The organism is Streptomyces sp. NPDC003077 (genome assembly GCF_040611095.1).
Classification (GTDB): Bacteria; Actinomycetota; Actinomycetes; order Streptomycetales; family Streptomycetaceae; genus Streptomyces.
The window spans coordinates 240,940-298,610 of sequence record NZ_JBEXNM010000001.1; the positions used below are offsets into that span (position 1 = coordinate 240,940).

The following is a 57,671-nucleotide window of genomic DNA, read 5'->3' on the forward strand; positions in this document are numbered from 1 at the left end:
TCCGTGGGCACGGGCCGGGCCGTCGGTTGCCGATCGTCCGGGCGCCGTGGGCACGGGCCGCGCCTTCGGTTACCGACCGTCCGGGCGCCGTCGACACGACCCGTGCCGTCGATCACCGACCGTCCGGACGCCGCCGACCGCCCGCCCCGGCGGGACGGCGCGGCAGCATAGCGCGGCGACGCTCCGTAGCGGGGTGGCTTTGGAGAGTCACTTCCGCTCCGCTACATTCCGGCCCGACAACCGGTCCCCGTGGCATGTGGAGCGTCGTGAGTCATTCGCAGGGCAGCCACTCGCAGGACAGCCGCCGCCAGGCGGCCGGCATCGGCCCGTCCCCGGACGGTCCGCCGGGAGAGGGGCGGGCGGCGCCCCGTCATGGCGCCCGGCGCGGCGCCCACAGGGCGGACGGCCCACCGTCCCGGGGCGCGGCGGACCGGGAGCCGGCCTCGGAAGGGCACGCGTACGCCCTGCCGCCATATGGGTCGTCGTCTTCCCCATATGGCGGACCGCTCACCCACCCCTGGAGCGCGGCGCAGGAGGGCGGCTCCTATGGGGCGGCCGGGTCCGAAGCGCACACATACGAGTACGGGGCGCACGGGGCGTATAGGGGACCGTCCGCTGCCGACGGCTCCGCGGCCCCCTATGGGGCGGAGGCCGCTTCGTCCTCGTATGGGGCGGTGCCCCCCGGCCCGTTCGGGGACCCCGCCGCGCCGTACGAGTCGCATGCGCCGTACGAGGCCGGTTCCGGGTACGAGGCGAGTTCCGCCTACGAGGCGAGTTCCGCCTACGAGGTGGGTTCCGGCTACGGGCCAGGAGCCGGCTACGGGCCGGCGGCCGGGTATGCGCACGACGGCCGTCAGCCCGTGGCGGCCCCGTACGGATCGGCGGCCCCGTACGGAGCGGAGGCCGCTCACAGAGCGGGCGGCCCCCCGGCCAGCGCGGCACCCCAGCCGACGCACACCCCCCAGCCGCCGTACGCCACCGCCCCGCCCTACGGCGCCCCGTCCCCGTACGCCATCCCGTCCCCGTACGCACCCGACGCCCCCCGCCCGGCGACAGGCCCCCCGACCACGCCCCCGTCCGACGCCCCCCGGCACGCGGAGGCTCCCCCCGGCCGAGTCCCCCGCCAGGCCGCCCCCGCCACCCCACCCGGCGCCACCGGACGCCGCCGCCGACCCGCCAACCCCGCCAACCCCGTCAACCCCACCGACCCCGACGGACACGCGCCGACCGGCCCCGCGCGGCCCCCGGCACCCCGCGCCGTACCGAGACCCGACGCGCTGCGCCACGTCCTGCCGCGAGCCCTGGTGGTGGCGTGCCTGGCCGGGGGGACCACCGCGTTCGTCGCGATGGACAAGGCCGTCCGGCTGGACGTCGACGGGAACGTGCGCGAGGTGCACACCTTCGCGGACGACGTGGGCGCCCTTCTGGAGCGCGAGCACCTGCCCCTGGGGGCGCACGACCGGGTGGAGCCCGGGCCTGGTACCCGGCTGGAACACGAGGGCGAGGTCGTCGTGCGGCACGGCCGTCCGGTGCGGCTGACGCTGGACGGGGAGCGGCGCCTGATGTGGACCACCGCCGACACGGTGGGCGGCGCGCTGCGCCAGTTCGGCATCCGGGCCGAGGGCGCGTACCTCTCCCTGCCCCGTTCCCGGCCCATCGCCCGGCACGGCGTGGAGCTGACGGTGCGGACCGAGCGGACCCTCGTCCTGGTCGCGGACGGGCGCGGGCGCGAGATCCGGACCAACGCCGCGACCGTCCGCCAGGCGCTGGCCGAGGCGGGCGTCGGCCTGCACGGGCAGGACACCACCTCCGTGCCGCTGGACAGCTTCCCGCGCGAGGGGCAGAACGTCTCCGTCCTGCGGATCACCGGCGGCCGGGAGGTCCGCGAGGAAACCATCCCGTTCCGCACCGTGCGCCGCGCCGACTCCTCGCTCTTCCTCGGGACGGAGGCCGTGGTGCGGCAGGGGCAGCCGGGCGTGCGCCGGGTCACCTACCAGCTCCGGACGGTCAACGGCGTCGCGCAGCGGCCCCGGCGGGTGGAGACGCGGATCGTGCGGGAACCGCTCTCCCAGGTGGTGCACGTGGGCACCGGCGCGCCGCCGACCGGGGTGGCGGGCGCGGACGGGCTGAACTGGGGCGCGCTGGGCCGCTGTGAAGCGGGCGGGCGGCCGGACGCGGTGGACGCCTCGGGGACGTACGGCGGCCTCTACCAGTTCGACGTGCGCACCTGGCAGAGCCTCGGCGGCAGCGGCCGGCCCCAGGACGCCACGGCCGAGGAGCAGACCTACCGGGCCAAGAAGCTGTACGTCAGCCGGGGGGCGAGCCCGTGGCCCGTGTGCGGCCGTAAGCTTCACCGGTGAATCCGATGCCGATCGCGGGGGCGACCCCGGGGCCGGCACGGGCCCGGTGGCCCGTCCGGATTCGATGACCCGGTGAGCCGGCGCCTCCCGCGACACGGGGCCCGGTGAACGAGCGCAGCGAGCGAAGGACGGAAAGGCGCGCCCCGTGCGCAGGCACGGCGGGCGCGGCGAGGCCCCCATGAGCAACAGCACCCCCGACGAGTCCGCGTCCGGCCCCGTGCCGGCCACCCCCGACGACTCCGGCCCCCTGCTGGGCGCCGCCGACATCCGCGAACTGGCCGCCCGCCTCGACGTGCGCCCCACCAAGCAGCGCGGCCAGAACTTCGTCATCGACGCGAACACCGTCCGCCGCATCGTGCGCACCGCCGAGGTGCGCCCGGACGACGTGGTGGTGGAGGTCGGGCCCGGGCTGGGCTCGCTGACCCTCGCGCTGCTGGAGGCGGCCGACCGGGTCACCGCCGTGGAGATCGACGACGTGCTGGCCGCCGCGCTGCCGGACACCATCGCCGCCCGGATGCCGGAGCGGGCCGACCGGTTCGCGCTGGTGAACTGCGACGCGATGCAGGTCGCCGAGCTGCCGGGCCCGGCCCCGACCGCGCTGGTGGCCAACCTGCCCTACAACGTCGCGGTGCCGGTGCTGCTGCACATGCTCGCGACGTTCCCGAGCATCGAACGGACCCTGGTCATGGTGCAGGCCGAGGTCGCCGACCGGCTCGCGGCCCGTCCCGGCAACAAGGTGTACGGCGTCCCGTCGGTCAAGGCGAACTGGTACGCGGAGGTCAAGCGGGCCGGCGCGATCGGCCGCAACGTCTTCTGGCCCGCGCCGAACGTCGACTCCGGCCTCGTCTCCCTCGTCCGCCGCACCGAGCCGGTGGCGACGACGGCGAGCCGGGCGGAGGTGTTCGCGGTGGTCGACGCGGCCTTCGCGCAGCGCCGCAAGACGCTGCGGGCGGCGCTGGCGGGGTGGGCCGGTTCGGCCGCCGCCGCCGAGGCCGCGCTGGTCGCGGCGGGGATCTCGCCGCAGGCGCGGGGGGAGGCGCTGACGGTGGAGGAGTTCGCGCGGATCGCCGAGAACAAGGGTGCCGAGGGGGCGGTGGCGTGAGCGAGCACCACCCCGCGCCTTCAGGGGAGCCCGTCGTCTCGTCCGGGGAGGCCGCCGCGTCCTCTGGGCAGCACGCCGACTCGTCCCAAGGACACACCGTCTCCTCCGCCGACTCGATCACCGTTCGCGTTCCCGCCAAGGTGAACGTGCAGCTCGCGGTGGGTGGCGCGCGGCCGGACGGGTTCCACGACCTGGCCAACGTCTTCCTCGCCGTCGGCCTGTACGACGAGGTCACCGCCACGCCGCTGCCGCCGGGCGCGGACACCGACGTGCCCCGGATCACCGTGTCCGGGCCGGACGCGCGCCTCGTGCCCGCCGACCGGAGCAACCTCGCCGCCCGCGCCGCCGAACTCCTCGCGGCCCGGCACGGCCTGCGTCCCGCCGTCCACCTGCACATCGTCAAGGACATCCCGGTCGCGGGCGGGATGGCGGGCGGCAGCGCGGACGGCGCCGCGGCGCTGGTCGCCTGCGACGCGCTGTGGGGCACCGGCGCCACCCGCGAGGAACTGCTCGGCATCTGCGCCGAGTTGGGCAGCGACGTGCCGTTCAGCCTGGTCGGCGGGGCGGCCCTGGGGCGGGGGCGCGGCGAACTGCTCACCCCGCTGGAGGTCGGCGGCACCTTCCACTGGGTGTTCGCGGTCGCCGACGGCGGGCTGTCCACCCCGGCCGTCTACCGCGAGTTCGACCGGCTCCACGAGGGCCGCGCCGTCCCGGCCCCCGAGCCTTCGGAGGGGCTGCTCGCGGCGCTGCGGGCGGGGGGCGCCGACGCCCTCGCCGCCGCGCTGTCCAACGACCTCCAGCCCGCCGCGCTGTCGCTGCGCCCCGCGCTGGCCGGGACCCTGGAGGCGGGGGCGGCGGGCGGCGCGCTGGCGAGCCTGGTCTCCGGCTCCGGGCCGACCACGGCCTTCCTGGCCAAGGACCGCGGGGCGGCGGACGCGGTGGCCCGCGCGCTGGAGGCGTCCGGGACCTGCCGGGCGGTCCGGGTGGCCGAGGGGCCGGTGCCGGGGGCGCGGGTGGTGTAGGGCGGCGGGGGACGCGGGCGGTGCGGGGACGCTTCCGGCCGCCTCGTCGCCTCTTCGTCCGTAGGGGCGGTACGGGGGCGGGCTCGCCCCTCGCGTGAGCGTGTTCGAGCGCTGCCCGCCGTCTCGTACGCCTGTGCGCCCTCTCCGCGCATCGCACGCCCGTACGATTCTGCGGCGGGATGATCCGGCGCCGTGGGATCCTGGAAAGGCCCAGTGAGCGCGGCGTACGGAGTCGCGCCGGCCGGTAAGGAGCGGAATTGGCCACCAACCTTGTCAATCTGGAAGCCGTCGGAAAGGTGTACGGCACCCGTGCACTGCTCGACGGCGTCTCCCTCGGCGTCAACGAGGGGGACCGGATCGGCGTCGTCGGCCGCAACGGGGACGGCAAGACCACCCTCATCCGCATCCTCGCCAAGCTGGAGGACGCGGACGACGGCCGCGTCACGCACGCCGGCGGCCTGCGGCTGGGCGTGCTGACCCAGCACGACTCGCTCGACCCGGCGGCGACGGTCCGGCACGAGGTGATCGGCGACCTCGCCGACCACGAGTGGGCCGGCAACGCCAAGATCCGCGACGTGCTGACCGGTCTCTTCGGCGGGCTGGACCTGCCGGGCTTCGCTCAGGGGCTGGACACCGTCATCGGCCCGCTCTCCGGTGGCGAGCGGCGGCGCATCGCGCTCGCCAAGCTGCTGATCGCCGAGCAGGACCTGATCGTCCTGGACGAGCCCACCAACCACCTCGACGTCGAGGGCATCTCCTGGCTCGCCCGGCACCTGGGCGCGCGGCGTTCGGCGCTGGTCGTCGTCACCCACGACCGGTGGTTCCTGGACCAGGTCTGCACCCGCATGTGGGACGTGCAGCGCGGCGCCGTCCACGAGTACGAGGGCGGCTACAGCGACTACGTCTTCGCCCGCGCCGAACGGGAGCGGATCGCCGCCACCGAGGAGGCCAAGCGGCAGAACCTCGTCCGCAAGGAGCTGGCGTGGCTGCGGCGCGGCGCCCCGGCGCGCACCAGCAAGCCCCGGTTCCGCATCGAGGCCGCCAACGAGCTGATCGCGGACGTGCCGCCGCCGCGCGACAGCGCCGAACTGATGAAGTTCGCCAGCTCCCGGCTGGGCAAGACGGTCTTCGACCTGGAGGACGTGACCGTCCAGGCCGGGCCGAAGATGCTGCTCAAGCACCTGACCTGGCAGCTCGGCCCGGGCGAGCGGGTCGGCCTGGTGGGCGTCAACGGCGCGGGCAAGACCTCGCTGCTGCGCGCGCTGGCCGCCGCCGCGCGCACCGAGGGCGAGCAGCAGCCGGCGGGTGGCCGGATCGTCGTCGGCAAGACGGTGAAACTGGCCTACCTCTCCCAGGAGGTCGCCGAGCTCGACCGCTCGCTGCGCGTCCTGGAGGCCGTCCAGCAGGTGCGCGAGCGCGTCGACCTGGGCAAGGGCCGGGAGATGACCGCCGGGCAGCTCTGCGAGAAGTTCGGGTTCACCAAGGAGAAGCAGTGGACGCCGGTGGGCGACCTCTCCGGCGGTGAGCGCCGCCGCCTGCAGATCCTGCGCCTGCTGATGGACGAGCCCAACGTGCTCTTCCTGGACGAGCCGACCAACGACCTCGACATCGAGACGCTGACCCAGTTGGAGGACCTGCTCGACGGCTGGCCCGGCTCGCTGATCGTCATCAGCCACGACCGGTACTTCGTCGAGCGCACCACCGACCGGGTCTTCGCGCTGCTGGGCGACGCCACGCTGCGGATGCTGCCGCGCGGGCTGGACGAGTACCTGGAGCGCCGCCAGAAGGTGCTGGACGCGGCGGCCCCCGCGCCCGCCCAGGCCACCGCCACGGCCGCGAAGCCGAAGTCGGCCGCCGCCAACCGCGCCGCTCAGAAGGAGCTCCAGCGGATCGAGCGCCAGTTGGACCGCATCGGCGAGAAGGAGGCGGCGCTGCACGCGCAGATCGCCGAGCACGCGACGGACTTCGAGAAGGTCGCGGACCTGGACGCCAAGCTGCGCGAGCTGGTGGGCGAGCGCGAGGAGCTGGAGATGCGCTGGCTGGAGCTGGCCGAGGACGTGTGAGGCGCCCGGGGCCCGGGGCTGCCGTGACCGCCCCGGGGTGCCGTGACCGCCCCGGGCCGGGTGGGGTGGCTCGGGGGGTGCTCCGGGCCTTGGGGGACGCTCCGGGCCTCGGCCGTTTCTCCCCGGCGTCGCCAAAGGCTCCCGGCTTCGGCCGTTCCTCCCCGGCGCCCCCGAATGCTTCGGGCCTCGTCCGTTCCTCCCCGGCGCCCCCAAAAGCTCCCGGCTTCCGGGCCCCGGGCGTTTCGGGATCCGGGCCCCGGGCGCCCCGGATGCCCCTCCGGCGGGGCGATTGTGGTCAGTGATGGCGAGGGGTTTGTGGCCGCGAAGGGTGGGTTGTGTGGTCACGGGGAGGGGGATTCGTGGCCATGGTGCGTGGGCCGGGTGGTTCCCCGCAAGGGGCGCGGGGCGCGGCGCGCTCCTGATGGCCTTCTGCCCTCGCGTTCGGGTGGGGACGCAGGGCTCTTTCGTGAGGTCGGCAGGGGTTTTCGGCGGAGCCGACCCGAACACCGACCGACGACCGAGGGCTCAATACCTGTCACACTTGGGCTGCGTCTGAACAGCAACTGCCCCCAAATGGCCGGGATTTCTACATTGCGCCGGTCTTCTTCCCGGTAGGGGGCGCGCAACGTCGAACAGGCGTGTAGCTTCCGGGGGCAAAGCGGCCTGGCGAGGGCCGGGGGGCTGGGCTCGCCGGGGAAATTGGGGGGTGGCTCAATGGGCGTGCGGCTCATGGTGGTCGATGATCACCGACTGCTCGCCGAGGCGCTCGCCTCGGCCTTGAAACTGCGCGGGCACCGGGTGCTCGCGGCGGCGGCGCCCAGCGCGGGCGCCGCGGACCTGGTGGTGAGCAGGGCACCCGAAGTGTGCTTATTGGGCACGGCGGCGCCCGCGGAGCCGGGGGTCTTCGATCCGGTCGTACGGATCAAGAAGGAGCGGCCACAGGTCGCGGTGGTGGTGCTGGGCCCGGTCCCGAACCCGCGCGGCATCGCCGCCGCGTTCGCCGCCGGGGCCTCCGGCTACGTCCGGCACGACGAGCGGATCGAAGGCGTCGAACGCGCCATGATGAAGGCGCGCGCGGGCGAGGCGGCGGTCGCCCCGCAGCTTCTCCAGCAGGCCTTCGAGGAGCTGCTGCACCCGGCGGTGCAGCCGGACGACGAGGGCGCTCGGCTGCTCCAGATGCTCACCCCGCGCGAGGTGGAGGTGCTGGTGCGGGTCGCGGAGGGGGAGGACACCCGGCTGATCGCGGCCGGGATGGGCATCGCCCCGAGCACCGCCCGTACGCACGTCCAGCGGGTGCTGATGAAGCTGGGCGTCGGCTCCCGGCTGGAGGCCGCGGCGCTGGCCGCCCGCACGGGACTGCTCGACCGGGCGGCGGGACCGCCGGCGGGAGCGCGCACGGAAGGGTGAGGCGCGGTCGGCCGCCTGCCGGGGGACGCGCCACCGCGCACCGGCCCCGCGGGCTTCACCCCGAGCCGACCACATCCGCACAAGAGCTCCCGCCCCGCCTCACAACTGTCCGTTCCTGCCCTCAGCGCTGCCCGGAAGCGGCCGGAACGTTGACGTCGCTGTTCAGTCATGCTTCATTGTGTTTGTTTGTGTTCGGTGTTGGTGTCGGTGTTGCGAGGAGTCCCGTGAAGAAGACGACGACCCGGCTCGCGGACGGCCGGGAGCTCATCTACTACGACGCGCGCGACGACGTCGTACGCGAGGACGCCGACCGCCGCCCGCTCGAACCGGTCTCCACCGCCTCCGAGATCCGCCCGGACCGGCTCCTGGGCGACGCGGTCGCCATCGCCTCGCACCGCCAGGGCCGCACCTACCACCCGCCCGCCGACCAGTGCCCGCTGTGCCCGTCACGCGACGGACGGCTCACCGAGATCCCCGCCGCCGACTACGACGTCGTCGTCTTCGAGAACCGCTTCCCCTCCCTGACCGGCGACAACGGCCGGTGCGAGGTGGTCTGCTTCACCTCCGACCACGACGTCTCCTTCGCCGGGCTCGACGAGGAACAGGCCGCCCTGGTCCTGGAGGCGTGGACCGACCGGACCGCCGAACTCTCCCAGCACCCCGGCGTCGAGCAGGTCTTCTGCTTCGAGAACCGCGGCGCCGAGATCGGCGTCACCCTCGGCCACCCGCACGGCCAGATCTACGCCTACCCCTTCGTCACCCCGCGCACCAGCCGGATGCTCACCTCGCTCGCCGGCCACCGCGCGAGCACCGGCGGCCGGAACCTCTTCGACGACATCCTCGCCGACGAGGTGGTGGACGGCCGCCGCATCGTCTGGGAGGGCGCGCACTGGCTCGCGTTCGTCCCCTACGCCGCCCACTGGCCGTACGAGGTGCACCTGTACCCCAAGCGCCGGGTCCCCGACCTGCTGGCGCTCGACGAGGACGCGCGGGAGGAGTTCCCCCGCGTCTACCTGGAGCTGCTGCGCCGCTTCGACCGGATCTTCGGCGAGGGCGAACCGCCGACCCCGTACATCTCCGCCTGGCACCAGGCGCCCCTGCACGCCCGGGACCGCGCGGAGTTCGCGTTGCACCTGGAGCTTTTCACCATTCGCCGGGCATCCGGCAAGCTGAAGTTCCTCGCGGGCTCCGAATCCGGCATGAACGTGTTCGTCAACGACGTGCCGCCGGAGGCCGCGGCCGAGCGACTGCGAGAGGTAGCGAGCAAGTGAGCAAGAAGTACCTGGTCACGGGTGGTGCGGGGTATGTCGGCAGCGTGGTGGCGACGCACCTGCTCCAGGCCGGACACGAGGTGACGGTGCTGGACGACCTGTCCACCGGCCACCGCGAGGGCGTGCCCGCCGGGGCGCGCTTCATCGAGGGCCGCATCCAGGACGCCGCCCGGTGGCTGGACTCCTCCTACGACGCCGTCCTGCACTTCGCGGCGTTCTCGCAGGTCGGCGAGTCGGTGGTGAACCCGGAGAAGTACTGGCGCAACAACGTCGGCGGCACCATGGACCTGCTCGCCGCCATGCGCGACGCCGGCGTGCGCACCCTCGTCTTCTCCTCCACCGCCGCCACCTACGGGGAGCCGGAGACCACCCCGATCGTCGAGACCGCCCCCACCGCGCCCACCAACCCCTACGGCGCCAGCAAGCTCGCCGTGGACCACATGATCAGCGGGGAGTGCGCGGCGCACGGCCTGGCCGCCGTCTCGCTGCGGTACTTCAACGTCGCGGGCGCCTACGGCGACGCCGGCGAGCGCCACGACCCCGAGTCGCACCTCATCCCGCTCGTCCTCCAGGTCGCCCAGGGCAAGCGCGAGGCGATCTCCGTCTACGGCGACGACTACCCGACCCCGGACGGCACCTGCGTCCGCGACTACATCCACGTCGCCGACCTCGCCGAGGCGCACCTCCTGGCGCTCGACGCGGCGACCGCGGGCGAGCACCTGATCTGCAACCTCGGCAACGGCAACGGGTTCTCCGTGCGCGAGGTCATCGAGACCGTCCGCAAGGTCACCGGCCACCCGATCCCCGAGGTCGTCGCGCCCCGCCGCGGCGGCGACCCGGCCGTCCTGGTCGCCTCCGCGCAGGTCGCCATGGACCGGCTGGGCTGGCGCCCCAGCCGCGCCGACCTGGCCGGGATCGTGGCCGACGCCTGGGAGTTCGCCCAGCGCGGGGAGCGCGAGCAGGCATGACGGACGGGGGCGAGCGGGACGGGCACGGGGAGCCGGACGGGCCGACCGGGCACGGCGAGTCCGACGGCCGGGCCGGGCAGGCCGGGCACGCCGGACAGGCCGGCCATGGTGCTCAGCGCACCGCGGCGGCCTTCCGGGCGGTGTACGGGGCCGAGCCCACCGGCGTGTGGGCGGCCCCCGGCCGGGTCAACCTGATCGGCGAACACACCGACTACAACGACGGCTTCGTGATGCCGCTCGCCCTGCCGCACACGACGCTCGCCGCCGCCCGCGCCCGCACGGACGGCGTGCTGCGCGTCCACTCGGGCGCGGTGCGGGGGCCCCGGGTCGTCGAGCTGCGCCTCGACGACCTGCGGCCCGCGCCCGGCACCGGCACCGGCGACGGCACCGGCGGCTGGGCGGCGTACCCGGGCGGCGTCGCCTGGGCGCTGCGCGAGGCCGGGCTGCCGGTGGGCGGCGCGGACATCCACTACGACAGCACCGTGCCGACCGGCGCCGGGCTCTCCTCGTCGGCCGCCCTGGAGGTCGTCACCGCGCTCGCCCTGAACGACCTGTACGGGCTCGGCCTGGCCCCGGAGCGGCTGGCCGGGCTCGCGCAGCGCGCCGAGAACCTCTTCGTCGGCGTGCCCTGCGGGATCATGGACCAGATGGCGGCGGCGTGCTGCGCCGAGGGGCACGCCCTCTTCCTGGACACCCGCGACCTCTCCCAGCGGCAGGTTCCGTTCGATTTGGCGGGGGAGGGCCTGCGGCTCCTTGTAGTGGACACTCGCGTCAAACACGAACTGGGAGACGGCGCGTACGCGGCGCGTCGCGCCGGGTGTGAACGGGGCGCGCGGGCGCTCGGCGTGCGGGCCCTGCGTGACGTGCCCTACCCACACCTCCCGGACGCCCTGAAAACGCTGGCCAACGACCCGGCCGCGCAGGCGCTCGTCCGCCACGTCGTCACCGAGAACCACCGCGTCGCCGAAGTCATCGCCCGCCTCGACGCCGGCGACCCGCGCGGCATCGGGCCCCTGCTGACGGCCGGCCACGCCTCCCTCCGCGACGACTTCCGGGTCTCCTGCCCGGAGCTGGACCTGGCCGTCGGGACCGCGAACGCGGCGGGCGCCCTCGGGGCCCGGATGACCGGCGGCGGCTTCGGCGGCTCGGCGATCGTCCTGGTACCGGAACCCGAAGCCGACGCGGTCGCCGAGGCCGTCACCGAAGCCTTCGCGGCAGCGGGCCACCGGCCACCGCGCGTCTTCGCCGCGGTGCCGGGCGCGGGCGCGCGACGGGTGGGCTGAGGGCGCGCCGCCGACCGTCCGAGGGCGCTCCGGTGGCGGCTCCGGAAGCTTTCCGAAGACCCCTCCCGGACGCTCTACGGAAGATCACTGAAGACCGCTGAAGATCTCCCCCGGCGCGAAATCGACGAACGGATCGCGCCGTTCCTCGTCGACTTCTGTCCCTCGACGGCCTTCGGGCCCCACCCTGAACACATCGATCGGGAAGTTTTGCCAATCGCCTTCCGTTGCCGCACCCCGTCCGTACGCTGAATGCCAGCACCGGTGGGGGCCGGTGCTGATCAGGGGGCGAGACAGTCGGCACGACGCCCGGGGCGGGACGGTGACACGGCGTACGGCGGCGGCCGTGCGAGTGACGATCCCGCTGCGGGCGTCGTGCCCGCGAGCGTCCGTTCCCCGAGACAGGGGGTCTCAGTGCAACGCATCCGGGTTCTGGTGGTCGACGACCACCGCATCTTCGCCGAGTCGCTGGCCGCCGCCCTCGCGGCGGAACAGGACGTGGACGTGGCGGCGGCCGGCAGCGGACCGGCGGCCGTGCGCAACCTGGAGCGGGCGGCCGGTGACGGCCGTCGCTTCGACGTCATGCTGGTCGACGCCGACCTCGGCACGGTCGCGGCGCCGCTGGCCGCCGTGCCCGCCCAGTCGGCCGCGTCCCGGGACGGGGCGGCGCCGGAGAGCGTCCCGCTGGACGGCATCTCGCTGGTCTCCGGCGTCCGCACCATGCATCCGTACGTCCGCACCGTCGTCCTCGCGGAGAAGGACGATCCGCGCCGGGCCGCCGCGGCCCTGCAGGCCGGTGCCTGCGGGTGGGTCGCCAAGGACTGCTCGCTCTCCCGCCTGCTCGCCGTGATCCGCGGCGTGCTGCGGGACGAGACGCACCTGCCGCCCGCCCTGCTGACCGGCGTCCTGCGCGAGCTGACGGCGGCGCGCAAGCACCGCACCGAGAGCGAACGGCTGGTGGAGTCGCTCACCCCGCGCGAACGCGAGGTGCTGCGCTGCATGGTCGCCGGCCTGGGCCGCAAGGCCGTCGCCGAGCGGCTGTTCCTCTCCCCGCACACCGTCCGCACCCACATGCAGAACGTCCTGGGCAAACTCGGCGTCCACTCCACCCTCGCCGCGGTCGCCCTGGCCCGCCGGGCCGGAGTGGGCCCGGTGGAACTGGAACCGGCCACGGCGACCGCGTCGGTGTCGATGCCGTAGCGGAAGGGCGGACCCCGGGCCGGGCCGGGATGGTGCGGGCTGATCGAGGGCGGGGCGGCCACGTGCGCGGCGTGGAGGCACGGACGCCGTTGTGTCCCTGCTCCACGGCGGACGCACGAACGGGCCCCGCCCGTGCCGGTCACTCCCCCCGCAGCACCGCCACCCCCCGCCCCGGCAGTGACACCCGGTACACCGGCCCCGAAGGCGTCGACGTCAGGGCGTCCGTCATCGGGGCGGGGAGCGGGACCTCGGCCGGGGTGGTGGTGTGGTTGAGGAGGAAGAGGAAGCGGGTGCGGGGGCCCGTGCGGACGGTGGCCTGGACGCCGGTGGGGAGGCCGGGGAGGACGGGGGCGACGCCGGCCGCTGTGCGGAGGTCGTCCATCAGCGCGCGCATCGTTTCCGGTGCCAGGCGGGTGCCCGCGTACCAGGCCGTGCCCCGGCCGTACGCGTGCCGGGTCACGGCCGGACGGCCCGCGAGGTCACCGTCCGCGAACTGCGCGACCACCTCCGCGCCCTCCGGCACGATCACCTCAGACCACAGGTCCGCCGTCCCCTCCAAGCCGCCCCGCACCCGCAGCGCCGCCCCCGCGTCCAGGGGCCAGAACTCCTCCACCGTCAGGCCCAGCACCTCCCGCAGCGGCGCCGGGTAGCGGCCGGGGTGCACCCGGTCGCAGGCGTCCACGATGCCGGAGAAGAACGAGACCAGCAGGTGCCCGCCGTCGCGCACGTACGCCGTCAGACGCTCCGCGTTCTGCGCCGTGAGGAGGTAGAGGTGGGGGACGACGACCAGGCGGTAGCCGGACAGGTCGCGGTCCGGGGGCACGATGTCGCAGGCCACGCCCGCCTCGAAGAGCGGACGGTAGTGGGCCAGCGCGAGTTCGGGGTGGTGCAGCGCGGTGGACGGGCGGGAGTCCAGCTCCAGCGCGCGCCGGCTGTCCCAGTCGGCCAGCAGCGCCACCTCGGCGCGCGAGCGGGTGCCGGCGATCTCCGGGACGTGCGCCAGTTCCCGGCCCAGTTCCGCCACCTCGCGGAAGACGCGGGTGTCCGTCCCGCCGTGCGGCAGCATCGCGGAGTGGAACTTCTCCGCCCCGCCGCGCGACTGCCGCCACTGGAAGAACAGCACCGAGTCCGCCCCCTGGGCGACGGCCTGCCAGCTCCACAGCCGCATCGCGCCGGGCGGCTTGGGGCCGTTGCGCGGACGCCAGTTGACGGCGCCGGGCGCCTGCTCCAGCAGCAGCCACGGCTGCCCGCCGCGCGCCGAGCGCATCAGGTCGAAGTTGTACGCGGCCCGGATGTGGTCGTCGGGCACGTACGGGTCCTGGTAGAAGTCCAGCGCCATCCGGTCCACGTCGGCGGCCCAGGCGAAGGCGTCGACCGGCTTGTGGTCCGGCATCAGGTTGGTGGTGACCGGGACGCCCGGCGACAGCCGCGTCAGCACCTCCTTCTCCGCCAGGTAGCAGCCGCGCAGCGCGTCGTCAGCGAAACGCAGGTAGTCCAGTTGCTGGGCGGGGTTGGGGAAGGTCGGCGCGGTGCGCGGCGGCAGCACCTCGGCGAAGTCGCCGTACGCCTGCGACCAGAACGCCGTCGACCAGGCGTCGTTCAGCGCCGCCACCGTCCCGTACCGCGCCCGCAGCCAGTCCCGGAACGCCGCCGCGCACCCGTCGCAGAAGCACTGCCGCGTGTGGCAGCCGTACTCGTTGCCGACGTGCCACAGGGCCAGCGCCGGGTGCCCCGCGTACCGCTCGGCGACCCGCTCCACCAGCCGGACCGCGTGCGCGCGGTAGACGGGGCTGGAGGGGCAGAAGTGCTGCCGCGCGCCGGGCCAGCGGCGCACCCCGTCCGGGCCCTCGGGCAGGATCTCCGGGTGGCGGTGGGAGAGCCAGGGCGGCGGCGAGGCCGTCATGGTGGCCAGGCACACGGCGATGCCCGCGCCCGCCAGCCCGTCCAGCACCCGGTCCAGCCAGCCGAACTCGTACGTCCCCGGGCGCGGCTCGGCCTTCGCCCAGGAGAAGATCCCGACGCTGACGAGCGTGACGTGCGCCCGCTTCATCAGGCGCAGGTCCTCCTCCCATACCTCCTCCGGCCACTGCTCCGGGTTGTAGTCGCCTCCGAAGTGCACCACCATCGCCGCCGACCTCCTGGACTCCTGGTTTCCCGGATCACCGCGGAGGGCGCCGTACGGAGCCGGGGGAGCCACCCGCCGCGGCCCGCCGGCGCCCCGCCCGCGGAGGTCCCCGCCCCTACGAAGAGTGCTTCACCACGCTCCACCCGCCGTCCACGACCAGCTCCGCCCCCGTGACGTACGAGGCGTCGCCGGACAGCAGGAACGCGATCGCGGCGGCCACCTCCTCCGGCCGCCCCAGCCGCCGCGCCGCGGTCTGCTCGGCGCTCGCCCGGCGGTCCTCCTCGCCGACCGCGTCCCAGGCGGCGGTGAGGACGGGCCCGGGGAGCACGCAGTTCACCCGGACCTCCGGGCCGTACTCCACGGCCAGCTGATGGGCCAGACCGGTGAGCGCGGCCTTGGACGCGGCGTACGCGGGCCGCCCCGGCAGCCCGAACCGCGCCTGCACCGAGGACGTCAGCACCACGGCCCCCCGCCGCTCCCTCAGGTCCTCCACCGTGGCCCGCACCCCCAGGAACGCGCCGGTGAGGTTCACCGCGAGCTGCCGTTCCCACTCCGCGAGCGACATGTGCCCGGCGGGGGCGTGGAAGGGCACGTAGGCGTTGCCGACCAGGCCGTCGACGGGGCCGTAGCGCTCCCGGGCGGCGTGCACGGCGCGCGCCCAGTCGTCCTCGCGGGACACGTCGCAGTGCTCGTACGAGGCCCGGCCGCCGGCCGTCCTGATGCGGCGGGCGGTGCGCTCGCCGCGTTCGTCGTCGACGTCCAGGAGCAGGAGGTGGGCGCCCTCGGTGGCGAGCCGGTCGGCGGTCGCCGCGCCGATCCCGCCGGCCGCGCCGGTCACCACGATCGTGCGGTCGGCGAACCGCGCACCGTTCGGCGCGCCCGTGGGCACCCGCCGCTCCCGCCGCTCCTGCCGCCGCGCCGGATCCGGGCCGGTCGGGTTGGTCGGGTCCTGGCGGTCGGGCCGGCTCCCGCGGCCCTGGTGGCGCTGCTGGCTCATGGCCGCGATCCAAGCCCACCGGCGGCCACCCGGGCAAGAGGCCCTTCGGGCGGGCGGGGGGTGGAGAGGCGGGCGCGAGGGTCGCGTTCGGCTGGGGCGCGAGGGTCTCGTTCGGCTGTGGGCCGGGAGGCGGCCGGGCGGGCAGGCGGCCGGGCGGGCAAGGGCGCCTTCGTCCGACCGAGGGCCGGGGGAGGCGGGCAGCCGGGACTGCTGGGCCCGTTGGGACCGCTGGACCCGTCGGGACCGTCGGAACCGCCAGAACTGCCGGGACACGTCTCCCCGGACTGCCTGGACTGCCCGGACCGCGCGGGGGCCCCGCCTCAGCCCGGGATGTTGTCGAACGGCGCGGTGAGCTGCCGCAGCAGGGCGGCCAGCTCGCCGCGCTGGGCGCGGGAGAGCTCGCCGAGGATCGCCCGCTCCTGCGTCAGCAGCCCGGCGAGCGACTGGTCGGCCCGGTCGCGGCCCTCGGGGGTGAGGCGGACGAGGACGCCGCGCCGGTCGCTGGGGTCGGGCAGCCGCTCGACGAGGCCCTTCTTGGCGAGCCGGTCGATGCGGTTGGTCATCGTGCCGGACGTGACCAGCGTCTGGGTCAGTAGTTGCCCGGGGGAGAGCTGGTACGGCGCGCCCGCGCGGCGCAGCGCGGTCAGCACGTCGAACTCCCAGGGCTCCAGCCCCACCTCGGCGAACGCGAGGCGGCGGGCGCGGTCAAGGTGGCGGGCCAGCCTGCTGACGCGGCTGAGGACCTCCAGCGGTTCCACGTCGAGGTCCGGGCGCTCCCGGCGCCACGCCGCGACCAATCGATCGACCTCGTCCTCCATGACGATCAGTGTAGTTGGTCTGTCGACGTGAAGTCTCTTGACATCAAGATATATTTCCGCGGACGATTGGGCATCGTCGGCGGGAGCTCACGCTCGACCGAGTTGGTCTGCACCAGCCCTGTACCAGTGAAGGGGTTCGAACATGCACGACGCACCAACCTGGGATCCGCAGCAGTACCTCCGCCACGCCGGACACCGGACCCGCCCGTTCCACGATCTGCTCGCCCGCATACCGGAGCTGCCCCACCGCGGCCGTCCGGCCCGCATCGCCGACCTGGGCTGCGGCCCCGGCAACGTCACCGTCCAGCTCACCGACCGGTGGCCCGACGCGCACATCACCGGCCTGGACAGCTCACCCGAAATGCTCAAGGAAGCCGAGACGTACGCCGGACCCACCCCCGGCGGCGGCCACCTCGACTTCGCGCCGGCCGACGCGTCCGTATGGCAGCCCGAGGAACGGTTCGACCTCATCGTCTCCAGCGCGGCGCTGCAGTGGGTCCCCAACCACCCGGACTCCTTCCCGGCCTGGATCGCCGGTCTCACCCCCGGCGGCACCCTCGCCTTCCAGGTGCCCGGGAACTTCACCTCGCCCAGCCACGCCCTGCTCGGCGAACTGTGCGACGAGCCCCAGTGGCGCCCCCGCCTCGCCCCCCACGGCCGCCGCTTCGTCCACATCCTCAGCCCCGCCGCCTACCTGGAGCGGCTCTCCTCCCTCGGCTGCGAGGTCGACGCCTGGGAGACCACCTACGTCCAGCTCCTCCAAGGCGAGGACCCCGTCCTCGACTGGGTGAAGGGCACCGCCCTGCGCCCCGTCCTGACCGCCCTGGAGGACGACCCGCCGGCCCGCGAAGAATTCCTGGCCCAGTACCGGGACCTCCTCCGCAAGGCCTACCCACCCGGCCCGCACGGAACGGTCTTCCCGTTCCGGCGAATCTTCGTGGTGGCGCGCAAGCCCGGATGAGCGGGGCCGGGTGAACGGGACCGGGTGACGGGGGCGGGCGCGGCCGGGTGACGGCGCCGGGCGCGTCCGCCGGTCGGGGCGGGCGGCGCGGGGGCGGGTGCCCTATGGGCCGCCCGCCCCGGCCCGGCCCGATCCGTTCGGCTCGCGACGAGCGCCCGTCCTGTCCCGCTCCGGTCCGATCAGTTCCGCCCGCGACGAGCGCCCCGTCCTCCCGGCAGCCACCGGCTCACCGCGAACCGGCCGTGACCAGCTCACCGCGAACCACCGCCCCTACCACCACAAGCCACCCGTCCATCCACGCGGCGCCGTCCGCGCCGCCCGTCGAAAGGACGCAGCCGTGATCACCGGCCTCGACCACGTCCAGCTCGCCGCGCCTCCCGATAGCGAGGACGCCCTCCGCGCGTATTACGCAGGCATCCTCGGCCTGACGGAGATCCCCAAGCCCGCCGCCCTCGCGGCCCGCGGCGGCTGCTGGTTCGAGACCGGCCCGGCCCAGCTCCACCTCGGTATCGAGCACGACTTCCGCCCGGCCCGGAAGGCTCACCCCGGCCTCCGCGTCACCGGCCTGGACGCCCTCGCGGCCCGCCTGACGGCCGCCGGCGCCCCGGTCACGTGGGACGACGCGATCCCGGGGCGGCGGCGGTTCTTCTCGGAGGATCCGGTGGGGAACCGGCTGGAGTTCGTGGAATTCGCCACGGGGCCTCCGAGCGAAATCCCGCGTTTTTAAGGAATGGGCTGCTTCTCGCTCAGCGTGTTCGGGAAGAGGTGCGCGAAATCGTCCTCGTCGTGGATCGACAGCGCGCCCCACGAGCCGTCCGCGAAACCGAACTGCACCTCGCCGAGACCGGACACGTACCGCGTCCACACGAGATCGCCCCGCCGGAACGACGGGCCGGGTTCCACGGCGTCGCCCAGCTTCCCGCTGAACCGGCGCTTTTGCAGATAGACGAAACGCAGATGGGCGCCGGTGACCGCCACGAATGTGAGGACGCCGGTCCTGGAACGGGGCTGGGCGGCCCGCAGCCACTGTCCGGCCAGGCTGTCCCAGCCCCCGAAGAACGGGCTCTTGCGCCGCTGCCGCCGGGCCCGTTCCGCGGGGGCGTCGGCCGTCCGCGTCTGCCCGCCGTCCGAGACGTCGTCGACCACCGCCCGGAAGAAGACGGAAGCCGCCCGGTCCAGGAAGTCGCCGTCCCGTTCCTTTCCGGCCAGCACTTCCGGACGCAGCCGGTCCGGCACGTCCGCGCTGTCTTTCCCGCTGTGCCCCGTCATACGGGAACAGGGGAATCCCCCGAGCAATTGCTCACCCGCCGGCAGAACGCTGCGGACGCGCTCTTCGATTCCGGGCCACACGGTCGTCTCCTTTTCAGCCGAATACGGATTTCGCGTCGGTGGATCCACGCGTGCACAGGGACGACACCTCCACCCTGAGCACTCCGGCGCCGTGATCCGCGGTCAGGAGAAAGGAATAGCCGATCGAGCGCTCGGGCACGGTGTCGCCGGCTCGTAGCCGTACCGTCGCATCCGTTCCGGCGGATTCCGTCACCCATCCCCGACCGGAGAAGGCGGCGACCGCCCGGCCCAGTGCCTCGGTGAGATCGGCCGCCCGCACCCGCTCGACGCTCCACGCATGCTGAGCCGAGCAGGCTGACCGCAACCCCTTCGCCCAGCAGTCCGGGCAGGTGAGGGAGGTGACCTGACGGCCGCCCTCCATGGGGCCGTGCACGGCGAGGGCGTCCAGCAGGCGGCTCGAATGCCAGAAGAGGTCCCGTCGCAGCGCCTCGGAAGGGGCGGGGTGCTCCGGTGGGGCCTGCCGCACGGCCGCGTAATCGGCGATCTCCTGGTCCGTGCCCCAGTCGACGGTCTTGAGGACCTCGGCGAACAGTTCGCAGTGGAGGTCCCAGCCCTCCGGGGACGGCGAGGCGAGCTCGAAGACCAGCATCTCGCCCGTCCCCGGCAGCGGCACGAACACCTGGACAAGGAACTGCTCGACCGGCTCGTCCCGGCCGGTGGGCGACGACTCCGCCGCGAGGACGAACCCCGAGGCGCCGACGCGGGTGAGCGCGGGCCCGCAGGGCAGCTCCACCCGCCGGTAGTCGTCCCCCGGGTGCTTGCGCTCCAGCAGCTCGCGCACGGTCACCAGAAGGTGTTCGTCGTCCTCGGCGTCGTGCTCGACCTGGCTGACCAGGATGGTGGAGGCGGTGGGGCGCTCGTCCACCTCCAGGAAGCACAGCCCGGCGTAGACGACGTCGGCCTCCACCATGGATTCCAGCTGGGCGCCGAGCAGCAGCGCGAAGCGGAACCGCTCGTCCGTCGAGTGCTCCGGCATCAGCTCGGTGGTCAGTCGGTGCAGCGCCTGAGCCGCGGTGCCGGCGTCGGGCGCGTCCACCGGCAGCTCCCGGACGAACGGGGGCATGATCCAGCCGATGTTCAGCCGGGTCGGCTGCCGGACGGGTGGGGCGGCGGCCGGTGCGCGGCCGTCGATGCCTGCCTGCGTCATGTGCTGCGTCCCTCGGTGCTCAGGCGGCCAGGGTCTGGTGGAACTTGGCGCCGGACGGCGCGGCGGAGGTCTGCTGGTCGCCGTGGCCGGTCACCTGGTGGTGGACGCCGTTGGCGAACGAGCCGGACTTGATGACGAACTGGGCGGCCGCGGAGGGGAGCTCCTTGCCGAACGCCTTGCTCAGCCCCTTGTTGATCATCTTCATGCTGAACGGATTGGCGAGGCCCTCGCGGATCCCGCCTGGGGTGGCCCTGGCGACGTTCCCGACGTTGCCGAGCGCCTTGGCGGAATTGCCGAGCCTGCCCATCAGACTCGCCCCCTTGAAGCCGGCGCCCGCCACCTTGATCACACCGCCGACGCCCGGGAGCACCCCCAGCGCGTCCAAGCCGATCTTCCAGCCCGGTGTGCCGTTGCCGCGTGCGTTGCCCATCCAGTGGCCCGCCATGGCGCCCGCCGCGCAGACCACCGAGGCGCCGCCGAGGAGCGCGGAGGCCGCCTGCCCCACGACCGGGATGACGTTGACCGCGATCGCGGCGGCGGCCAATCCCGCCGAGATGGTCGACAGTAGGTCCGCGTGCTCTACCAGCCAGTCCTTGAAATCGCGCCAACCCTTTTTCAGGCCGTCGACCATCCTGTCCCACCAGTGGATGTCCGGCGGGTGGTTCTCGGACGCCTTCAGAATGGCGCGTTCGGCCTCGCCGGCCCGGTCCTTCCACTGGGCGTGGATCTTTTCCGCCTCGCGGATCAGGTCCTCCAGTTTGTCCTTGGAGGTTTTGGCCCGGTCGTAAGCCGTCTTCAGTTCGTCTTCGATCTTTTTCGCTTTGTCCGCCTCCATCGGCTTGCCGAGGGAGGGCAGATATTTGCCGTAAACGTCGTTGTAATGTTCCGAATCGGCATCCGCCTGCTTGCGGGCGGACGCCGCCTCGTCCTCCAGCTTCCCGGCCCGATCCTGGAAGCCCTGGAGGCGTGTGTGCCAGGAGTTCAGTGCCTTGGCGCAGTCGCGCATGGACTCGGAGCCCTGGGTGAGGTACTTGGGCAGTTCGCCGAGTTTCCTGGTGAACTTCTCGGCGGCCTCGCCCTCCCAGGCGCCGTCGCGCTTACCGACGGACTTGATCAGGTCGTGCAGCTCGTCCAGCTCGTCGCCGACGGACTTCACATCCGAGGCGAGGGCCTGGATGGAGTGCGGGTCGCCTTTGGCGGGATTGAAGCCGAGGCCGGGCCAGGCCGAATCGTCCTCGATGAACATACTGCGCCAGGACATGTGTTCTTCCCCCGTTCCTTTTTCATCCTTGACGAATGGAAGCGTTACTTCTTCCCGAGCATCTTGGCGTTCTCGTTCTCGCCGGCCTTGTAGGCGTCGAGGGTGGCCTGCAGGCGCTCGTGGATGTCCTTGGCGGCGTCCGCGATCCGCTTGATGCCGTCGCCCCACTGCGACTGGAATTCGTCGCAGGCGTCGTCCAGCCCGTCGGTGCCCAGGGCTTTGGGGCCCACCTTTTGCAGACGTTTGCTCGCGTCTCGCATGCGCTCGTCACACGTCGCGAGTTTGCCGAGCATCCCCGTCACGCGCTCGACATCGATCCGGAAGTCCGTGGCCATGCCGTGTTTCTCCCCGTGTGCGCGAAATACTGCCGGCCGGGGAATTCGCCGCCGCCGACCAGGCCGCGTTGCCAGGTGCCGCAGGCGAGCGCGGACCGGCCAGGCCGGAGTGACGGCTGATCCGCGGTCAACGGCACGGAGGACTGTAGCGCGGACCGTCGAGTTTCGGTCACCGAGTGAGGGAAATTCGCCCGTACGTTGAATGGCCGCAGTGGATTCCCGCAGGTGCGGGGCGACGCGGGGGAAGTAAATGGAGATGACGGACAGTGCTCGATATCTCGTTATTGCCCCTGTCGCTGGGGGCGCCCGTCACAGGCAAGGAGAGTGGACGGACGGTGACGCTCTCCGGAGCGCACGGCCGCGTAACACGATCTTTGCGGTTCGGCGGCGGCCCGTCCGTACCGGAGCCTGGACCCGGTCGAGGCGCACCGGTCGGTCGATTCGCGTCGTGAACGCGATGGTGGCGCGTGCCGGAGTCGGCCGGGAAACGTGCATACCGAGGAGATGGGCGTGATCACGCCACTCACGCAACGCTCGTCGGGGAATTCCGGGGCATGGTGAAAAGCGGGGAGAGGCGGAGGCGAACGAACAGGAATGCCGTCAGGCCCGTTCAGCCTCGGTGCCCCGCCGACGCTGCCGGCGCTCCGAAAGGAACGCTCCGGGCCTCCCCACCCGCCTCAAGCCTTCCGATGCCCGATGAGCCGCGGCCTCGGCTCCAGCCCGTCCAGGCCGTGCCAGGCGAGGTTCACCAGGTGGGCGGCGACCTCGGCCTTCTTCGGTTTGCGGACGTCCAGCCACCACTGGCCCGTCAGGGCGACCATGCCGACCAGCGCCTGGGCGTACAGGGGGGCGAGCTTCGGGTCGAAGCCGCGGGCCTTGAACTCCAGGCCGAGGATGTCCTCGACCTGGGTGGCGATGTCGCTGATGAGCGAGGCGAAGGTGCCCGTCGACTGGGCGACGGGGGAGTCGCGGACGAGGATGCGGAAGCCGTCCGTGTAGGTCTCGATGTAGTCCAGGAGCGCGAAGGCCGCCTGTTCCAGGAGTTCACGGGGGTGGCCGGCGGTCAGGGCGCCGGTCACCATGTCCAGCAACTGTCGCATCTCGCGGTCCACGACGACGGCGTACAGGCCCTCCTTGCCGCCGAAGTGCTCGTACACCACCGGCTTGGACACCCCGGCCTTGGCCGCGATCTCCTCCACCGACGTGCCTTCGAAGCCGCGCTCCGCGAAGAGGGTGCGACCGATGTCCAGCAGCTGCTCCCGGCGCTCGGCGCCGGTCATCCGGATCCGGCGGGGCCGCCGGGTGCCCGTACCGGAGGAGGTCTTGCCCTTGCTGTCCGTCATGCTGCTGCCGTCGATCGCCACTGGTCAATCATGCCGGTTGTCCGGCCTTGTCCTTGCGGCGGGCGTCGATGCGGGACGCGGTGGGCCAGCGGACGTCGTACGCCCAGCCCGCTTTCTCGAACCAGCGGATCAGCCGCGCGCTGGAGTCCACCTGGCCGCGCATCACGCCGTGCCGGGCGGAGGTGGGGTCGGCGTGGTGGAGGTTGTGCCAGGACTCGCCACAGGAGAGGACGGCCAGCCACCAGACGTTGCCGGAGCGGTCGCGGGACTTGAAGGGGCGCTTGCCGACCGCGTGGCAGATGGAGTTGATCGACCAGGTGACGTGGTGCAGCAGCCCCACCCGTACCAGAGAGCCCCAGAAGAACGCCGTCAGGGCGCCCTGCCACGACCAGGTGGCCAGCCCGCCGATCAGCGGCGGCAGCAGCAGCGACACCGTCGTCCACAGGACGAACTGGCGGGAGATCAGGCGGATCGCCGGGTCCTTGATCAGGTCCGGCGCGTACTTGTGCTGCGGCGTCTGCTCCTCGTCGAACATCCAGCCGATGTGCGCCCACCACAGGCCCTTCAGCAGGGCCGGCACCGTCTCGCCGTACCGCCACGGCGAGTGCGGGTCGCCCTCCGCGTCGGAGAACTTGTGGTGCTTGCGGTGGTCGGCCACCCAGCGCACCAGCGGCCCCTCGACCGCCAGCGACCCCATGATCGCCAGCGCGATGCGCAGCGGGCGCCTGGCCTTGAACGAGCCGTGGGTGAAGTACCGGTGGAAGCCGATGGTGATCCCGTGGCAGCCGATGAAATACATGGCGGCCAACAGGCCCAGATCCAGCCAGCTCACCCCCCACCCCCAGGCCAGCGGCACCGCCGCCACCAGGGCGACGAAGGGCAGGGTGATGAACAGCAGGAGCGTGATCTGCTCCACCGAACGCTTGCTGTCGCCGCCCAGCGTGGCGGACGGCAAGGGTTGTCGAGCCGGTTTCGGTGTCTCTTCGATGGCTTCGGGGCTAGCGGTCATGTGGTGTCCCTCGTCAGCGGGCTAGGGTCCACGGCTACGGCTACGGGACCGTAACCTACGGTCTCGTAAGTATGGCAGCGCGGTGCCCGCGGACAAGCCCGCGACAGGCCCCCTGCCCCCCTCCCGGACGGGGCGCGGGCCACCGGGAGGGAAAGCGCGGGTGTACGGGAACGGAGCCGCCGGTGGTGCGCCGGAGACCGCCTGACCACGGAGCGGACGGTGTGATCCGGTGACGGTGCGGCCACCTATCCTGGGGGCGTCGGACAGCGCGGTCCGCAACCCGCAAGCCCCGCCGGGCCCAGATCACTGCAAGGAGCCGCACCTGTGAGCAGTGCCGACCTCAACCCCGCCGAGACCGCCGAAGCAGCCGTGAGCGACAACGGCGCGCTGCGCGCCGACATCCGCCGCCTCGGGGACCTCCTCGGCGAGACGCTCGTCCGCCAGGAGGGACAGGAACTCCTCGACCTCGTCGAGCGGGTCCGCGCGCTGACCCGCACCGACGGCGAAGCCGCCGCCCGGCTGCTGGGCGACACCGACCTGGCCACCGCCGCCAAGCTGGTCCGCGCCTTCTCCACCTACTTCCACCTGGCCAACGTCACCGAGCAGGTCCACCGCGGGCGCGAGCTGCGCGCCCGCCGCGCCGCCGAGGGCGGCATCCTGGCCCGCACCGCCGACATGCTCAAGGACGCCGACCCCGAGCACCTGCGCGCGACCGCCGGCAACCTCGGCGTGCGCCCCGTGTTCACCGCGCACCCCACCGAGGCCGCCCGCCGCTCGGTCCTCACCAAGCTCCGCCGCGTCGCCGAGCTCCTGGAGCGCACCGACACCACCGAGCGCCGCCGCGCCGACCTGCGCCTGGCCGAGACCATCGACCTCATCTGGCAGACCGACGAGCTCCGCGTGGCCCGCCCCGAGCCCACCGACGAGGCCCGCAACGCCATCTACTACCTCGACGAGCTGGCCCGCGGCGCGGTCGGCGACGTCCTGGAGGACCTGGCCGCCGAGCTGGAACGCGTCGGCGCCCAACTCCCCGCCGGCACCCGCCCCCTGACCTTCGGCACCTGGATCGGCGGCGACCGCGACGGCAACCCCAACGTCACCCCCGAGGTCACCTGGGACGTCCTGATCCTCCAGCACGAGCACGGCATCACCGACGCCCTGGAGCAGATCGACGACCTGCGCGGCGCCCTGTCCAACTCCATCCGCAACTGCGGCGCCACCGAGGAACTCCTCGCCTCCCTCCAGCGCGACCTCGACCTCCTCCCCGAGATCAGCCCCCGCTACAAGCGGCTGAACGTCGAGGAGCCCTACCGCCTCAAGGCCACCTGCATCCGCCAGAAGCTCGTCAACACCCGCGAGCGGCTGGCCACCGACACCCCGCACGTCGAGGGCCGCGACTACCTGGGCACCAACGAACTGCTGGCCGACCTCGCGCTCATCCAGACCTCGCTGCGCGAGCACCGCGGCGGCCTGATCGCCGACGGCCGCCTGGAGCGCGTCATCCGCACGATCTCCGCCTTCGGCCTCCAGCTCGCCACCATGGACGTCCGCGAGCACGCCGACGCCCACCACCACGCCCTCGGCCAGCTCTTCGACCGGCTCGGCGAGGAATCCTGGCGCTACGCCGACATGCCGCGCGACTACCGCCGCAAGCTCCTCGCCAAGGAACTCCGCTCCCGCCGCCCCCTCGCGCCCACCCCGGCGCCCCTGGACGCGGCCGGCGACAAGACCCTCGGCGTCTTCCGCACCATCCGCAAGGCCAAGGAAACGTTTGGCCCCGAGGTCGTCGAGTCCTACATCATCTCCATGTGCCAGGGCTCCGACGACGTCTTCGCTGCCGCCGTCCTCGCCCGCGAGGCCGGGCTGATCGACCTGCACGCCGGCTGGGCCAAGATCGGCATCGTCCCGCTCCTGGAGACCACCGACGAGCTCAAGATCGCCGACCAGCTCCTGGACGACATGCTCGCCGACCCCTCCTACCGGCGCCTGGTCGCCCTGCGCGGAGACGTCCAGGAGGTCATGCTCGGCTACTCCGACTCCTCCAAGTTCGGCGGCATCACCACCAGCCAGTGGGAGATCCACCGCGCCCAGCGCCTGCTGCGCGACGTCGCCCACCGGCACGGCGTCCGGCTGCGCCTCTTCCACGGCCGCGGCGGCACCGTCGGCCGCGGCGGCGGCCCCTCCCACGACGCGATCCTCGCCCAGCCCTACGGCACCCTCGAAGGCGAGATCAAGGTCACCGAGCAGGGCGAGGTCATCTCCGACAAGTACCTCGTCCCCTCCCTCGCCCGGGAGAACCTGGAACTGACCGTCGCCGCCACCCTCCAGGCGTCCGCCCTGCACACCGCGCCCCGCCAGTCCGACGAGGCGCTGGCCCGCTGGGACGCCGCCATGGACACCGTCTCCGACGCCGCCCACGGCGCCTACCGCCGCCTGGTCGAGGACCCGGACCTGCCCGCGTACTTCTTCGCGTCCACCCCCGTCGACCAGCTCGCCGACCTCCACCTCGGCTCCCGGCCCTCCCGCCGCCCCGACAGCGGCGCCGGGCTGGACGGGCTGCGCGCCATCCCGTGGGTCTTCGGCTGGACCCAGTCCCGGCAGATCGTCCCCGGCTGGTTCGGCGTCGGCACCGGCCTGAAGGCCGCCCGCGACGCCGGGCTCGACCCCGTCCTCGACGAGATGCACGAGCACTGGCACTTCTTCCGCAACTTCCTGTCCAACGTCGCCATGACGCTGGCCAAGACCGACCTGCGGATCGCCCGCCACTACGTCGACACCCTCGTGCCCGACGAGCTCAAGCACGTCTTCGCCGTCATCGAGGCCGAGCACGACCTCACCGTCCGCGAGGTCCTGCGCATCACCGGCGAACAGGAACTCCTCGACTCCAACCCCGTCCTCCAGCAGACCTTCCGCATCCGCGACGCCTACCTGGACCCGATCTCCTACCTCCAGGTCTCCCTGCTGCACCGCCAGCGCGAGGCCGCCGAGCGCGGGCAGGAGCCGGACCCGGTGCTGGGACGGGCGCTGCTGCTGACGGTCAACGGTGTGGCGGCGGGGCTGCGCAACACCGGCTGAGGCCCGGCACCCCGGCATGACACAGGCCGCCGCCCCGGTTCCGTATGCGAACCGGGGCGGCGGCCTGTGGGGTACCTGTGCGGTACCTGTGCGGTACGGATCAGCCGTTGTACGTGCTCTGCGCTCGTTCCAGGCCGTCGGTGACCAGCGACTCCACCGCGTCCGCCGCCCGGTCCACGAAGTAGTCCAGCTCCTTGCGCTCCGTCGAGGAGAAGTCCTTGAGCACGAAGTCCGCCACCTGCATCCGGCCCGGGGGACGCCCGATCCCGAACCGCACCCGGTGGTAGTCCGGCCCCAGCGACTTGGTGATCGACTTGAGGCCGTTGTGCCCGTTGTCGCCACCGCCCAGCTTGAGCCGCAGCACCCCGTAGTCGATGTCCAGCTCGTCGTGCACGGCCACGACGCGATCCACCGGGACCTTGTAGAAGTCGCGCAGCGCGGTGACCGGGCCGCCCGACAGGTTCATGAACGACATCGGCTTGGCGATCACCACCCGGCGGCTGCCCGGCCCCGGCGGGCCGATCCGCCCCTCCACGACCTGCGCCCGCGCCTTGTGCGCCTTGAACCGGCCGCGCATCCGCTCCGCGAGCAGGTCGGCCACCATGAAGCCCACGTTGTGGCGGTGCCCGGCGTACTCCGGGCCCGGATTGCCCAGCCCGACGATCAGCCAGGGGCTGTCCGCGTCCGTCATCTGTACGTCTCCTCGCAACAGTTCCACCGGCCGCCTCCGAGGGCGGCCCGATCGTCCCTGAGGGCGGCCTCACCGCTCCTGAGGGCGGCCCGGTCGCTCCTGAGGGCGGCCCGGTCGCTCTTAAGGACGGCAGAGCGCCCCTGAGGGCGGCTCGACCGGCCCGCCTCCCACCGGGAGCGCGTTCCCACCGAAACAGGTCAACCGCCGCCCCGCACCGGACGCGGTGCGGAACGGCGGTTGCGAATCCGCGGCCCGGCCCCTGGGGAACCGGGTCATTCACGGACGGACCGGAGGCCGGATCAGGCCTCGGCGCCCTCGCCCTCGGCCTCGGCCGGGGCCTCCGCCTGCGCGGCGACGACCTGCAGCAGGACGGTGTCGCCCTCGACGGCCAGCGAGGCACCGGCCGGCAGGGTGACGTCCTTGGCGTGGATGGACGCACCGGCGTCCAGGCCCGCGATGGAGACGGTGACCGACTCCGGGATGTGGGTAGCCTCGGCCTCGACGGCCAGGGTGTTCACCAGGTGCTCCAGCAGGTTGCCGCCCGGGGCCAGGTCGCCCTCGGTGTGGATCGGCACCTCGACGGTGACCTTCTCGCCCTTCTGGACGGCCAGGAAGTCGACGTGGACCAGGAAGCCGCGGATGGCCTCGCGCTGCACGGCCTTGGGGATGACCAGCTCGCTCTTACCGTCGACGTCCAGGCTGATCAGGGCGTTCGGGGTCTTCAGGGCCATCATCAGCGCGTGGCCGTCGACGGCGACGTGCTTCGGCTCGGCACCGTGGCCGTAGACGACCGCGGGAACCTTGTTCTCGCGACGGGTCCGGCGGGCGGCGCCCTTGCCGAAGTCGGAACGGATCTCAGCGGTGAGCTTGACCTCAGCCATGACTGCACTCCTCGTGATCTGTACGGATCTGGACCGTCACCCGGCCCACGACAGACCTGCTACGAAGAGCGCGTCGATAACGGACCGCCGACCCCGTACAACGGGGCGGCCTCCCTCGCCGAGCAACTCGGTGAGTCTACCCGGCGGGGAGGCCGCCCCCAAAGTCGATCTCCTGCGGTACCCGTGGGCCGGTCGGATCGTTCGCGGCTGCGAACGGCTGCCAACGACCTACCGGCTACGGCGCCGCGTACGGAGCACTGTCCTCGGAGCACTGCCCTCGGGTCGAAGCCCTCGGATCAGAGCCCTCCGGTCAGAGTCCTCGGATCACTGCTCCTCGAAGAGGCTCGTCACCGAGCCGTCCTCGAAGACCTCGCGGATGGCCCGCGCGATCGTCGGCGCCATCGACAGCACCGTGATCTTGTCGAGCTCCAGCTCGCTCGGGGTGGGCAGGGTGTTCGTGAAGACGAACTCGCTCACCTTGGAGTTCTTCAGCCGGTCCGCCGCCGGGCCGGAGAGGATGCCGTGCGTGGCCGTCACGATGACGTCCGCCGCGCCGTTGGCGAACAGCGCGTCCGCCGCGGCGCAGATCGTGCCACCGGTGTCGATCATGTCGTCGACCAGGACGCAGACCCGGCCCTTCACGTCACCGACGACCTCGTGGACGGTGACCTGGTTCGCCACGTCCTTGTCGCGCCGCTTGTGGACGATCGCCAGCGGCGCGTCCAGCCGGTCGCACCAGCGGTCGGCGACCCGCACCCGGCCCGCGTCCGGCGAGACCACGGTCAGCTTGTCGCGGTCCACCTTGGCGCCCACGTAGTCCGCCAGCACCGGCAGCGCGAACAGGTGGTCCACCGGGCCGTCGAAGAAGCCCTGGATCTGGTCGGTGTGCAGGTCGACCGTGACGATGCGGTCCGCGCCCGCGGTCTTGAGCAGGTCGGCGATCAGGCGGGCCGAGATCGGCTCGCGACCGCGGTGCTTCTTGTCCTGGCGGGCGTAGCCGTAGGAGGGGATGACCACGGTGATGCTCCGGGCCGAGGCCCGCTTGAGAGCATCGAGCATGATCAGCTGCTCCATGATCCACTTGTTGATGGGAGCCGTGTGGCTCTGCATCAGGAAGCAGTCCGCGCCGCGGGCCGACTCCTGGTAACGGACGTAGATCTCACCGTTTGCGAAGTCGAACGCCTTTGTCGGGACCAGGCCGACACCGAGCTGGTGCGCGACCTCCTCCGCCAGCTCGGGGTGGGCGCGGCCGGAGAAGAGCATCAACTTCTTCTCGCCGGTCGTCTTGATCCCGGTCACAGCAAATCTCCTCGAATCCTGTTTGCGTGCATTTATCACGGTACGCCCCGCACGGCGTACCCGAGCACGGTCAGTGCGCGCCGTCGGTCTCCTGCCGGGCCGCCGAGGCGGCTTGCGCGGCGGCGCTTCCGGGCCGCTTGCGCGCGACCCAGCCCTCGATATTCCGCTGCTGGCCGCGCGCGACCGCCAGCGAACCCGGGGGCACATCCTTGGTGATCACGGAGCCGGCGGCGGTGTACGCGCCGTCCCCGACCGTGACAGGAGCCACAAACATGTTGTCCGAGCCGGTCTTGCAGTGCGACCCGATCGTGGTGTGGTGCTTGGTCTCACCGTCGTAGTTCACGAAGACGCTGGCGGCGCCGATGTTGGTGTACTCGCCGATCGTCGCGTCACCCACGTACGACAGGTGCGGCACCTTCGTGCCCTCACCGATCGTCGCGTTCTTCATCTCCACGTACGTCCCGGCCTTCGCCTTCGGCCCCAGGTCCGTACCCGGCCGCAGATACGCGTACGGGCCCACGCTCGCCCCCACGCCGATCCGCGCGCCCTCCGCCACCGTGAAGGACACCACGGCGCCCTCGCCCACGGTCGTGTCCGTCAGCCGCGAGTGCGGGCCGACCTGCGCGCCGGCGGCCAGGTGCGTGCCGCCCATGAGCTGCGTCCCCGGGTGCACCGTCGCGTCCGGCTCGAACGTGACCGTCGCGTCCACCCACGTCGACGCCGGGTCCACCACCGTGACGCCGTCCAGCATCGCCCGCTCCAGCAGCCGCGCGTTCAGCAGCCGGCGGGCCTCCGCGAGCTGCACGCGGTTGTTGATGCCCAGGATCTCGCGGTGGTCGTCCGCCACCGACGCGCCGACCCGGTGCCCCGCCTCGCGCAGGATGCCGAGGACGTCGGTCAGGTACTCCTCGCCCTGGCTGTTGTCTGTGCGGACCTTGCCCAGCGCGTCGGCCAGGAGCTGGGCGTCGAAGGCGAACACCCCGGAGTTGATCTCGCGGATGCGGCGCTGCTCGTCGGAAGCGTCCTTGTGCTCGACGATCTCGGTCACCGCGCCGTCGTCCCCGCGCACGATGCGGCCGTAACCGGTCGCGTCCGGAACCTCGGCGGACAGGACGGTGACGGCGTTGCCGTCGGCGGCGTGGGTCGCGGCCAGCGCGGTCAGGGTGTCGCCGGTCAGCAGCGGGGTGTCGCCGCAGACGACGATCACGGTGCCGTCGAGCGTGACGCCGCTGTCGCTCAGTTCCTCCAGGCCCATGCGCACGGCGTGGCCGGTGCCGTTCTGCTCGTGCTGCACGGCGGTGCGGACGTCCGGGTCGATCTCGGCGAGGTGCGCCCGGACCTGGTCGCGGGCGTGGCCGACGACCACGACGAGGTGCTCGGGGTCCAGTTCGCGGGAGGCGGTCACCACGTGGCCCACGAGGGAGCGACCGCAGATCGAGTGCAGGACCTTGGGGGTCGCCGACTTCATGCGGGTGCCCTCACCCGCTGCGAGAACGACGACGGCTGCCGGGCGGTTGGCGCTCACGGGGATGCCCTTCGGCTTCTTGGCTACTTCGGGTGGTGGACACCCGAAGGATACCGGTGCGTTTTCCAGCCGAAACGGGGGCGGGGCCCGACGGTCGCGCGGAGGGCGGATGGCTCCCCCGCCAGGACTCGAACCTGGAATGGCCGGACCAAAACCGGCAGTGTTGCCAATTACACCACAGGGGAATACAAGGCGGGCCAAACTGGACATGTTGTCAGTCTGGCCGCTTGGCACCCACCACTATGCCGTACCACCAGCCCTCGACGCGACGGTATAGGTCGGCACCTTGGGCGACGCGGACGCTGAGGCAGCCCTGGTAATCGGCGCCGACGTTCTTCCGGTTCGTGAGCGGATTGTGTTTCTTCAGCGAGGTTTTACCGAGCGCTTCGACATCGATGCCGATCACCTCTGCCCAGAAGCGTTCCGCGGAGCGGGCGTCCGCGGTCTCGTGGATGTACACGTTGAACGCCCGGCGATCGTCGGCGACGCCGAGCATGCGCAGCCAGGCGAGGAAGACGCGGATCATGTCCGGGTCGCTGTTGACGAAGGAGACGCGGTCCTGCTTCCGGTGCGGTTTGCGCTTCGCGCCCTCCGCCCAATACAGCCCCACCCCCACGAGGAACAGCTCGCGGTCCGAGAGCTGCCCGATCTGCCGCGCCGCCTCCTGCCGCGTCCGCTCTCGTTCCTCCTCGCGGCGGCGCAGCGTCGGCTCCCAGCCGCGGCGGGCGATGGCGGAGGCTTCCTCGCGGGTGCGGGGAGGGGGCTTGGGGAGGTCGCGGACCCACAGGGAGACCGAGCTCTTGGAGCAGCCGAGCGCGAGCTGGATCTGGTCGTAGGTCATGCCGCGGGAGCGCAGCTCGCGGGCGCGGGCGCGGAGGGCGGGCTTGGCGTTCGGGTGCGGGGGCCGGGGTGGGGGCGGGCCGCCGTCCAGGAGGCGGTTGAGGAGGTCGTTGTTGAAGACCTTGAGGTGGTCGCGGATGCGGCGGCGGCTGAGGCCGTCGGCGCGGAGGGCGAGGGCTCGTTCGCGCAGGGTCTCGAAGTCCGGGTGCGTGTCTGGCATGGCGGCAGCATCCCGCTCGCGGGTGTACACGGGCCTCGGAAATGTGCGCGATTCAGCGCTTCGGGGGAATGGGGCGAGTACCGGCCCGTAACGGGCTGGAAGTGTGCTGGGGCACACCCCGGAAAAACGGTCGCGGGTGCTCGTAGGCTGGTCGGTATGACCGCGACGGGGGCAACTGACGGAGTGGGCGCCAGGGGGGCGCCCCGGAACGGGCTGTGGTGGTGGACCCGGCGGCGCAGCGCCGTGCTGGACATCATGCTGGCCGTTCTGTCGACAGTGGAGTGCGTGTTCGAGGGGATGGACTTCGCGGCGGACGTGCGGCTGCCGGCCCTGGCCGGGGCGCTGCTCGGACTGCTGGTGGGCCCGGTGCTGCTGGTGCGGCGCCGCTGGCCGATCGTCGTGGTGCTGGTCTCGATCGCGGTGACCCCCGCGCAGATCGGCATGCTGATGGGCGCCATCGGGCTGTACTCGCTCGCGGTGTCGGACGTGCCGCGCCGGATCACCGGGCTGCTGGCCGGGATGTCGGTCGTCGGGATACTGATCACGACGTTCCTCACGCTGCGGCAGAGCGTCGGCACGCAGGACGACTTCGATCCGCCGCTGTGGTTCGTCCCCACCATGTCGCTGACGATGGGGCTGCTGGCCACGGCGCCCCCGGTGCTGTGGGGCCTGTACGTGGCCGCGCGGCGGCGGCTGGTGGAGAGCCTGCGGGAGCGGGCGGACGGCCTGGAGCGGGAGCTGTCGCTGCTCGCGGACCGGGCCGAGGAGCGGGCCGAGTGGGCCCGCCGCGAGGAGCGGACCCGCATCGCGCGGGACATGCACGACGTGGTGGCGCACCGGGTGAGCCTGATGGTGGTGCACTCGGCGGCGCTGCAGGCGGTGGTGCTCAAGGACCCGGAGAAGGCGGCGAAGAACGCGGCGCTGGTCGGCGACATGGGGCGGCAGGCGCTGACGGAACTGCGCGAGATGCTGGGCGTGCTGCGCAGCGCCGACGGTGCCCCGACGGGCGCGCCCGCGCATTCGGACGAGCCGGAGCGGCTGGCCGGTCTGGCGGCGAAGGCCAACGCGGCGCCGTCGGCGTCGATGGACGGCGCGCGTCCGGAGGCGGCGACCGCGGCGGCCGGACCGGCGGACGGCGAGGGCCCGCACCTGGCCGAGCTGGCGGATCTGGTGGAACAGTCGCGGACGGCCGGGATGGTGGTCGAGCTGGCGGCCGAGGGCGACGGGCGGGGTTATCCCCAGGCGGTGGAGCGGACCGCGTACCGGGTGGTGCAGGAGGCGCTGACGAACGTGCACAAGCACGCGCCGGGCGCCCGGGCCCGCGTCCGGCTGGCGCGCCGGGACGGCGAGGTCGCGGTGCAGGTCGAGAACGGTCCTTTGGAGCGCGGCGCGACGGACGTGGGGCTGCCCAGCGGCGGCAACGGCCTGGTGGGCATGAAGGAGCGGGTGACCGCCTTGGGCGGCGTCTTCGTGTCCGGGCCGACCGAGGCGGGGGGCTTCCGGGTGTCGGCGGTGATCCCCGGGCGGGCCGAGGAGCGGGACGGGGACGGGGACGGGGGCGTGGGACCGGCTGGGCTGGGGGGTTCGGCCGGGCTGCCGGGGGTGGAGCAGGCGTCCGCGCAGGAGTCGGTTCCGGCTTCTTGAGGCGGGCCGGCCGGGGGCCGTGGGGGCGACTGATTGAGGGGGCCGGGGGCGCGGGGCGTCAGGGGGGTCGAGCGGGACGGTTGGGGCGGGGTGTGATCTTCGCCGGAGAGGTCGGTCGGGAGCTGGGTGCGTCGGTGCGGCCGGAGGGAAGACCGGCGAGTGGATGGCGTCCGCCAGGTCGGGTAGACGCTGTCTACTGATCGCCGTAGACAGTGTCTGCTGCACGGGCGGGCGACGCTTGCCGGGCAAGGCTGGGTGCGTGAGTGCGTGAGTGCGTGAGTGCGTCAGTGCGTGAGTGCGTGAGCGCGGCCGAAGAGCCGGGATCGGCGGATGGGCCGGTGTCCATCAGGTCGGGTAGACGGCGTCTACTGGATGGCGGTAGACGGCGTCTACCGCCTGGACCTGCCAGTGCCCACCGGGCAAGTGGGCGGATCGCTGGGCATCGGCCACAGGGCACAGTAGACGGCGTCTACCACCTGGGCTCGTCGACGCCCGCCGGGCAAGTGGACGGGCGGGTAGACGGTGTCTACTGGCCGTAGTAGACAGCGTCTACGGCCTGAACCGACAACACCCACCAGACAAGTAGACACCGTCTACCTCAACCGGTAGGCACGGGGCGCGGACCCCACCCCGGCCCCCAGCCGGGACGCGCGCGCACGCCTGCGTCGAAAAGCGTCGCCCCGCCCCATCGAAGCCCCCGCCCCGCCGGCGATCTACTCCTCCCGCACCGGCGCCGCGCTGAGCCGAGCCGGTCGGGTCCCCAGGATCAGCGTGTTCAGGGCCTGGTCGATGTCGTGGCCGAGGAACCAGTCGCCCGTGTGGTCGAGGCTGTAGACCCGGCCTTCGGTGTCGATGGCGAGGACGGCCTGGCCGTCGGACTCCTGGCCGAGGGCGGCGACGTCGGTGTCCAGCGCGCGGCCGAGGTCGCCGAGGGTGCGGGCGAGGTGGAGGCCGTGCAGCGGGTCGATGGTGAAGGGGGTGGGGGCGATGTGGCGGCCGGGGCCGGCGCCGACGACGTCCAGGCCGCCGAACTCGGCCCACGCCTCCACCGCGGCCGGGAAGACGGTGTGCCGGTGCCCGGCGGGCGAGGTGTGGGCGCGCAGGGTGTCGGCCCACCGTTCGGCGAGTTCTATGTCCCAGCGGCCGGGGCGCCAGCCGGCGTCGCGCAGGGCGGCGTCGACGGCGACGGGGAAGCGGGTGGAGGAGGTCCGCCCGTAGGACTCGTAGGCGGGCGCGGCGGGGCCGGGGACGGCGGCGCGGCGGGAGGACTTCTTGGCCATGGCGCGCTCAGCTCCCCGCGGGCGTGCCGACGGGCATGACGCCGAAGAAGGCGAGGAGGGCGTCGCAGGAGCGGCAGGGTGGCGCGTAGCTGCCGTGGCGCGGGTCGCCGTCCTCGCGGATGTGCCGGGCGGTGATCTTGGAGTGCTTCAGAGAGCGGCGGGCCTCGCCGTTGGTGAGGGGCTTGCGGGAGGCGCGCTTGCTGCGGTTGGCCTCGACGGTGGTGAGGTGCCGGGAGAGCAGGACGGCCTCGGGGCACCGGCCGGTGAAGCGCTCGCGCTGGGCGGTGGCCAGGGTGTCCAGGAAGTCCTGGACGAGGGGGTGCAGGGCGGGGGGCTGTTCGGCCTTGCTCGCCGTGCAGGTCAGCGTCTTGCCGCGGACGGAGAGGGCGGCGCCGACGGTGGGCAGGATGCCGTCGCGGCGGTGCAGGAGGGCGGGCGGCCGGTCGGCGTCGGCGGTGCCGCTCCAGCCGATGCGCGGGTCGCCCGTGGCCGTGGCGGTGGCGGCGGTGGCCGGGCTGTCGGCGTGCTCTGTGGTCGTCCGCATCGTGCTGCTGTTCCTCCCCGAATCCCCTAGTCACTTGGTCACTGGGGTGCCTGCCCAGGGTAGAGGGAAGGTCAGCCTGCCAAATATGCCGGGTGTTGGGGAAGCCGGATAGACAAATACCTTTATTTACGCTCTTGGATTTATTACCTGGCATTTTCTTTATATGCGCGCGCCGGGGATGCCGGGGCTGCGGCACGCGGTGACGGCGGGCATGGCGGGGTTTCCGAGGGCCGGGCGCGCGCGGGGGCCGGTCCGGTGGCACGCCTTAGGCTGTGCGCAGTACCGGATACAGCCAGGGAGTAACCGTCATGACGACAGGTCGGCAGGGGCTGGGGGCACCTCCCGGTCCGCGGGCCGGGGGTAGGGCCGCGCCACCGAACACGGCCTACGCCGGACAGGTCGTGCATTTCCCGGATCCGGTCCGCGCCGCTCGTTATCCCAGGGGCGTCCGGGTGGACCGGTACGGCTTCCCGGACTTCTCCCCGTACGCGCGGGCCGCCGCCGAGATCGAGGAGCCGCCGGAGGGGTTCGGCGTCGACGAGCTGCGGCTGACGGACTACGTCTCGGCCAACGCCGCGCTGCACGCGCGCGGGCACGAGCTGTGGGAGGACGTGCCGTCGGTGGCCACCCCGCACGGCTGGACCTGGCACCACGTCGCCGGCACGCGGCGCCTGGAGCTGGTCCCGGTCGAGGTCAAGGCGCTGCTGCGGCACCACGGCGGGCTGGCGACGGCCGCCGTGGCGCACGACAAGCGCGGGACGCGGCCGTTGCAGGAGACCCGGCCGGTGCACTTCGGACTGCCGCACCGGGGCGTGTCGGTGACGGAGGAGCAGGTACGGCAGGCCGAGGAGTCCCTCGGGTACCGGCTGCCGGGCGCCTACCGCTCGTTCCTGAAGGCGGCGGGCGGCTGCGCGCCCGTGGGGGCGGCGCTGGACGCGGAGCTGGGGCTGCTGGTGGACCAGCCGTTCTTCACGGTGCGGGACGAGGCCGCGCTGAACGACCTGGTGTACGTCAACAAGTGCCTGCGCGACCACGTCACCAAGGACTACCTGGGCGTCGGCTTCGTGCAGGGCGGGCTGCTGGCCGTGAAGGTGCGTGGCGAGGCGACCGGTTCGGTGTGGTTCTGCGCGTACGACGACGCCCGCGACCAGGACGGCTGGACGGTGCAGGAGCGGGTCGAGCGGCTGCTGCTGCCGTGCGGCGCGGACTTCGACGAGTTCCTGACCCGGCTGGCGGGCAACCCGCCCGAGCTGGAGACGGTGGCGAACCTGATGGTGGACGGCGGTTTCGCGCGTGCCGTCCCGGTGGAGGGGTGACGGCGCGATGGTGACGTTCGCGCAGGCGCAGGAGCGCGCGGAGCGCTGGATCAACGCCGACGTACCCGCGGCCTTCCAACGCGAGGTGAAGGTCCGCGAGTTCGACCTGGGCTTCGTGGCCTGGGCGGAGGACCCGGTGGACGGTCCGGCGACGGACGGCGGCCGGACCCGCCTGGTGATCGCCCGGGACAGCGGCGAGACCACGCTGTGGCCGGGGCTGCCGGTGGGCGAGGTCATCCGCCGGTACGAGGAGGAGTACGGCGCCGCCGCGGCGTCCTACCAGGCACCGGAGCCGCCGCGCCGCATCGACCTGGAGGCCACGTCCTTCCTGCTGACGCCCCCGGAATGGCTCCAGGAGGTGGCGGACGCCATCGGACTGGGGGATCGGGCGGCGGATTCGGCGGAGGCGGAAGCCGGCGAGGACTCCGGGAGCGCGCCGGGTGGTGCGGTTCCGGACCGCGCCGGTGGGTCGGGTCCTGAGAGGGACGAGACGGACGGTGCCGGGTCTGCCGGGTCCGGGAGCGGGGCTCAGGTGGCGGCGGCTGCCGTGCCGGGTGACGCTCCGGCCGGGTCGGCTGAGGGCGACGCTCCGGGACGGGACGCGGACGAGGCCGGGTCCGGGGCCGGGGCGGGGGCCGGGGCCACGTCGGGGGGCGTCGGCGCGGCGTCTTCCGGGCAGGCGGCGGCTGCCGCTGGGCCGGTGACCGGGGCGGACACGCCGTGGGCCGGTACGGACACCGGCTCGGTCGAGGACGCCGACGACCGTTCGGTGGGACTGCCCGCGACCGTTTTCTCCCCCCAGGTGACCGTCGAGGAGCCGGACGCCTCTCCGGCCGCCCGGCCGGACGCCAAGACGCAACTGCTCTCGCAGGCCGGCCCGATGCCGCCCGTGGGCCCGATGCCGACGGCCGACGGGCCGGGGGCGGGTGGGCCGGGCGCGGGATCCGGCGATGCGGGAGCGGCGGCCCCGGGCGCCGGAGGGTCCGGCACGCCGGGCGGTCCCGGTGCGCCCGTTCCGCCGCCTCCGCCCGGTGTGCCCCCGATGCAGCAACCGCTCGGTGGCCCTTCGGTGCCGCCCGGTCCGCCCGCGGGACGTGCGCTGCGCGACCTGCCGCCGCCGTCCGGGCCGCCGGTCCTGAATGTGCCGCCGCCGCCCGGGTACGCCGTGCCCGGCCCGGCCGGTTCCGCCGGTCCGCACGCCGGGGGCCCGATGGTGCCGCCCCCGCCGGGTGTTCCGGGCCTGCCCGGCGTCGCGCAGGGGCCTGGTGGACCGGGTGGTCCGAGTGGACCGGGTGGTCCCGGAACGCCCGCGCAGTCGGCTCCGTCCGGTACCCCGGCCCCCGGCACCGCGGTCCCGCCTGGCGCGCCCAGCGCCCCGTCCCCGTCCCCGTCTCCTTCCCCGTCCCCGTCCGGGCCCGGCGCACCGGGTGCCCCCGCCGGGGGGTACGTGCCGACGCAGCTCGTCTCGCAGCTCGACGCCGAGGGGCTCGACCTGAGCGCGGTGGACGGCCCCGGCGCGCCGGGTGACCGTACGCCGGACGCCGCCGGTCCCGGCGGCACCGGCGGTTCCGGCTCCGGTGCGGCCGGTCCGCACGGCTCCGGAGCCCGCGAGGGCGAGCCGGGCGACGGCGCGTCCGGCGGTCGTGCTGCCGAGGGCCCCGGCGCGTCCGGTGGCCCGGGCGCGGGCGTGCACGCAGCGGCCACCATGCTGGCCGACGGTGCCGCCCTCGGCCTGCCCGGAGGCGGCCCCGGTGCACCGCACGCACCCGTACCGGCCCCGCCCGACTGGTCGAACGGACCAAGCGGACCGAACGGACCGAACGGGCCGAACGGACCCAAGCCGCCGGGCGCCCCCAAGCCCCCCGGCGTCCCCGGACAGCCCGGGACGGACGGGCCCACGGACGCCCCCACCCCCACCCCCGGTCCGTCCGGTCCGCCGACGCCGCCGTCCGCGCCGCCCGCAGCCGGTGGCGGCGGTGTGCACGCGGCGGCGACGATGCTCGCCGACGGCCTGTCCGGCCCCGGCGCGCCCGGTGGCCCGCAGGTCTCCGGCGGCCCGGCGGGCGGGCCCGTGCCCCCGCCCGCGCCCGGTCCGCACCCGGCCCCCATCGGGCCCGGTGGCCCCGGTGCCGCGCCGCTGCCGGGGCCGGGTGGCCCGGGCGTGCCGGGCGTTCCCGGCCCGCTGCCCGGTGGTGTGCCGGGCGCGTACGGGTACCCGCAGCCGCCGGGCGGGGTGCCGACCGTCGGCCCGGGGTACATGGCCGTCCTGAGTTACCGCGCGCCGGACGGTACGGAGCACAAGCTCGTCCGGCGTTCGGCGCCCGGGACCGCGCAGCCGCACCCGGAGTGGCAGCTGCTGCACGAGTTGCGGACGCTGAACATCCCGCCGCAGCAGGTGCTGGAGCTGCACACCGAGCTGGAGTCCTGCGACCTGCCGGGCGGCTACTGCGCCCGGATGATCCGGGAGAACTGGCCGCAGGTGCGCATCAGCCACACCGCCGCGTACGGCCGGGACCACGCCTCGCGGCAGCTCGGCGTGCGCCACCTCGTCGAGCACCAGGGCGAACTGCACCAGGTGGCGGACGGTCCGGCGCGGCCCGCGCCGGTGCGGGCGCCGCTGCCGCACCCGTCGCAGGTCCAGCCGGTGCCCCCGGCGCCGCCGCAGGCCATCGGGCAGGAGCTGGAGCAGGCGTTCGGGCCGCAGGGCATCTTCCGCTTCGACCAGCAGGCGGTGTCCCGGCAGGGCGTGCCGCCCGTCGTGGCGCAGACCCTGATGTGGGCGGGCCTGCCGGTGGACTGCGCGCCGTTCTTCTGGGCGCAGGCGCAGCCGGGGCGCCCGGTGCCGACGCTCGCCGAGCTGGCGGCGGAGCGCGGGATCCTGCCGGCCGCCGACGCCGGTTCCTACCTCGTGGTCGGCAACGACTTCGGCCGCCAGCTGTGCGTCCAGTACGGGACCGCCAACATCGTGGCGGTGCCGCTGGAGGCCGGGCCGGACGGGCAGCCTGCGGTGCCGCAGTTCGTGAACAGCGGCCTGCCGGAGTTCGTCCGCTGCCTGGCGATGCTGGGCCGGATGTGGCGGCTGCGGGCCGGTCTGACGCCGGAGCAGGCGGGCCGCTGGACCGTCGACTTCCAGGTGCAGCTGGTGGCGCTGGACCCGCACGCGCTCGGTTCGCCGGAGACGTGGTGGTCGGTGCTGCTGGAGCAGATGTGGGACGGGTTGCTGTAGGGGGGTGAGGGGTGCGCGGGGTGGTGTGGCCGTCCCGTGCGCCCCGCCGCCGACGGCCGTCTCGCGGTAGCAAGGCGTCCGCGCGGTCCTTCCGTGCGCCCCGCCGCTGACGGCCGCTTCACGGTGGGAAGGCGTCCGCGCGGCCGTCCCGTACGCACCCCGTCGCTGACGGCGGTCTCCCGGCCGCCTTACGCGCCGTAACCGCGTTGCCTTACGCGCCGAAGCCGCGTCGCCGTCCGCGCGGCCGTCCCGTACGCCCGACGCTGACGGCCGTCTCACGGAGGGAGGCGCTTGCGCGGCGCGCCCGCCGCTTTCGGCCGTGTCCCGACCGGCAGGGAACAACCCGCGCGGCCGTTCCCCGCGCGCCCGCCGCTGACGGCGCCTTTCCGGCTGCCTGACGAGCCGGAGCCCCCGGCCCCCGGGCCGCGCTCGACCTGCGCCGGGCCCCCGGCGCCGTGATCCTGCCTGTATGAACCAGCCGCCGCCCGGTCAGCCCCCGCCCGCGACCTCCGTGACGCTCCACCGCGCCGGACGCGGGGCCCGGGGTCGTCGGCGGAGGTGGCCCCGGCGCGTGCTGGTGGCGCTGCTGGTCGTGGTCCTGGTGCTGGTGGCGGGCGGGGCGGTGCTGTACCGGTGGGCGGCCGGGCAGGTGCGGCGGACGGACGCGCTCGCGGACTACCCGGGGCGCCCGGCCCCGGGGAAGGGCACCAACTGGCTGCTGATCGGCTCGGACAGCCGCGGCGACCTGACCCCCGAGCAGCGGCGGAAGCTGCACGTCGGCAACGACGCGGGGCTGAACACGGACACGATCATGGTGCTGCACACCGGGGACCGGGCGCCGACGCTGGTCAGCCTGCCCCGCGACAGCCACGTCACCATCCCGGGCCACGGCAAGAACAAGATCAACACAGCGTACGGGACCGGCGGACCAATCCTCCTGACGCGCACCGTCGAGCAGGCCACCGGGTTGCGCCTGGACCACTACGCCGAGGTGGACTTCCTCGGCTTCGTCCGGGTGGTGGACGCGCTGGGCGGCGTACGGCTGTGCCTCGACGAGCCGCTGAAGGACGAGAAGTCGGGGGCGGACTTCCCGGCCGGGTGTCACAAAGCGGACGGGGTCGCGGCCCTGGCGTTCGTACGGGCCCGGTACGCCGACCCGGAGGGGGACCTCGGCCGGGTGCGGCGGCAGCGGCGGCTGATCAGTGCGGTCGCGAACGCGATGACGAGCCCGGGCGTGCTGCTGAACCCGTTCCGGCTGGTGCCCGTCCTGGACGCCGAGCTGTCCGCGTTGACGGTGGACAACGGCACAAAGGTGCTGGATCTCGGACGACTGGGCCGCTCCATGAAGAAGATCGCCGATGGGGACGGAACGGCGACGACCGTTCCGGTCGCGAACCCCGGTGTGAACATGGGGGGCGAGGGTGATGTGCTGATCTGGGACGAGGAAGCGGCACAGCGGCTGTTCAGAGCGCTGCGGAACGACGACTCGATTCAGACTTCTGGCATCAATTGACGCATCCTGGAGCATGGAGAGGGGCGGAGTGTTGCGGTACGGCCACTTCGGATCGATCCGGAAAGATGTGCGCGGAACCGCGCCGCGCGTCGGAGAGGGGCTTGAGGGATGAGCGCATCGGTTTCGCCGCACGGATTCGAGATCGTCCGGGGTCGGGGGTACAAGCCGCAGGACGTGGACCGGCGTGTCGAAGGGCTGTCCATCGACCGCGACTCCTGCTGGGAGCGCGCCGCCCGGCTCACCGTCCTCGCCAACGAGATGGCGGCCGAGCTGGAGCAGATGCGCCAGTACATCGCGCAGCTCCCGCCGCAGACCTACGAGTCCCTGGGCGAGCAGGCCCAGCTCATCCTGCGGACGGCCGAGTCCGAGGCGGCCAGGCTGCGGCAGGAGGCCCAGGAGGAGGCCGACCGGGCGCGCGAGGAGGCCGAGGCCGACGGCCGGGGCGCGCAGATGGCCGCCGAGAAGGTCGCCCGCTCGGTGCGCACCGACGCCGAGGAACGCGCCCGGCGCACCCTGGAGGCGGCCCGCATCGAGGCCGACCGGCTGCGCGTGGAGGCCGCCAAGGACGCCGAGCAGTGGCGCACGGAGGCGCAGACCGCCCTCAAGGAAATGACCGTGCGCACCACCGAGGCGCTGCGCGAGCAGGAGAAGAACCACGCCGAGCAGTGGGAAGAGGAGGGGCGGGAGCTGGCGGCCCGCGAGGCGGAGCTGGCGCGGCACATCGCCGAGCTGGAGGAACGGGGCCGGGAGAAGATGGCCGAGGCCCAGCGGTTCTACGCCGAGATGGAGGAGGCCGGCCGGCACCGCCAGGAGGACGCCGAGGCGCGCGGCGCGGAACTGATCGCACAGGCCAAGGTCGAGGTGGAGCGGATCGAGCGGGCCACCGAGCGCACGCTGCGCGAGCACCGCGAGCGGGAGACCGAGGTGCGGGCCCACATGACGCACGTCCGCAACACGCTGGCCGCGCTGACGGGCAAGGCGCCGGTCGAGGACGACGCGGACGCGGCGACGGGCGGTGAGGCCCGGAGCGAGGCGGCGGAGATCGGCCGGGAGGCGGCGGAGACGGCCGCGGACGACCGGAATCGAAGCGAGCGGTCGCGGGACGAGCGGGTGTCGGCGGGCGCCGGGCGTGGCGGATCGTCGTCGTCCGCGGCTTCGGCCACGTCGTCCGGGTCGGGCGGGGCGTCGTTCGGGGCCTCGTCCGCCGCCGGTACCGCGTCCCGGAAGATCGCGGACCCGCGGGTGCCGAGGGCGGCCGTCGTGGGCACGTCCGGCAGGGCGGGCAGCGCCACGGGTGCCACGACTGCCGCGAGCGGGGCGGAGGCCGGCCGGACCGGTCCGCAGCGGTCCGTGGGGGCCCAGCGCGCCGCCGAGCCGTCGCCGGAGCCCCAGGAGCCGTCGGGGGACGGCGGCGGGGCGGGAACACGGCACACCGGTGCGTCCGGGAGCTCCAGCGGCTCCGACGGCTCCGGCAACCCGGACAACGAGGACACGTTGGAGACGCCGCTTCCCCGGCTTCCCGAGCAGCAGCAGTGAGGGAGACGGTCGTCCGCAGGGTGGCGCAACGTTTCGGTATGCGGGGGCGTGCGTAGGAGTGCGCAGGGTGCCGGGGCGCGCCCGTAAGGAGCGGCGTCCGGACGGACGCGACCGGCGTCCGCCCCGCTCGCCGTCACTGTCCCCGGTCCCCCGCCGTCACCGCCTCCGGCCGTCCGGCTGCCGCTCGGCTCCGGGGCCCGCTGCCGCGGACGGCGCCCGGGCGACCTCCGTGTCCCCGTCGCCGTTCTCGTCCCCGTTACCGTCCGCCGCCGGACCCACTTCGCCGTGGACGGGGAACCGGCGCGGGGCCAGGACGAGGAGCAGGACGAGGGCCAGGGCGGCGGCGCAGGCCGCGCCGAGGTAGACGTTGTCTACGGCGGTGTCGACGGCGCGCCGCAGGTAGTCGGTGGCGCGGGCGGTGAGGGTGCCGGCGTCCTCCAGGGCGTGCGAGACGGAGTCGAGGTCGCCGGGCAGGCCGGGGCGGATGTCGGCGGGCGCGGCGGCCAGCCGCCCGACGAGCGCGGCGTTGGCGACGGCGCCGAAGAGCGCCGCGCCCACCGACTGGCCGACCTGGCGGCAGAAGAGGACCGAGGCGGTGGTGGTGCCGCGTTCCGCGTAGCCCACCGAGGACTGCACGCGGATGATCAGCGGGAGCTGGAAGAGGCCGAGCACCGCGCCGAGGGCCAGCATGATCAGGGCGGGCTGCCAGGCGGCGCCCGGGTAGGGCAGCAGGGGGAAGGCGAGCAGGACGAGCGCTGCCGCGCCGATGCCGAGGACTGCGGTGTTCCGGATGCCGATGCGGTTGTAGACGTGGCTGCTCAGGGCGGCCGAGATCGGCCAGCTCAGTGTCATGACGGAGAGCACGAACCCGGCGGCTATGGGGCCGAGCCCGAGGACGGACTGCGCGTAGGTGGGCAGGAAGACGGTCGGCGCGACCATGAGGAGGCCGAGCGCGCCGAACGCCAGGTTCACGGCGGCGATCGGGCGGCGGCGCCAGACCCAGGCCGGAATGATCGGTTCCGCGGCCCGGCGCTCGATCAGGACGGTCGCCGCCGCGCACAGCGCGCTCCCGGCGAACAGCAGCAGGGACGGAGCGGAGGACCAGCTCCAGGCCACGCCGCCCTGCACCAGCGCGGTCAGCAGCAGCCCGCCGCAGGCGAAGATGGCCAGCGCCCCGGGCCAGTCCACGCGCGCCGGACCGGTGCGGGCCGGGCGCCGGGGCTCGTGGAAGTGGCGCCGGACGAGCCACAGGGCCAGTACGCCGACGGGCAGGTTGATCAGGAAGATCCAGCGCCAGTCGGCGTACGCGGCCAGCAGACCGCCCAGCGCGGGCCCGGCGACCGCCGAGGTGGCCCAGACGGTGGACAGCCGGGCCTGTATCTTCGGGCGCTCCTTGAGCGGGTACAGGTCGGCGGCGATGGTCTGCACGGTGCCCTGGAGGGCGCCGCCGCCCAGCCCCTGAAGCACCCGGAAGGCGATCAGCGAGGCCATGTCCCACGCGCCCGCGCACAGCAGCGAACCGGCGACGAAGGCGAGGATGCCGGTGATCAGGATGGGCTTGCGGCCGAAGGTGTCGGACAGCTTCCCGTAGACGGGGAGGGTGACGGTGACGGCGAGCAGGTAGCCGGAGAACAGCCAGGAGAAGACGGAGAAGCCGCCGAGGTCGCCGACGATCTGCGGCACGGCCGTCGCGATGATCGTGGAATCGAGCGCGGCGAGCGCCATGGCGAGCATGAGCGCGGCGACGACGGGGCCGCGCCGCGCGGGGGCGGGTGCCGCGGTGGTGGTGTCCGCGCCCGTCGCCTTGTCGGCTTCTGCGGCTGTGCCGGGGGAGGGCTCGGGGTGGGCCTGGGCGGTGTTCGTCACCGTCTTCCCGGGGTGCGGCCTCGTTCCGTCCGCAGCCGCCGGATCGGAAGGGCCCTCAAGGCGCGGCCCCGCCCCGTCCGCCGGACCGGAACGAGCCTGCTCCTCCGCCTCGTCCACGGCCGCCGCATCGGAAGAGGCGCCGGGCCCGGCCCCTGCCCCGGCAGCGCCCCCCGCCCCCTTCCCCGTACGCCCCATCCACCCCTTGAACACCGCCGCCCGCCGCATGCGCACCCACTCTCCCCAGCCGGCGCCAAATTCCGTGTATCCGACACCATTCCACGTGAGGGCCATACTCCGGAACAGCCTTTTCCGCGGGCTGAGACGGCCGCGTCCGGCGAACGGCCGCGTCCGGCGAACGGCCGCGCTCCGGTCGCGCCGCATCCGTCCGAGCCCACCGAGTCCCCGACCGGCACCCCGACCCGCACGCCCACCGTGGCCTCGGCCCGCGCCCCACCGGTGGCCCCGCCCCGCGCCGTCCCACCCGGCCTCCAGGCCCACCGCGCCCCGACCCGCACGCCCACCGTGGCCTCGGCCCGCGCCCCACCGTGGCCCCGCCCCGCGCCGTCGCACCCGGTCACCAGGCCCACCGCGCCCCGTTCGACACCCCGCCCGGCCGAGTCCAACGCGCCGCCCCCGACCGGCGCCCCACCCGGCGTCCCGCACCCACCCCCACCACCCCGTGCCCCCATGCCCCCCGACCGCCACCCCCGCCCTCCGAGGCGTAGCGGTGCGCGTGTGTCAGTGGGGGGTCGTACTCTTGGAAATCCCCGGCCCGTACGACGTGCCGGGCGCTCCGCGTTGCCTTTTCGGTCGCCGGACGGATCGCGTCGCCTGTGGAAGACCGGCCGCGTCGCCCTCCGTACGGACCGGGATCGGGACGGGTCGTGGGCGGACGGAATCCGGTGTACGCCTCCTCGGACGGAAAGCCCTGAACTCATGAGTCTGACTGGTCTGCTCGACGCCGTCGCGAAGGATCCGGCGCTCGCCGAAGCGGTGAAGGCGGCGGCCGACGGCAACCGTCCGCATGTCGATCTGGTGGGGCCGCCGGCCGCCCGCCCGTTCTCGGTGGCCGCGCTGGCGGCGCGGGCCGGGCGCCCGGTGCTGGCCGTCACCGCCACCGGCCGGGAGGCCGAGGATCTGGCGGCGGCGCTGCGTTCGCTGCTGCCGCCGGACGGCGTGGTGGAGTTCCCGTCCTGGGAGACGCTGCCGCACGAGCGGCTCTCGCCGCGCTCGGACACGGTCGGGCGGCGGCTGGCGGTGCTGCGCCGGCTGGCCCATCCGCGCAAGGACGATCCGGCGGCGGGGCCGGTGTCCGTGGTGGTGGCGCCGGTGCGTTCCGTGCTGCAGCCGCAGGTCAAGGGGCTGGGCGACCTGGAGCCGGTGAGCCTGCGGATCGGGCAGTCCGCCGACCTCGGGAAGGTCGTGGAGGGGCTGGCCGCGGCGGCGTACGCGCGTGTCGAACTGGTCGAGAAGCGCGGCGAGTTCGCGGTGCGCGGCGGGATCCTGGACGTGTTCCCGCCGACCGAGGAGCACCCGCTGCGGATCGAGTTCTGGGGCGACGACGTCGAGGAGATCCGTTACTTCAAGGTGGCCGACCAGCGGTCGCTGGAGGTCGCCGAGCACGGCCTGTGGGCGCCGCCGTGCCGCGAGCTGCTGCTGACCCCGCAGGTGCGGGCGCGGGCGGCGGAGCTGGCCGAGGAGCACCCGGAGCTGGGCGAGCTGCTGGGCAAGATCGCCGAGGGGATCGCGGTCGAGGGCATGGAGTCGCTGGCCCCGGTGCTGGTGGACGACATGGAACTGCTGCTGGACGTGCTGCCGGCCGGGAGCATGGCGGTGGTGTGCGATCCGGAGCGGGTGCGGACGCGCGCCGCCGACCTGGTGGCGACCAGTCAGGAGTTCCTCCAGGCGTCGTGGGCGGCGAGCGCGGGCGGCGGCGAGGCGCCGATCGACGTGGGCGCGGCCTCGCTGTGGGGGCTGGCGGACGTTAGGGACCGGGCGCGCGAACTGGGCATGATGTGGTGGTCGGTGAGCCCGTTCGCCGCCGACGAGGAGCTGGACGGCGACACCCTCAAGCTGGGGATGCACGCCCCGGAGTCCTACCGGGGCGACACCCAGCGGGCGCTGGCGGACACCAAGCGGTGGCTGGCCGACGGCTGGCGCACCGCCTACCTCACCGAGGGCCACGGCCCGGCCTCCCGCACGGTGGAGGTGCTGGGCAACGAGGGCATCGCGGCCCGGCTGGACGCGGAGCTGGGGGAGCTGTCCCCGTCGGTGGTGCACGTCTCCTGCGGTTCGCTGGACTCCGGCTTCGTCGACCCGGGCCTGGGGCTGGCGGTCCTGACGGAGACCGACCTGACGGGCCAGAAGGCGGCGAGCAAGGACCTGGGCCGGATGCCGGCCCGCCGCCGCAAGACGATCGACCCGCTCACCCTCCAGGCGGGCGACTTCATCGTCCACGAGCAGCACGGTGTGGGCCGGTACATCGAGATGGTGCAGCGCACGGTGCAGGGCGCCACCCGCGAGTACCTGCTCGTGGAGTACGCGCCCGCCAAGCGCGGCCAGCCCGGGGACCGCCTCTACATCCCCACCGACCAGTTGGAGCAGGTCACCAAGTACGTGGGCGGCGAGGCGCCGACGCTGCACCGGCTCGGCGGCGCCGACTGGACCAAGACCAAGGCGCGCGCCAAGAAGGCCGTCAAGGAGATCGCCGCCGACCTGATCAAGCTGTACTCGGCGCGGATGGCGGCGCCCGGCCACCCCTTCGGCCCGGACACCCCCTGGCAGCGCGAGCTGGAGGACGCGTTCCCGTACGCGGAGACGCCCGACCAGCTCACCACCATCGCCGAGGTCAAGGAGGACATGGAGAAGACGGTCCCGATGGACCGGCTGATCTGCGGCGACGTCGGCTACGGCAAGACCGAGATCGCGGTCCGCGCCGCCTTCAAGGCCGTTCAGGACGGCAAGCAGGTGGCGGTGCTGGTGCCGACCACGCTGCTGGTGCAGCAGCACTACGGGACGTTCACCGAGCGGTACGGGCAGTTCCCCGTCGTCGTCAAGGCGCTGTCCCGCTTCCAGACGGACACCGAGGCCAAGGCGGTGCTGGAGGGGCTGCGGGACGGCTCGGTGGACGTCGTCATCGGCACCCACCGCCTCTTCTCGTCCGAGACGAAGTTCAAGGACCTGGGCCTGGTCATCGTGGACGAGGAGCAGCGGTTCGGCGTCGAGCACAAGGAGCAGCTCAAGAAGCTGCGGGCCAATGTCGACGTGCTGACGATGTCGGCGACGCCCATCCCGCGCACGCTGGAGATGGCGGTCACCGGCATCCGCGAGATGTCCACCATCACCACCCCGCCCGAGGAGCGCCACCCGGTCCTGACCTTCGTCGGCCCGTACGAGGAGAAGCAGATCGGCGCGGCCATCCGCCGCGAGCTGCTGCGCGAGGGCCAGGTCTTCTACATCCACAACCGGGTCGAGTCCATCGACCGGGCGGCGGCCAAGCTCCGCGAGATCGTGCCGGAGGCCCGTATCCAGACCGCGCACGGCCAGATGGGCGAGGCGCAGCTCGAACAGGTCGTGGTCGACTTCTGGGAGAAGAAGTTCGACGTGCTGGTCTCCACGACCATCGTCGAGTCGGGCATCGACATCTCCAACGCCAACACCCTCATCGTCGAACGCGGCGACAACTTCGGCCTCTCGCAGCTCCACCAGCTCCGCGGCCGGGTCGGCCGGGGCCGCGAGCGCGGCTACGCGTACTTCCTGTACCCGCCGGAGAAGCCGCTGACGGAGACCGCGCACGAGCGGCTGGCGACCATCGCCCAGCACACGGAGATGGGCGCGGGCATGTACGTCGCCATGAAGGACCTGGAGATCCGGGGTGCGGGCAACCTGCTCGGCGGCGAGCAGTCCGGGCACATCGCGGGCGTCGGTTTCGACCTGTACGTCCGGATGGTGGGCGAGGCGGTCGCCGACTACCGGGCCTCGCTGGAGGGCGGCGTGGAGGAGGAGCCGCCGCTGGAGGTCAAGATCGAGCTGCCGGTGGACGCGCACGTCCCGCACGACTACGCGCCCGGCGAGCGGCTGCGCCTCCAGGCGTACCGGTCCATCGCCTCCGCCAACTCCGAGGCCGACATCGCCGCCGTCCGCGAGGAGCTGACCGACCGCTACGGCAAGCTGCCCGAACCGGTCGAGAACCTGCTGCTGGTCGCCGGCCTGCGGATGCTGGCCCGCTCCTGCGGCGTCTCCGACATCACGCTCCAGGGGACGAACGTCCGCTTCGGCCCGGTGGAGTTGCGCGAGTCGCAGGAGCTGCGCCTGAAGCGGATCTACCCGCGCTCGGTCATCAAGGCCGCCACCCACCAGGTCCTCGTCCCGCGCCCGACCACGGGCACGATCGGCGGCAAGCCGCTGGTGGGGCGGGAGTTGCTGGCGTGGGTGGGGGAGTTCTTGACGACGGTTCTGGGGTGAGGGGGAGCGGGCTTCTGCCGGTGACGCCCGGCCTGTCGTGCCGAAGGGCGCGTCACCGGCGCACGGCTGACCGGCGCCCCTCGACGTGCCGCGCTGGCCGAAGGCCCGTATCCCTCTCGTCATGCCGCACGGCGAAGGCCCGTACCCGGCGACCGGGTACGGGCCTTCGCCGTGGCGTGCGTCGGATCAGCCGGCCTTCTTGGCCCCGCGGCGGCGCACGGCGAAGACCGCCCCGGCGCCGAGCACCACGGCCGCGCCGCCCGCGAGGGCGATCTGCGGCAGGGCGGACGACGAACCGGTCGAGGCGAGGTTGCCGTCGGTCGCGGTCGCGGTCGGCACCGGCGTGGCGGTGGCGTGGTCGTCCGTGGCGGGCACGGGCTTGCCGGAGTCGCCGCCCTGCGCCTTCGGGCCCGGACGGTCCTTGTCCGCGACCTTGCCGGGCTTGGCCTCGTCGACGGTGCCGGGCTTGCTGCCGGCGGGCAGCACCTCGAAGTTGTAGCGCTTCATGGGGCCGAGGACGCAGGGGTTGTACGGGTCGGAGGCGTCGCCCGCGAAGAGGGAGAAGCCCGTCTTGGCCGGTCCGCCCGCCGTGATGGACATGCGCATCTTGACGTCGGTGCGGGCGCCGGGCCGCATGTTCTTGATGGCCGGGAGGTGCGAGCTGCCCTGCTGGCTCAGTTCCTTCCAGCCCGCGCCGTCGGACCACTCCACCTTCATGAAGTGCTGGTTCTCGTGCGTGCTCTCCAGGCGGAAGAAGACCAGCGGCTCCACGTCCAGGGTGCGGTCGGTGCCGTTGGCCACGGTGAAGGAGAAGTCGACCGTGCTGCCGGTGACGACCTTCGAGGGCAGGCCGTTGGCCAGCACGGTCAGGCCCGGCACGCGCACGCACTCCTTGGCGGTGGCGAGCGCCTTGTCGGCGGCCTCCTTGTCCTTGAGCGCCTCGCCCTTGGCCCACTGGAGCTTGCTCAGTTCCCGGAACACCGCGACCCGGGCGTCTCCCACCGCCTTCGCGGCGTCCTTGCGCGCGGCGTCCGCGTCCTCCTTCTTCTTGGCCGCGGTCCCGGCCGCCGCTTCGGCGGCTTCCAGGGACGTGCGCGCCTCGGCCTTCGCCGCCTCGTCCTCGGCCGCGTCCAGCTTGGCCCGGGCGTCCGTGACCGCCTGGTCGGCGGCCGTCTTCTCCTCGGCGGCGGCCTTGGCCGCCTTGTTCGCGGCGAGGAGGGCCGCCCCGAGCGGGTGGGAGCCCTTGTCCAGGGCGTCCATGGTGTCGTCCACCTTCTTCTGCCCGGCCTTCTCGGCGGCGACGGCGTCCTTGTACGCCCGGTCCGCGTCGGCGGCGGCCTTCCGCAGCTCCTCGTAGGTCGGCCGCTGCTGTGTGCGCGTCGTCGGCTGGGTGTCGGCCAGCGCGGCGGAGCCCGCGGAGAGCACGAGCGCGGGCGCGGTCACGGCGGCGACGACGGCGGTCGCGAGGGTACGGCGAAGGTTCACTGAGGTCCTTTTTCCTGGTCAGAGATAAGGGACCACCGCGTGCCGAGGCGGGCGCGGCGGGACGCCCGCGATCGTAGGACCGGAATAAGGGCCGGGGACAACGCAATAGCGATCGGGCGAAAGCGTTATCCACCCACCCCGGCGGACATTCCGGGGCAACTGCCCACAGTTGTGCGCGATGCGGCGGGTTTCTGTGTGATCTTTTCGACGAGGCTTTGCCTGATCGTTCCTCGTCGTTCGGTTCGCCTTGCCGCATCGCTCGCTCTTACGTGGTACGGCGACCGGCCGCCCGTCCCTCAGCCGCCCGACGTCCGCCGCAGCACGATCACCTCGCCCCGGATGCCCAGCACCCCGTACGTGGCCTTCGGGTGCCGCTGGGCGGCGTCGGCCAGTACCTGCTGGGGGGTGCGGTCGGGGCGGGTCTGGAGGGCGATGTAGTCGGGCGCGATGCCGCGGGTGTCGCCGATCCACAGGACGCGGGTGCGTCCGGCGAGGCGGCTGATGGGGCGGATGTCGGCCTCGACGGTCGCGCCGTCGGGGATCTCGGCGAGCAGCCGCTCGGCCTGCGGGACGGCGTCCGGCACCTCGTAGGTGGCGGCCTCGGTGAGCCGGGCCAGCGGCAGCGACGTGGTCAGCGCCAGCGCCGCGGCGAGCGCGGCGGCGGGGAGATGGTGCGCGTACGCGCGCAGCCAGGGCCGGCGGGCGGCGCGCAGGCGCGGCAGCACGTCGGCGAGGGCCAGGAAGAGCACCGGCATCAGGACGGCGTTGTAGTGCCAGTCGGTGCCCCAGTAGTGGTCTTCGTGGGAGACGAAACGCCATCCCACGGTCGGCACCGCGACCAGCAGCAGGGGCGAACGCAGCGCCAGCAGGCCGGTGGTGGGCAGCAGCAGCCACAGCAGCGTACGGATCGCGGTGTCGACCGGGATGACGGGGGCCGGGCCGCCGTCGCCGCCCAGCTTGTTCCAGTAGTCGTACGAGCCGGAGCCGTTGAAGGCGGGGATGATCACGCCGAGGGTGACGGCGACGGCGGCGAGGCCGAAGACGACCAGGCCGATCGCCAGGGGAACGGCCCGGCGCGCCCGCACCAGTATCACGACGCCGATGGCCGCCGCGGTGACCCCCAGGTCCTCCTTGACGAGCACCAGGGGCGCCGCCCAGCACACCGCCGCCGTCCAGCGTCGCCGCAGGACCGCTTCGAGGGCGAAGGCGATCAGCGGGACCGCGAAGGCGATCTCGTGGAAGTCGAAGTCGGCGGCCTTCTGGAGCCCCCAGGACAGCCCGTAGGCGATGCCGACGGCGGCGCCCCGGCCGCGGCCCAGCAGGCGGGCGGCGGCCCGGGTCACGGGTATCGCGGACAGGGCGAACAGCGCGGACTGCGCGACCAGCAGCGTCGCCCCGGACGGGAACAGCCGGTAGAAGGGCGCCAGCAGCACCAGGACCGGGCTGAAGTGGTCGCCCAGGATGTTGGTGCCCGGCCCCTTCAGGTCGGCCGTGGGCGCCTGGAGGTGCGCGTAGCCGCGTACGGCTTGTTCGAATATGCCCAGGTCCCAGGAGACGGTCGCCATCGCGCGGAACCGGGTGACGGAGACCGCGGCGAACAGGACGAAGAGGGCCAGGGCCAACCAGTAGGGGTCCAGGCGCGGAGCCCGTAGGGCCGCGCCCCGGCGGGGAGCGGGGGCGGTCTTCTCCGGTGAGGTGCCCTCGCTCGTGGGGCCGGGGGCGGGAACGCCGGCGCGCCCGGTCGGGGGAGCGGGGGTGCCGTCGGGCTCGGAGGAGGGCCGGGGGACGGCGGCCCTGCCGCCCGCGGCGGTCGCTGCGGCCGTGTCCATGGAGATCCTTACTCTCAATTTCCGAAAAGATATCGGAGGCCGAACGTACGGCCGATGCCGAGCCCGCCACCTCCCCGATGGGATGCCACACCTTGATACGCACCACGTCCGCCCCCACCACCACGTCCTCGTCCACCCCGGTCGCGGGAGGAGGGGACGGGCGACGGGGACGGGCACAAGGAGAGGGACGGCACCCGTCGCGCGGACGGTTGCGGAGCCACCGGGCGGCCCGCGGCGTCCTGGCCGGCGCCCTCGCGGCGGCGGTGCTCGCCGGCTGCGGCGCGAAGGCCGAGGCCAAGGCCCCGCACGCGACCGGCAAGGCCCCGACCGGCAAGGCCACCACGAAGCCGGGCCGCACCTCCGGCGACCGCACGGCCGTCAGCCCCCTGGACAACCCCGACGGCACCCGGCCCGGCCTCGCCGCGCTCACCTCCCAGGCCGAACGGGCGCGCGGCGCGCAGTACATCAACGGCGTGCGCACCGCCGCCGCGGGCCGTCAGACCGGCTACGACCGCAAGAAGTTCGGCTACGCCTGGATGGACACGGCCGACGGCGTCCCCATGGCCCGCAACCACTGCGACACCCGCAACGACCTGCTGCGGCGGGACGGCAAGAACCTGCGCTTCCGCTCCGGCTCGCGCTGCGTCGTCGTCTCGATGAACCTCCACGACCCGTACACCGGCAAGGACATCGCCTGGAAGAAGCAGAAGGCGGCGGCCGTCCAGATCGACCACGTCGTCCCGCTCTCATACAGCTGGCGCATGGGCTCCGCCCGGTGGAACCAGGCCAAGCGCCAGCAACTGGCCAACGACCCGCTCAACCTCCTCCCGGTGGACGGCCCCGCCAACAACGGCAAGGGCGACTCGGGCCCGTCCGAATGGCTGCCGCCCAACAAGGACATCCGGTGCGCGTACGCGGTGCGCTTCGCGCAGGTCGCCGTGAAGTACGGGCTGCCGGTGACGCGTTCGGACAAGAAGGTGATGCTCGCGCAGTGCGGGAAGTGATGTGCGCGGGGATGGGGGAGCTGTCGCGCGGGAGCTGACGTGCGGGAGCTGAGGCTCGCGCGGCGCGAGAGGGCGCCTGTATGGGGCGCCGGTGCGCCTTTATGAGGTGCTTGCGCACTGGCTGCCCTTATAGGCGCAGGCGCTCCCTTATAGGGCACAGGTGCGCCCTGATGGTGCGGCGTCCCGCCATCAGGGCGCGCGCACCAAAAAGCCGTTGGCCCGAGTCCGCCCCCACGCGGTCTCGGACCAACGGCGGTCCGGTGGCTCTGCCACGCCCGGGTGTCCGGGGGGTCCCCGGATGCCCGGGGAGTCAGAGCGGTTGGTGGTTCAGCCGAGGCCGTGCACAGCGACGTACCTCGGGGGTCCGGGGAGCCGTGGGGCCGGGGCCTCACGCTGTCCGCGGACCCGGGAGTCCGCGGACTCCCGGGGATTCCCGGAGCCTCAGAGAGGCAGGTTCCACTGGATGCCCTCGTGGTCGAGGCTCGGGGTGACCTCGACGTCGAGGACCTTGGCGTCGGCCGGGGCGTCGAAGGCCATCTCCACGGTGGCGGCCTTGCCGGGCAGGATCGAGCCGGTGAAGGTGCCCAGCATCTTGCCGTCGAAGATGCGCTCGGCGGTCGTGCCCGCCGCGCCCGCCTTCGCTTCGACGAGGACCATGTCGGCCTTGAACTTGTCCTTGCCCTTGTTCTGGACCTGGACGGTCACCTTGTATGCCTTGTTGCCCTTCTGGTGGCCGGCGGCGAACTCGTCCGGGGTGTACGGGGTCGCCTTGGAGACGGTGACCTCGATGCCGGAGTCGTAGGAGGCGGTGTCACCCGGGCCGTAGGTCTCGGCCGACGGGTCCTTCTTGCCGGAATCGGAGCTGGAGTCGGAGCCCGAGTCCGAGTCCGAGCCGGAGGCGCCGGCCGAGACGCTGTTCGTGCGGGCCTTGCTGTCGAGCTTGTCGATCTCGTCCACGACCTTCTTCGCCGCGGTGAGGAAGATGATCAGGCCGACGACCGCGAGGATCAGCGAGATGGCGCCCAGGATCGTGCCCGTGATGGCCACGCCCTTGTTGGTGGCCTGGCCGCGCTTGGCCCGGCCCATGCCCACCAGGCCGAAGATCAGTGCCAGCAGGCCGAGGATGCCCGCCAGCCAGAAGAACAGCGGTATCAGGCCGAAGACCGCGCCGATGATGCCGAGGATCAGAGCGGCGATGCCGAGACCGTTGCGCGCCGCCTGCGGGGCGGGCATGCCCATCTGGGGCGGCGGGGGGTAGTACGGCTGCTGAGACATGGGAGGAGGGCCCCTTCCGGGCGCTGGAACTGAGTCCTTTTCAAGCGACGGGAGTCATCACAGCACGAGCCTGTGAACCGAGTCAACATGATTCACTGGGAAAGGTTGGTTCACGGCTGTGAAGGGCTCGGCGGGATGGCGGTGGGTATGCTCGAAGGAACAGCAGGCTCGGGGGAAATGGGGACAGGAGCCAGAAAGGTGCCGCACAGCGCATCACCGGACAACACGTCGCCCGACCACGGACCATCGGGTGCGATGCCCCCGGGCCACCGGGCCCCACGCGACGCGCCACCGGGCGGTGACCGCGCCACCGAGGTGACCGCCGCCGGCATCGCGCGACTGGCCGGCGTGGGACGCGCCGCGGTCAGCAACTGGCGCCGCCGCCACGCCGACTTCCCCAAACCGGTGGGCGGCACCGAGACCAGCCCCACCTTCTCCCTCGCCGACATCGAGCACTGGCTGCGCGACCAGGGCAAGCTCGCCGAAGTACCGCTGAGCGAACGGGTCTGGCAGCAGCTCGTCGGGCACCCCGCCGGCGTCGCCGTCGCCCTGTGCCACGTGGGCGCCGTCCTGCTGTTCGTACGGGAACGGCCCGCCGCATGGCGCCAGTTGAGCCGGGGCGCCAACGACACCGAGTTGACGGGCCTGCTGCCCCCGGCCCTGGACGCCGTCCTCACCACCCGGTTCGGGGCGCGGCACCCCGTGCACGGGCTCACCCGCGCGGCGCTCGCGCCCTCCGCCGCGCTCGTCCGCGGTGCCGCCGAACTCGCGGCGGAGCGCGGTGCGGCGGAGGCGTACGAGTTCCTGCTGGGGCGCCACCTGGACGCCAATCCGCGGCAGTTCACCCTCACCCCGCCCGGCGCCGCCGAGCTGATGGCCGCGCTGGCCGGACCGGCGGACACGGTCCTGGACCCGTCCTGCGGCACCGGCGGCCTGCTCTTCGCGGCGCGGCACGCCATGGGGGGAACGGATGCCGGTGCGGGAACGGGGGCCGGTACGGGCACGGATGCCGGTACGGGCACGGATCCAGGCCCTGCCGGGAAGGCGCGCGCGGCCGGTGTCGGAGGCTTTGGCAAGGTGCCCGAGGCCGGTGCCGACGCCGCCGGGAAGGTGCCCCCGGCCCGTACCGACGCCGCCGGGAAGACGCCCGAGGCCGCCGCCTCCGGCAAGGCGCCCGAAGCCCACGAGGGCCCCCGCGCCCTGTACGGCCAGGAGGCCGACACCGGCCTCGCCGCGCTCACCGCCCTGCGGCTGGCCCTGCGTGCCCCCGGCGCACGGGTCCGGGTGCGCGCCGCCGACACCCTGCGCGCCGACGCCTTCCCCGACCTGACCGCCGACGCCGTCCTCGCCCACCCGCCCTTCAACGAGCGCAACTGGGGCCACGACGAGCTGGCCTACGACCCGCGCTGGGAGTACGGCTTCCCGGCCCGCACCGAATCCGAGCTGGCCTGGGTGCAGCACGCGCTGGCGCGGCTGCGCCCGGGCGGCACCGCCGTGCTGCTCATGCCGCCCGCCGCCGCCTCCCGCCGCTCCGGCCGCCGCATCCGCGCCGACCTGCTGCGGCGCGGCGCGCTGCGCGCCGTCATCGCGCTCCCGGCCGGGGCCGCCCCGCCCTACGGCATCCCGCTGCACCTGTGGGTGCTGCGCAAACCCGACGCCACCGCCCCGGCCTCGCCGCACCTGCTCGTCGTGGACACCGCCGCACCGGCCGCCGGCTCGCCCGTCCCCGCCGGCCCGGCCTCGGGCCGCGACAAGGTGGACTGGCAGGCCGTCCACACCACCGCCCTGGAGGCCTGGCGCGCCTTCGACCGGGACGGCGGGGTCGAGGAACAGCCCGGCGTCCGGCGTTCCCTGGCCGCCATCGACCTCCTGGACGACGACGTCGACCTCGCCCCGGCCCGGCACCTCCCGCCGCCCGCCGCGGCCGGCGGGCCCGCCGAACTCGCCCGGGTGCACGACCGGCTGACCGCCGTCCTGGCCCGCACGAAGGAACTCACCCCGCGCGCGGACACCCCGGCGGCGGACGCGCGCTCCGTACGGGAGTCCGCGCCCGCCCGCTGGCCGCTGACCACCGTCGGGGAACTGGCGCGCGGCGGCGCGCTGCTGCTGCGCTCCGGCGGCGCGGGCACCGCGACGGGT

The 57,671-nt window shown here is 73.5% G+C and carries 39 protein-coding genes, 1 tRNA gene and 1 pseudogene (1 of these 41 running past the window's edge); 20 read left to right on the forward strand and 21 right to left on the reverse strand.

Translation table 11 applies throughout. From position 1 onward, the window contains the following. Positions 1-1,268: 1,268 nt before the first annotated feature. The 9 genes and pseudogenes from ABZX96_RS01025 to ABZX96_RS01065 all read left to right on the forward strand — a co-directional run. A pseudogene (locus tag ABZX96_RS01025) lies at positions 1,269-2,360 on the forward strand (ubiquitin-like domain-containing protein); the annotation flags it as partial. Positions 2,361-2,538: 178 nt separating this feature from the next. Continuing rightward, positions 2,539-3,462, forward strand: a complete 924-nt coding sequence (gene rsmA / locus ABZX96_RS01030; protein ID WP_355535652.1) for a 16S rRNA (adenine(1518)-N(6)/adenine(1519)-N(6))-dimethyltransferase RsmA — start codon at positions 2,539-2,541, stop codon at positions 3,460-3,462. Continuing rightward, on the forward strand, positions 3,459-4,484 hold the full coding sequence (locus ABZX96_RS01035; protein ID WP_355535655.1) for a 4-(cytidine 5'-diphospho)-2-C-methyl-D-erythritol kinase: 1,026 nt from the start codon (positions 3,459-3,461) through the stop codon (positions 4,482-4,484). The genes rsmA and ABZX96_RS01035 overlap by 4 nt, the downstream gene beginning before the upstream one ends. A gap of 257 nt (positions 4,485-4,741) precedes the next feature. Beyond that, on the forward strand, positions 4,742-6,547 hold the full coding sequence (locus tag ABZX96_RS01040; RefSeq protein ID WP_355535658.1) for an ABC-F family ATP-binding cassette domain-containing protein: 1,806 nt from the start codon (positions 4,742-4,744) through the stop codon (positions 6,545-6,547). Positions 6,548-7,261: 714 nt separating this feature from the next. Further along, positions 7,262-7,954 (forward strand): LuxR C-terminal-related transcriptional regulator, encoded by a 693-nt coding sequence (locus ABZX96_RS01045; RefSeq protein WP_355535661.1) that lies wholly within the window; start codon positions 7,262-7,264, stop codon positions 7,952-7,954. A 224-nt stretch (positions 7,955-8,178) separates the two neighbouring features. Continuing rightward, positions 8,179-9,225, forward strand: a complete 1,047-nt coding sequence (galT, locus tag ABZX96_RS01050) for a galactose-1-phosphate uridylyltransferase (RefSeq protein WP_355535664.1) — start codon at positions 8,179-8,181, stop codon at positions 9,223-9,225. Beyond that, positions 9,222-10,193, forward strand: a complete 972-nt coding sequence (gene galE / locus ABZX96_RS01055) for a UDP-glucose 4-epimerase GalE (protein ID WP_355535667.1) — start codon at positions 9,222-9,224, stop codon at positions 10,191-10,193. The genes galT and galE overlap by 4 nt, the downstream gene beginning before the upstream one ends. Further along, a complete protein-coding gene (gene galK, locus ABZX96_RS01060; RefSeq protein WP_355535670.1) occupies positions 10,190-11,476 on the forward strand; it encodes a galactokinase in 1,287 nt (428 codons plus the stop codon). The genes galE and galK overlap by 4 nt, the downstream gene beginning before the upstream one ends. Positions 11,477-11,887: 411 nt before the next feature. Next, entirely contained in the window at positions 11,888-12,673 is a 786-nt protein-coding gene (locus ABZX96_RS01065) for a response regulator transcription factor (protein ID WP_355535673.1), read from the forward strand. A gap of 139 nt (positions 12,674-12,812) precedes the next feature. Here ABZX96_RS01065 and ABZX96_RS01070 read toward each other — a convergent pair whose 3' ends face one another. The 3 genes from ABZX96_RS01070 to tamR form a co-directional block, all read right to left on the reverse strand. Further along, positions 12,813-14,798, reverse strand: a complete 1,986-nt coding sequence (locus tag ABZX96_RS01070; protein ID WP_355535676.1) for a beta-galactosidase — start codon at positions 14,796-14,798, stop codon at positions 12,813-12,815. Positions 14,799-14,913: 115 nt separating this feature from the next. Next, a complete protein-coding gene (locus tag ABZX96_RS01075; RefSeq protein WP_355535679.1) occupies positions 14,914-15,795 on the reverse strand; it encodes an SDR family oxidoreductase in 882 nt (293 codons plus the stop codon). A gap of 320 nt (positions 15,796-16,115) precedes the next feature. Further along, on the reverse strand, positions 16,116-16,613 hold the full coding sequence (tamR, locus tag ABZX96_RS01080; RefSeq protein ID WP_355535682.1) for a MarR family transcriptional regulator TamR: 498 nt from the start codon (positions 16,611-16,613) through the stop codon (positions 16,116-16,118). Between the two features lie 142 nt (positions 16,614-16,755). On the opposite strand from tamR, the gene ABZX96_RS01085 reads away from it, so the two are divergent. Together ABZX96_RS01085 and ABZX96_RS01090 are read left to right on the forward strand one after the other, a co-directional pair. Next, on the forward strand, positions 16,756-17,574 hold the full coding sequence (locus ABZX96_RS01085; protein ID WP_355535685.1) for a trans-aconitate 2-methyltransferase: 819 nt from the start codon (positions 16,756-16,758) through the stop codon (positions 17,572-17,574). Between the two features lie 337 nt (positions 17,575-17,911). Further along, on the forward strand, positions 17,912-18,301 hold the full coding sequence (locus tag ABZX96_RS01090; protein WP_355535688.1) for a VOC family protein: 390 nt from the start codon (positions 17,912-17,914) through the stop codon (positions 18,299-18,301). Here the strand turns inward: ABZX96_RS01090 and ABZX96_RS01095 are convergent. The 6 genes from ABZX96_RS01095 to ABZX96_RS01120 form a co-directional block, all read right to left on the reverse strand. Further along, the gene (locus tag ABZX96_RS01095) at positions 18,298-18,843 is read right to left on the reverse strand and encodes a hypothetical protein (protein WP_355535691.1); all 546 of its coding nucleotides are present in this window, start codon (positions 18,841-18,843) and stop codon (positions 18,298-18,300) included. The genes ABZX96_RS01090 and ABZX96_RS01095 overlap by 4 nt on opposite strands. A gap of 94 nt (positions 18,844-18,937) precedes the next feature. Beyond that, positions 18,938-20,071 (reverse strand): hypothetical protein, encoded by a 1,134-nt coding sequence (locus tag ABZX96_RS01100; protein WP_355535694.1) that lies wholly within the window; start codon positions 20,069-20,071, stop codon positions 18,938-18,940. Between the two features lie 19 nt (positions 20,072-20,090). Next, positions 20,091-21,332, reverse strand: a complete 1,242-nt coding sequence (locus ABZX96_RS01105) for a putative T7SS-secreted protein (RefSeq protein WP_355535697.1) — start codon at positions 21,330-21,332, stop codon at positions 20,091-20,093. Between the two features lie 44 nt (positions 21,333-21,376). Beyond that, positions 21,377-21,667 carry a hypothetical protein gene (locus ABZX96_RS01110; RefSeq protein ID WP_355535700.1) on the reverse strand — a complete coding sequence of 97 codons (291 nt, stop codon included), beginning with the start codon at positions 21,665-21,667 and terminating at the stop codon, positions 21,377-21,379. Positions 21,668-22,344: 677 nt separating this feature from the next. After that, positions 22,345-23,010, reverse strand: a complete 666-nt coding sequence (locus ABZX96_RS01115) for a TetR/AcrR family transcriptional regulator (protein WP_355535896.1) — start codon at positions 23,008-23,010, stop codon at positions 22,345-22,347. 28 nt (positions 23,011-23,038) lie between these two features. Further along, positions 23,039-24,019 carry an acyl-CoA desaturase gene (locus ABZX96_RS01120; protein ID WP_355535703.1) on the reverse strand — a complete coding sequence of 327 codons (981 nt, stop codon included), beginning with the start codon at positions 24,017-24,019 and terminating at the stop codon, positions 23,039-23,041. Positions 24,020-24,388: 369 nt separating this feature from the next. Here ABZX96_RS01120 and ppc point away from each other — a divergent pair, with 369 nt between their 5' ends. Then, on the forward strand, positions 24,389-27,094 hold the full coding sequence (ppc, locus tag ABZX96_RS01125; RefSeq protein WP_355535898.1) for a phosphoenolpyruvate carboxylase: 2,706 nt from the start codon (positions 24,389-24,391) through the stop codon (positions 27,092-27,094). Positions 27,095-27,194: 100 nt separating this feature from the next. Here the strand turns inward: ppc and pth are convergent, their stop codons facing one another. The 6 genes from pth to ABZX96_RS01155 form a co-directional block, all read right to left on the reverse strand. After that, the gene (gene pth, locus ABZX96_RS01130; RefSeq protein ID WP_355535706.1) at positions 27,195-27,785 is read right to left on the reverse strand and encodes an aminoacyl-tRNA hydrolase; all 591 of its coding nucleotides are present in this window, start codon (positions 27,783-27,785) and stop codon (positions 27,195-27,197) included. A gap of 299 nt (positions 27,786-28,084) precedes the next feature. Next, complete coding sequence (locus ABZX96_RS01135; RefSeq protein WP_355535709.1) at positions 28,085-28,666, reverse strand: 50S ribosomal protein L25/general stress protein Ctc; 582 nt, start codon at positions 28,664-28,666, stop codon at positions 28,085-28,087. A gap of 324 nt (positions 28,667-28,990) precedes the next feature. Further along, positions 28,991-29,965 carry a ribose-phosphate diphosphokinase gene (locus tag ABZX96_RS01140; RefSeq protein ID WP_355535712.1) on the reverse strand — a complete coding sequence of 325 codons (975 nt, stop codon included), beginning with the start codon at positions 29,963-29,965 and terminating at the stop codon, positions 28,991-28,993. Between the two features lie 70 nt (positions 29,966-30,035). Beyond that, entirely contained in the window at positions 30,036-31,490 is a 1,455-nt protein-coding gene (gene glmU / locus ABZX96_RS01145; protein ID WP_355535715.1) for a bifunctional UDP-N-acetylglucosamine diphosphorylase/glucosamine-1-phosphate N-acetyltransferase GlmU, read from the reverse strand. Between the two features lie 110 nt (positions 31,491-31,600). Continuing rightward, positions 31,601-31,675 (reverse strand) — tRNA-Gln (locus tag ABZX96_RS01150). Positions 31,676-31,704: 29 nt separating this feature from the next. Beyond that, positions 31,705-32,550, reverse strand: a complete 846-nt coding sequence (locus ABZX96_RS01155) for a hypothetical protein (protein ID WP_355535718.1) — start codon at positions 32,548-32,550, stop codon at positions 31,705-31,707. Between the two features lie 156 nt (positions 32,551-32,706). On the opposite strand from ABZX96_RS01155, the gene ABZX96_RS01160 reads away from it, so the two are divergent. Continuing rightward, entirely contained in the window at positions 32,707-34,194 is a 1,488-nt protein-coding gene (locus ABZX96_RS01160) for a histidine kinase (RefSeq protein WP_355535720.1), read from the forward strand. 713 nt (positions 34,195-34,907) lie between these two features. Here ABZX96_RS01160 and ABZX96_RS01165 read toward each other — a convergent pair. Continuing rightward, the gene (locus ABZX96_RS01165) at positions 34,908-35,474 is read right to left on the reverse strand and encodes an SUKH-3 domain-containing protein (RefSeq protein ID WP_355535722.1); all 567 of its coding nucleotides are present in this window, start codon (positions 35,472-35,474) and stop codon (positions 34,908-34,910) included. Positions 35,475-35,481: 7 nt separating this feature from the next. Then, entirely contained in the window at positions 35,482-36,018 is a 537-nt protein-coding gene (locus ABZX96_RS01170) for a YwqJ-related putative deaminase (protein ID WP_355535724.1), read from the reverse strand. Positions 36,019-36,326: 308 nt separating this feature from the next. Here ABZX96_RS01170 and ABZX96_RS01175 point away from each other — a divergent pair, with 308 nt between their 5' ends. From ABZX96_RS01175 to ABZX96_RS01190, 4 genes are all read left to right on the forward strand, one after another. Further along, the gene (locus ABZX96_RS01175) at positions 36,327-37,334 is read left to right on the forward strand and encodes an SMI1/KNR4 family protein (RefSeq protein WP_355535726.1); all 1,008 of its coding nucleotides are present in this window, start codon (positions 36,327-36,329) and stop codon (positions 37,332-37,334) included. A gap of 7 nt (positions 37,335-37,341) precedes the next feature. Continuing rightward, positions 37,342-40,560, forward strand: coding sequence for an SUKH-4 family immunity protein (locus ABZX96_RS01180; RefSeq protein WP_355535728.1), 3,219 nt, complete (start codon positions 37,342-37,344; stop codon positions 40,558-40,560). A 577-nt stretch (positions 40,561-41,137) separates the two neighbouring features. After that, a complete protein-coding gene (locus ABZX96_RS01185) occupies positions 41,138-42,073 on the forward strand; it encodes an LCP family protein (RefSeq protein WP_355535901.1) in 936 nt (311 codons plus the stop codon). Positions 42,074-42,181: 108 nt separating this feature from the next. Next, entirely contained in the window at positions 42,182-43,609 is a 1,428-nt protein-coding gene (locus ABZX96_RS01190) for a cellulose-binding protein (protein ID WP_355535730.1), read from the forward strand. A 156-nt stretch (positions 43,610-43,765) separates the two neighbouring features. Here ABZX96_RS01190 and ABZX96_RS01195 read toward each other — a convergent pair whose 3' ends face one another. After that, positions 43,766-45,343: an MFS transporter gene (locus ABZX96_RS01195; RefSeq protein ID WP_355535904.1), complete on the reverse strand. Its 1,578-nt coding sequence runs from the start codon at positions 45,341-45,343 to the stop codon at positions 43,766-43,768. A 1,068-nt stretch (positions 45,344-46,411) separates the two neighbouring features. Between ABZX96_RS01195 and mfd the strand changes: the two genes are divergently transcribed. Then, positions 46,412-49,939 carry a transcription-repair coupling factor gene (gene mfd / locus ABZX96_RS01200; RefSeq protein ID WP_355535732.1) on the forward strand — a complete coding sequence of 1,176 codons (3,528 nt, stop codon included), beginning with the start codon at positions 46,412-46,414 and terminating at the stop codon, positions 49,937-49,939. A gap of 186 nt (positions 49,940-50,125) precedes the next feature. On the opposite strand, the gene ABZX96_RS01205 is transcribed toward mfd, so the two are convergent. Together ABZX96_RS01205 and ABZX96_RS01210 are read right to left on the reverse strand one after the other, a co-directional pair. Continuing rightward, positions 50,126-51,424, reverse strand: coding sequence for an LAETG motif-containing sortase-dependent surface protein (locus tag ABZX96_RS01205; RefSeq protein ID WP_355535734.1), 1,299 nt, complete (start codon positions 51,422-51,424; stop codon positions 50,126-50,128). A 296-nt stretch (positions 51,425-51,720) separates the two neighbouring features. After that, positions 51,721-53,253 (reverse strand): DUF2079 domain-containing protein, encoded by a 1,533-nt coding sequence (locus ABZX96_RS01210; protein WP_355535737.1) that lies wholly within the window; start codon positions 53,251-53,253, stop codon positions 51,721-51,723. Between the two features lie 92 nt (positions 53,254-53,345). On the opposite strand from ABZX96_RS01210, the gene ABZX96_RS01215 reads away from it, so the two are divergent. Beyond that, positions 53,346-54,257: an HNH endonuclease family protein gene (locus tag ABZX96_RS01215; RefSeq protein ID WP_355535740.1), complete on the forward strand. Its 912-nt coding sequence runs from the start codon at positions 53,346-53,348 to the stop codon at positions 54,255-54,257. A 441-nt stretch (positions 54,258-54,698) separates the two neighbouring features. Here the strand turns inward: ABZX96_RS01215 and ABZX96_RS01220 are convergent, their stop codons facing one another. Continuing rightward, positions 54,699-55,532: a DUF4190 domain-containing protein gene (locus ABZX96_RS01220; RefSeq protein ID WP_355535743.1), complete on the reverse strand. Its 834-nt coding sequence runs from the start codon at positions 55,530-55,532 to the stop codon at positions 54,699-54,701. 255 nt (positions 55,533-55,787) lie between these two features. Here ABZX96_RS01220 and ABZX96_RS01225 point away from each other — a divergent pair, with 255 nt between their 5' ends. Further along, positions 55,788-57,671, forward strand: partial view of an N-6 DNA methylase gene (locus tag ABZX96_RS01225; protein ID WP_355535746.1) — the 5' portion only. The gene runs 507 nt beyond the window's last position; only the first 1,884 of its 2,391 coding nucleotides appear in the window; it begins with the start codon at positions 55,788-55,790; the stop codon falls past the right edge of the window.

Excerpts from the sequence above, each read along its gene's own strand:
- rsmA (WP_355535652.1), top strand. The coding sequence starts at position 2,539 with ATGAGCAACAGCACCCCCGACGAGTCCGCGTCCGGCCCCGTGCCGGCC.
- ABZX96_RS01045 (WP_355535661.1), top strand. The coding sequence starts at position 7,262 with ATGGGCGTGCGGCTCATGGTGGTCGATGATCACCGACTGCTCGCCGAG.
- galK (WP_355535670.1), top strand. The coding sequence starts at position 10,190 with ATGACGGACGGGGGCGAGCGGGACGGGCACGGGGAGCCGGACGGGCCG.
- ABZX96_RS01070 (WP_355535676.1), bottom strand. The coding sequence starts at position 14,798 with ATGGTGGTGCACTTCGGAGGCGACTACAACCCGGAGCAGTGGCCGGAG.
- ABZX96_RS01075 (WP_355535679.1), bottom strand. The coding sequence starts at position 15,795 with ATGAGCCAGCAGCGCCACCAGGGCCGCGGGAGCCGGCCCGACCGCCAG.
- tamR (WP_355535682.1), bottom strand. The coding sequence starts at position 16,613 with ATGGAGGACGAGGTCGATCGATTGGTCGCGGCGTGGCGCCGGGAGCGC.
- ABZX96_RS01085 (WP_355535685.1), top strand. The coding sequence starts at position 16,756 with ATGCACGACGCACCAACCTGGGATCCGCAGCAGTACCTCCGCCACGCC.
- ABZX96_RS01095 (WP_355535691.1), bottom strand. The coding sequence starts at position 18,843 with ATGACGGGGCACAGCGGGAAAGACAGCGCGGACGTGCCGGACCGGCTG.
- ABZX96_RS01100 (WP_355535694.1), bottom strand. The coding sequence starts at position 20,071 with ATGACGCAGGCAGGCATCGACGGCCGCGCACCGGCCGCCGCCCCACCC.
- ABZX96_RS01105 (WP_355535697.1), bottom strand. The coding sequence starts at position 21,332 with ATGTCCTGGCGCAGTATGTTCATCGAGGACGATTCGGCCTGGCCCGGC.
- ABZX96_RS01110 (WP_355535700.1), bottom strand. The coding sequence starts at position 21,667 with ATGGCCACGGACTTCCGGATCGATGTCGAGCGCGTGACGGGGATGCTC.
- ABZX96_RS01115 (WP_355535896.1), bottom strand. The coding sequence starts at position 23,010 with ATGACGGACAGCAAGGGCAAGACCTCCTCCGGTACGGGCACCCGGCGG.
- ABZX96_RS01120 (WP_355535703.1), bottom strand. The coding sequence starts at position 24,019 with ATGACCGCTAGCCCCGAAGCCATCGAAGAGACACCGAAACCGGCTCGA.
- pth (WP_355535706.1), bottom strand. The coding sequence starts at position 27,785 with ATGACGGACGCGGACAGCCCCTGGCTGATCGTCGGGCTGGGCAATCCG.
- ABZX96_RS01135 (WP_355535709.1), bottom strand. The coding sequence starts at position 28,666 with ATGGCTGAGGTCAAGCTCACCGCTGAGATCCGTTCCGACTTCGGCAAG.
- ABZX96_RS01155 (WP_355535718.1), bottom strand. The coding sequence starts at position 32,550 with ATGCCAGACACGCACCCGGACTTCGAGACCCTGCGCGAACGAGCCCTC.
- ABZX96_RS01160 (WP_355535720.1), top strand. The coding sequence starts at position 32,707 with ATGACCGCGACGGGGGCAACTGACGGAGTGGGCGCCAGGGGGGCGCCC.
- ABZX96_RS01165 (WP_355535722.1), bottom strand. The coding sequence starts at position 35,474 with ATGGCCAAGAAGTCCTCCCGCCGCGCCGCCGTCCCCGGCCCCGCCGCG.
- ABZX96_RS01170 (WP_355535724.1), bottom strand. The coding sequence starts at position 36,018 with ATGCGGACGACCACAGAGCACGCCGACAGCCCGGCCACCGCCGCCACC.
- ABZX96_RS01175 (WP_355535726.1), top strand. The coding sequence starts at position 36,327 with ATGACGACAGGTCGGCAGGGGCTGGGGGCACCTCCCGGTCCGCGGGCC.
- ABZX96_RS01180 (WP_355535728.1), top strand. The coding sequence starts at position 37,342 with ATGGTGACGTTCGCGCAGGCGCAGGAGCGCGCGGAGCGCTGGATCAAC.
- ABZX96_RS01190 (WP_355535730.1), top strand. The coding sequence starts at position 42,182 with ATGAGCGCATCGGTTTCGCCGCACGGATTCGAGATCGTCCGGGGTCGG.
- ABZX96_RS01195 (WP_355535904.1), bottom strand. The coding sequence starts at position 45,343 with ATGCTCGCCATGGCGCTCGCCGCGCTCGATTCCACGATCATCGCGACG.
- mfd (WP_355535732.1), top strand. The coding sequence starts at position 46,412 with ATGAGTCTGACTGGTCTGCTCGACGCCGTCGCGAAGGATCCGGCGCTC.
- ABZX96_RS01210 (WP_355535737.1), bottom strand. The coding sequence starts at position 53,253 with ATGGACACGGCCGCAGCGACCGCCGCGGGCGGCAGGGCCGCCGTCCCC.
- ABZX96_RS01220 (WP_355535743.1), bottom strand. The coding sequence starts at position 55,532 with ATGTCTCAGCAGCCGTACTACCCCCCGCCGCCCCAGATGGGCATGCCC.